This is a genomic window from Mycobacterium sp. E2497 (assembly GCF_001668695.1).
Lineage (GTDB): Bacteria > Actinomycetota > Actinomycetes > Mycobacteriales > Mycobacteriaceae > Mycobacterium.
This window is the reverse complement of record NZ_LZKD01000219.1, coordinates 1-42,615: the sequence shown is the minus strand read 5'-3', so window position 1 is coordinate 42,615 and position 42,615 is coordinate 1. Positions and strand designations below refer to the sequence as shown.

The 42,615-nt window shown below is 68.0% G+C and carries 39 protein-coding genes and 2 pseudogenes; 23 read left to right on the top strand and 18 right to left on the bottom strand.

What is annotated here, in order from left to right; all coding sequences use genetic code 11:
• A partial coding sequence (locus tag A5713_RS19920) for a class I SAM-dependent methyltransferase (protein WP_068098093.1) occupies positions 1-629 on the bottom strand: 629 nt, incomplete at its 3' end.
• Positions 630-690: 61 nt separating this feature from the next.
• Positions 691-1,590 (bottom strand): class I SAM-dependent methyltransferase, encoded by a 900-nt coding sequence (locus A5713_RS19915; RefSeq protein ID WP_068098090.1) that lies wholly within the window; start codon positions 1,588-1,590, stop codon positions 691-693.
• Between the two features lie 131 nt (positions 1,591-1,721).
• On the opposite strand from A5713_RS19915, the gene A5713_RS19910 reads away from it, so the two are divergent.
• Together A5713_RS19910 and A5713_RS19905 are read left to right on the top strand one after the other, a co-directional pair.
• Entirely contained in the window at positions 1,722-2,144 is a 423-nt protein-coding gene (locus A5713_RS19910; RefSeq protein ID WP_067926287.1) for a nitroreductase family deazaflavin-dependent oxidoreductase, read from the top strand.
• Positions 2,145-2,435: 291 nt separating this feature from the next.
• Positions 2,436-4,001: a SulP family inorganic anion transporter gene (locus tag A5713_RS19905; protein ID WP_068098089.1), complete on the top strand. Its 1,566-nt coding sequence runs from the start codon at positions 2,436-2,438 to the stop codon at positions 3,999-4,001.
• A gap of 3 nt (positions 4,002-4,004) precedes the next feature.
• On the opposite strand, the gene A5713_RS19900 is transcribed toward A5713_RS19905, so the two are convergent.
• Positions 4,005-4,862 (bottom strand): LLM class F420-dependent oxidoreductase, encoded by an 858-nt coding sequence (locus tag A5713_RS19900; protein ID WP_068098088.1) that lies wholly within the window; start codon positions 4,860-4,862, stop codon positions 4,005-4,007.
• 200 nt (positions 4,863-5,062) lie between these two features.
• Here A5713_RS19900 and A5713_RS19895 point away from each other — a divergent pair, with 200 nt between their 5' ends.
• Both A5713_RS19895 and A5713_RS19890 read left to right on the top strand, forming a co-directional pair.
• Complete coding sequence (locus A5713_RS19895) at positions 5,063-6,028, top strand: 2-hydroxyacid dehydrogenase (protein WP_068098087.1); 966 nt, start codon at positions 5,063-5,065, stop codon at positions 6,026-6,028.
• Positions 6,029-6,103: 75 nt separating this feature from the next.
• Entirely contained in the window at positions 6,104-6,922 is an 819-nt protein-coding gene (locus A5713_RS19890; RefSeq protein ID WP_068098086.1) for a formate/nitrite transporter family protein, read from the top strand.
• A gap of 18 nt (positions 6,923-6,940) precedes the next feature.
• Here A5713_RS19890 and A5713_RS19885 read toward each other — a convergent pair whose 3' ends face one another.
• The gene (locus tag A5713_RS19885; RefSeq protein WP_068098085.1) at positions 6,941-7,873 is read right to left on the bottom strand and encodes an LLM class F420-dependent oxidoreductase; all 933 of its coding nucleotides are present in this window, start codon (positions 7,871-7,873) and stop codon (positions 6,941-6,943) included.
• 116 nt (positions 7,874-7,989) lie between these two features.
• On the opposite strand from A5713_RS19885, the gene A5713_RS19880 reads away from it, so the two are divergent.
• Complete coding sequence (locus A5713_RS19880; protein WP_067926304.1) at positions 7,990-8,442, top strand: ATP-binding protein; 453 nt, start codon at positions 7,990-7,992, stop codon at positions 8,440-8,442.
• A 10-nt stretch (positions 8,443-8,452) separates the two neighbouring features.
• On the opposite strand, the gene A5713_RS19875 is transcribed toward A5713_RS19880, so the two are convergent.
• From A5713_RS19875 to A5713_RS19860, 4 genes are all read right to left on the bottom strand, one after another.
• Positions 8,453-9,811 (bottom strand): wax ester/triacylglycerol synthase family O-acyltransferase, encoded by a 1,359-nt coding sequence (locus tag A5713_RS19875; RefSeq protein WP_067926307.1) that lies wholly within the window; start codon positions 9,809-9,811, stop codon positions 8,453-8,455.
• Positions 9,812-9,949: 138 nt separating this feature from the next.
• Positions 9,950-11,896, bottom strand: coding sequence for a 4-alpha-glucanotransferase (gene malQ / locus A5713_RS19870; protein WP_068098084.1), 1,947 nt, complete (start codon positions 11,894-11,896; stop codon positions 9,950-9,952).
• A gap of 230 nt (positions 11,897-12,126) precedes the next feature.
• On the bottom strand, positions 12,127-13,455 hold the full coding sequence (locus tag A5713_RS19865; protein ID WP_068098092.1) for an MFS transporter: 1,329 nt from the start codon (positions 13,453-13,455) through the stop codon (positions 12,127-12,129).
• Positions 13,456-13,634: 179 nt separating this feature from the next.
• Positions 13,635-14,228, bottom strand: coding sequence for a hemerythrin domain-containing protein (locus A5713_RS19860; protein WP_067926312.1), 594 nt, complete (start codon positions 14,226-14,228; stop codon positions 13,635-13,637).
• Between the two features lie 180 nt (positions 14,229-14,408).
• Here A5713_RS19860 and A5713_RS19855 point away from each other — a divergent pair, with 180 nt between their 5' ends.
• From A5713_RS19855 to A5713_RS19845, 3 genes are all read left to right on the top strand, one after another.
• Positions 14,409-15,293 (top strand): cyclopropane mycolic acid synthase family methyltransferase, encoded by an 885-nt coding sequence (locus tag A5713_RS19855; protein WP_068098083.1) that lies wholly within the window; start codon positions 14,409-14,411, stop codon positions 15,291-15,293.
• A gap of 130 nt (positions 15,294-15,423) precedes the next feature.
• On the top strand, positions 15,424-15,927 hold the full coding sequence (locus tag A5713_RS19850; RefSeq protein WP_068098082.1) for a hypothetical protein: 504 nt from the start codon (positions 15,424-15,426) through the stop codon (positions 15,925-15,927).
• Between the two features lie 142 nt (positions 15,928-16,069).
• Complete coding sequence (locus A5713_RS19845) at positions 16,070-16,423, top strand: VOC family protein (RefSeq protein ID WP_067926318.1); 354 nt, start codon at positions 16,070-16,072, stop codon at positions 16,421-16,423.
• Between the two features lie 9 nt (positions 16,424-16,432).
• Here A5713_RS19845 and A5713_RS19840 read toward each other — a convergent pair whose 3' ends face one another.
• The 3 genes from A5713_RS19840 to A5713_RS19830 all read right to left on the bottom strand — a co-directional run bounded on the left by A5713_RS19840 (position 16,433) and on the right by A5713_RS19830 (position 18,869).
• Positions 16,433-16,699 carry a YdeI/OmpD-associated family protein gene (locus A5713_RS19840; RefSeq protein ID WP_068098081.1) on the bottom strand — a complete coding sequence of 89 codons (267 nt, stop codon included), beginning with the start codon at positions 16,697-16,699 and terminating at the stop codon, positions 16,433-16,435.
• Positions 16,700-16,873: 174 nt separating this feature from the next.
• Entirely contained in the window at positions 16,874-17,764 is an 891-nt protein-coding gene (locus A5713_RS19835) for a hypothetical protein (protein WP_068098080.1), read from the bottom strand.
• Between the two features lie 73 nt (positions 17,765-17,837).
• Complete coding sequence (locus A5713_RS19830; protein ID WP_068098079.1) at positions 17,838-18,869, bottom strand: amidohydrolase family protein; 1,032 nt, start codon at positions 18,867-18,869, stop codon at positions 17,838-17,840.
• Between the two features lie 132 nt (positions 18,870-19,001).
• Between A5713_RS19830 and A5713_RS19825 the strand changes: the two genes are divergently transcribed.
• Both A5713_RS19825 and A5713_RS19820 read left to right on the top strand, forming a co-directional pair.
• Entirely contained in the window at positions 19,002-19,721 is a 720-nt protein-coding gene (locus A5713_RS19825; protein WP_067926328.1) for a CoA pyrophosphatase, read from the top strand.
• Between the two features lie 155 nt (positions 19,722-19,876).
• A complete protein-coding gene (locus tag A5713_RS19820; RefSeq protein WP_068098078.1) occupies positions 19,877-22,792 on the top strand; it encodes an aminotransferase class I/II-fold pyridoxal phosphate-dependent enzyme in 2,916 nt (971 codons plus the stop codon).
• Here the strand turns inward: A5713_RS19820 and A5713_RS19815 are convergent.
• Complete coding sequence (locus A5713_RS19815; protein WP_068098077.1) at positions 22,701-23,351, bottom strand: PadR family transcriptional regulator; 651 nt, start codon at positions 23,349-23,351, stop codon at positions 22,701-22,703. The genes A5713_RS19820 and A5713_RS19815 overlap by 92 nt on opposite strands.
• A 116-nt stretch (positions 23,352-23,467) precedes the next feature.
• On the opposite strand from A5713_RS19815, the gene A5713_RS19810 reads away from it, so the two are divergent.
• Entirely contained in the window at positions 23,468-23,890 is a 423-nt protein-coding gene (locus tag A5713_RS19810; protein WP_068098076.1) for a nuclear transport factor 2 family protein, read from the top strand.
• 6 nt (positions 23,891-23,896) lie between these two features.
• On the top strand, positions 23,897-24,934 hold the full coding sequence (locus tag A5713_RS19805) for an LLM class F420-dependent oxidoreductase (RefSeq protein WP_067926339.1): 1,038 nt from the start codon (positions 23,897-23,899) through the stop codon (positions 24,932-24,934).
• 11 nt (positions 24,935-24,945) lie between these two features.
• Here A5713_RS19805 and A5713_RS19800 read toward each other — a convergent pair whose 3' ends face one another.
• On the bottom strand, positions 24,946-26,130 hold the full coding sequence (locus A5713_RS19800) for an MFS transporter (RefSeq protein ID WP_067926342.1): 1,185 nt from the start codon (positions 26,128-26,130) through the stop codon (positions 24,946-24,948).
• 243 nt (positions 26,131-26,373) lie between these two features.
• Between A5713_RS19800 and A5713_RS19795 the strand changes: the two genes are divergently transcribed.
• Positions 26,374-26,652 carry a hypothetical protein gene (locus A5713_RS19795; RefSeq protein WP_067926345.1) on the top strand — a complete coding sequence of 93 codons (279 nt, stop codon included), beginning with the start codon at positions 26,374-26,376 and terminating at the stop codon, positions 26,650-26,652.
• 80 nt (positions 26,653-26,732) lie between these two features.
• On the opposite strand, the gene ctaD is transcribed toward A5713_RS19795, so the two are convergent.
• Positions 26,733-28,454: a cytochrome c oxidase subunit I gene (gene ctaD / locus A5713_RS19790; protein WP_068098075.1), complete on the bottom strand. Its 1,722-nt coding sequence runs from the start codon at positions 28,452-28,454 to the stop codon at positions 26,733-26,735.
• Positions 28,455-28,743: 289 nt separating this feature from the next.
• Here ctaD and A5713_RS19785 point away from each other — a divergent pair, with 289 nt between their 5' ends.
• Positions 28,744-29,994 carry a cytochrome P450 gene (locus tag A5713_RS19785; RefSeq protein ID WP_068098074.1) on the top strand — a complete coding sequence of 417 codons (1,251 nt, stop codon included), beginning with the start codon at positions 28,744-28,746 and terminating at the stop codon, positions 29,992-29,994.
• Between the two features lie 12 nt (positions 29,995-30,006).
• Here A5713_RS19785 and A5713_RS29755 read toward each other — a convergent pair.
• From A5713_RS29755 to A5713_RS19770, 4 genes and pseudogenes are all read right to left on the bottom strand, one after another.
• Positions 30,007-30,120: pseudogene (locus A5713_RS29755) on the bottom strand (FAD-binding oxidoreductase); the annotation flags it as partial.
• Positions 30,121-30,138: 18 nt separating this feature from the next.
• Positions 30,139-31,356, bottom strand: coding sequence for a GNAT family N-acetyltransferase (locus A5713_RS19780; RefSeq protein WP_068098073.1), 1,218 nt, complete (start codon positions 31,354-31,356; stop codon positions 30,139-30,141).
• Between the two features lie 51 nt (positions 31,357-31,407).
• Positions 31,408-32,619: an acyl-CoA dehydrogenase family protein gene (locus A5713_RS19775; RefSeq protein ID WP_068054548.1), complete on the bottom strand. Its 1,212-nt coding sequence runs from the start codon at positions 32,617-32,619 to the stop codon at positions 31,408-31,410.
• 4 nt (positions 32,620-32,623) lie between these two features.
• Positions 32,624-33,259, bottom strand: coding sequence for a TetR/AcrR family transcriptional regulator (locus A5713_RS19770; protein WP_068098091.1), 636 nt, complete (start codon positions 33,257-33,259; stop codon positions 32,624-32,626).
• Between the two features lie 227 nt (positions 33,260-33,486).
• On the opposite strand from A5713_RS19770, the gene A5713_RS19765 reads away from it, so the two are divergent.
• From A5713_RS19765 to A5713_RS28440, 9 genes and pseudogenes are all read left to right on the top strand, one after another.
• Complete coding sequence (locus tag A5713_RS19765; protein WP_068098072.1) at positions 33,487-34,815, top strand: HAMP domain-containing sensor histidine kinase; 1,329 nt, start codon at positions 33,487-33,489, stop codon at positions 34,813-34,815.
• Positions 34,816-35,152: 337 nt separating this feature from the next.
• A complete protein-coding gene (locus tag A5713_RS19760; RefSeq protein WP_067920549.1) occupies positions 35,153-35,470 on the top strand; it encodes a PE domain-containing protein in 318 nt (105 codons plus the stop codon).
• A gap of 15 nt (positions 35,471-35,485) precedes the next feature.
• Complete coding sequence (locus A5713_RS19755; protein ID WP_068098071.1) at positions 35,486-36,673, top strand: PPE family protein; 1,188 nt, start codon at positions 35,486-35,488, stop codon at positions 36,671-36,673.
• Between the two features lie 106 nt (positions 36,674-36,779).
• Positions 36,780-37,094 (top strand): WXG100 family type VII secretion target, encoded by a 315-nt coding sequence (locus A5713_RS19750; RefSeq protein WP_007166893.1) that lies wholly within the window; start codon positions 36,780-36,782, stop codon positions 37,092-37,094.
• A 55-nt stretch (positions 37,095-37,149) separates the two neighbouring features.
• Positions 37,150-37,437, top strand: a complete 288-nt coding sequence (locus A5713_RS19745) for a WXG100 family type VII secretion target (protein ID WP_067920541.1) — start codon at positions 37,150-37,152, stop codon at positions 37,435-37,437.
• 86 nt (positions 37,438-37,523) lie between these two features.
• Positions 37,524-38,354 carry an ESX secretion-associated protein EspG gene (locus A5713_RS19740; RefSeq protein ID WP_068098070.1) on the top strand — a complete coding sequence of 277 codons (831 nt, stop codon included), beginning with the start codon at positions 37,524-37,526 and terminating at the stop codon, positions 38,352-38,354.
• Between the two features lie 130 nt (positions 38,355-38,484).
• Entirely contained in the window at positions 38,485-39,510 is a 1,026-nt protein-coding gene (locus A5713_RS19735; RefSeq protein ID WP_090419175.1) for a MinD/ParA family protein, read from the top strand.
• Positions 39,507-41,036, top strand: a complete 1,530-nt coding sequence (eccD, locus tag A5713_RS19730) for a type VII secretion integral membrane protein EccD (protein WP_082973047.1) — start codon at positions 39,507-39,509, stop codon at positions 41,034-41,036. The genes A5713_RS19735 and eccD overlap by 4 nt, the downstream gene beginning before the upstream one ends.
• 14 nt (positions 41,037-41,050) lie before the next feature.
• Positions 41,051-42,615: pseudogene (locus A5713_RS28440) on the top strand (S8 family serine peptidase); the annotation flags it as partial.

Sequence of the window (42,615 nt, the reverse complement as noted above, 5' to 3'; positions counted from 1 at the left end):
CGAATGTCGGTGCCGGCGAAGGCCTCGGATCCCTCCAGGGAGCTGTCGGGCACGTTGGCGTGGATGCGTGCCGGCCGGATCTCGTCGATGACCCAGTACTTGGAGACCACGTCGCGCAGCTCCTCCTCGGTCACCGCGTTGATCGGGCTCTCGGCCGGCACGCCCTCACGGTCGAAGACCAGCACGAAATAGGAGGCGCCCGACGCGGCCGCCCGCACGATGGATCGCTGATAGCCCTCGCGTAGCTCGACGGGCATCGAGTGGAAAAGGGTGCTGTCGACGATCGTGCCGAATCGACCGTCGTAACCGTCGAAGGCGCTGATATCCGCGACATCGAAGGTGGCATTGGTAAGGCCACGCCTGGCCGCCTTCTCGCGTGCCAAATTGATGGCGGTGGGCGACTGGTCCAAGCCCACCGTGATGAAGCCGCGCTCGGCGAGGAACAACGACACCGCCGCCTCCCCGCATCCGGCATCGAGCACGTCGCCGTGGAACTTCCCGGCCTCGATCAGCGCGGCGATCTCCGGCTGCGGCTCGCCGATGCTCCACGGCGGGCGGTTGCCCTCGCCCATCTCCGGGGCTTCGCCCCGGTAGGCGGCTTCGAACATTTCGTGAGTCGGTTGAGACATGAAACCTTTGTATCAACCGCACTGATATATGTCAATGGGGTTGATATTGCGAACGGCCGGCTTAGGGCAGCGTGGCGGTCAGGTAACCGGAGTCCTCGCCGAAGGAAGCCAGCTCGTCGTCGGGCACCTCGAACCCGTGGGCGGCGAAGGCCTCCTCGGTGGTCCGGATGTCGACCCGCCAGCCGTGCGCCGCCAGGTATTCGGCGGCGGTGTTGCGATCGCCGGTGTAGAAGAGCTCGGCCAGATTGATGTCGGAGCCCAGGCGTTGCGACCGCTCGGTCAGCTTCTGCGCCCAGTCCGCCGGGATGTTGCGCAGATCCATGTGCTCGGTCGCGATCCGGCTGCCCGGCGCGGACAACGCGACGACGTTGTCGAACAAGCGGTCCTGCGCCTCGGGTGGCAGGTAGACGAGCAGGCCTTCGGCGCTCCACGCCGTCGGCGCGCCGGCGTCGAAGCCGGTCTTGACCAGGGCGGCCGGCCAGTCCTCGCGCAGGTCGATCGCCACCGTGCGGCACTCGGCGGCCGGCGCGGCGCCCAGGTCGGCCAGCACCCGCGTCTTGAACTCGATGACCTCGGGCTGGTCGATCTCGTAGACCACCGTGCCGGCCGGCCAGGACAGGCGGTAGGCACGGGTGTCCAGGCCCGACGCCAGGATGACCGCCTGGCGGACCCCGGATTGCGTTGCCTGCATGAAGAAGTCGTCGAAGTATCGGGTGCGGACCGTGATCTGCTCGTTCACGGCCTCGCGATTCAGCAGGGGATCGTCGGAGCGGTCGATTTCGTTGTCGAGGAGCTTGACGAAGACCTCGCTGCCCACGGCGCGCACGAGTGGATCGGCGAAGGGGTCGTTCAGCAGCGGCTCAGGCCCTTTCGAAGCGATCGCCCGCTGGGCGGCCACCGCCGTTGCGGTCGCTCCGACGCTCGAGGCCAGGTCCCATGTGTCGTTCTCGGTGCGGGCCACTACCCGACTCCTCTCCCTGGTTAGTTAGCTCATTTAAGCGATACGGCCCACTCTACGCGCCCGTCGACGGACCGACGGATCGACGATTTCCGGGGGGATGACTGCGGCGCGGGGACGTGTTGAGATCGGGTATGGCCGACGAGATCGAACTGAGCCCGAGAGACTGGGTGCGCGAGCAGACCGAGCAGATCCTCGAGCAAGGCACGACCGACGGGGTCGAGATCCTGGACCGGCCCGTCGTGCTGGTGACGGTGACCGGAGCGAAGTCCGGCAAGAAGCGGTACGTGCCGATGATGCGCGTCGAAAACGACGGCCGATACGCCATGGTCGCGTCGAAGGGCGGAGCCCCCGCACACCCGTCGTGGTACTTCAACCTCAAAGCCAATCCGGACGTGACGCTGCAGGATGGCGACAAGGTCTTCGCGCTCAGCGCGCGCGAACTCGAGGCGGACGAGCGCGAGCAGTGGTGGCAACGGGCGGTCGAGGCCTATCCGCCCTACGCCGAATATCAGGCGAAGACAGCGAGGCGGATACCGGTCTTCGTCCTGGAGTAATTCGTTGAACCGCAGGTGATTTCGACGTGCGGGCGCGACCCCGCGCCTCATTGCGCCCCCGAGCGCACTGCGCGGCAAAAGATTTGCGTTCGATATGCGCCTGGAAGGTCGGGTTGCGACCCGGTGGGCCGCCCCATACCGTCGACACGCATAGGCACGGCACGCTGAAGCGGGACAACGACGTTCGCGGCGGTGTGGGATCGATTGTGCCCGAGAGCGTTACGCTCCGCTCCTGGTGCGTTACGGGTGGCTACCCGAACGCGCCCCTCATGCAACTCCCAGGGAGGGCCGATGCCACACGCCGGGCGGCCAGCTGAAAACGACACCGAGCGGGCGCAACCGGTTCGAGGCGACCGGTGGCGCGCGGCCATTCAGTACGACCTGCCGGCGTCGTTGGTGGTCTTTCTGGTGGCGCTTCCCTTGTCGCTGGGCATCGCGATCGCGTCCGACGCCCCGGTGCTGTCCGGTTTAATCGCGGCGATCGTCGGCGGCATCGTCGCAGGGCGCCTCGGCGGGTCACCGTTGCAGGTCAGTGGTCCGGCCGCCGGACTCACCGTCGTCGTCGCCGATCTGGTCTCCCAGTTCGGCTGGGCGGTGACATGTTTCATCACCGTCATCGCCGGGGCCCTGCAAGTGATGTTGGGAATCAGCCGAATCGCACGGGCCGCCTTGGCGATCTCACCGGTCGTGGTGCACGCCATGCTGGCCGGCATCGGAATCACAATCGCGCTGCAGCAGGTGCACGTATTGCTCGGCGGCCAATCGCAGAGCTCGGCCTGGACGAACGTCGTCGGCCTGCCCGCCCAAATCGTCGGCGCGCACCGGCCGGGGGTCGTGCTGGGCCTGCTCGTCATCGCCATTCTGATCGCCTGGCGCTGGGCCCCGGCCCGGGTGGCCAAGATCCCCGGCCCACTGGTCGCCATCGTCGCCGTCACCGTCCTCTCGGCCGCGTTGCCGTTCAACGTGTCCCGCATCAGGCTGGAGGGCTCGGTGCTGGAGGCGCTGCAGCTGCCCCAGCTGCCCGAGGGCGACTGGCGGGCGGTCGTGATCGCGGTGATCACCGTCACGCTGATCACCAGCGTTCAAAGCCTGTTGACGGCCGTCTCGATCGACCGCATGCACACCGGGGCGCGCACCGACTTCAACCGCGAGCTGATCGGGCAGGGCGCGGCGAATATGGCGTCGGGCGCGATCGGCGGGCTCCCGATCGCAGGCGTAATCGTGCGCAGCGCGGCGAACGTCAACGCGGGCGCCAAAACTCGCGCCTCGACGATCATGCACGGGGTGTGGGTCCTGCTGTTTGCCGTACCCTTCGCGGGACTGGTCGAACAGATCCCCACCGCGGCGCTCGCGGGGTTGCTCATCGTCATCGGAATCGAGCTGTTGAAGCCGGCTCACATCGAGACCGCCTCGCGCAATGGCGATCTCGCCGTCTATCTGGTGACGATCGTCGGCGTCGTCTTCCTCAATCTGCTGCACGGCGTGCTGATCGGACTCGCCGTGGCGGTCGTCGTCACCGGTTGGCGCGTGGTGCGGGCCAGGGTGGACGCCTCGCCCGTGGATGGCGAATGGCACGTCTTGATCGAAGGCGCATGCACTTTCCTGGCCCTGCCCCGGCTGACGGGCGTGCTCGCGACGATCCCCGATCGCGCCGCGGTCACCATTCACCTGAGGGCAACCTACCTCGATCACGCGGCGCACCAAGCGATCAGCGACTGGCGGTGCCGGCATGGCGCCACCGGCGGAGAGGTCAAGGTCCACGACGGGCCGATGGAACCTTATGGGCGCGTGCGCAAGTCGTCGAAAGCCAACCGCCGCGCGGCCCATCTCAGCCTGGTCGAAGCGGACGCCGGCTAGGCGCTACCGCAGGTCGTCGGCGACCCGTTCCAGCGCGGCGAGGTGGTCGTCGACGGTCGCAAGCCCTGCGTTCATGGTGTTGACCGACAGGTGGGTGGCGCCGGCGGTTCGCCAAGCGGCGATGTCCGCGGACGCCTTGTCCGGGTTGCCGGTCCAGCTGACCCGGCCTTCCATGCCTAGGCTCTCCGCGTCCCGGCCTGCGGCCGCTGCGGCGCGCTGCACCTGTGCGCGCGCGTGGTCCAGACCGGGTCCCGGAGCGGTCATCGGGAACCAGCCGTCGGCGAGCCGCCCCGCGCGTTCCAACCCGCGGTCGGAGGCCGCGCCGATCCACACCGGAATCGGGCGTTGGGTGGGCAGCGGCGCGAGCCCCGCGGCGGTCACCGCGTGGTATTTCCCGTCGAAGGTGACCGATCGTTCGGTCCACAGCCTGCGCAGGAGCTCGATCTGCTCCTCGGAGCGCCTGCCGCGATTGGTGAACGTCTCACCCAGCGCCTCGTATTCGACGGCGTTCCAGCCCAATCCGACACCGAGCCGGAACCTGCCACCGGTCAGCAGGTCAACCTCGGCGGCTTGCTTTGCCACCAGTGCCGTCTGCCGCTGCGGCAGGATGATGACGCCGGTCACGAGCTCCAGCGACGTGAGCGCGGCCAGATAGCCGAACATGACGAACGGCTCGTGAAACGTCGAGTCGATGTCGTAGGGGCCGTCCCAGCCCCGGTGCACGCCCGGGTCGGCGCCCACGACATGGTCATAGGCGAGGATGTGGGTGAATCCGAGCCCTTCGACCGCCTGCCCGTACGCGCGGACCACCGCGGGATCTCCGCCGAGCTCGGTCTGCGGGAACACGACTCCGATGCGCATTCGCGGTGCAACCAAGCCGCCGCGGATTTGCTTCCCGCGCGCGACGAAAAAGTTTGGGACGGTGCCGTCTTCGCGCCTCTCGGCAAGTGGTCGCTCGAAGCGACGGTTCTACAGGTGGTACCCGGGGGAATGTCCGACACCGTCGCGGTGGACAACGACCGCGGGTGCCCGGATATTTCCCCGCGCCCGATGATGGAGGGGTGACGACTGAAAAGATCCCGGGCGCGGTGCGGGTCGGCGCCTTCGAGCGGACGTTCGAAGCCGAGCTGACCGCGCGCTACGACATCACGAAGCTTCCCGACGGCCCCGGGCGGGCCGCCTTCCTGGCCGAGCACGGGCCCGACATCCGGGTGGCGATCACATCGGGGCCGCCCGGCCTCGACGCCGACACGATCGCGGCGCTGCCCAATTTGGAGGTCATCGTCAACAACGGGGCCGGGGTGGACATGATCGATCTGCCCGCGGCGCAGCGCCGCGGAATCGGTGTCAGCAACACTCCCGACGTCCTGTCGGACACCGTGGCCGACACCGCACTGGGCCTGATCCTGATGACCCTGCGCCGTTTCGGCGCCGCGGACCGCTACGTGCGGGCGGGCCGATGGGTGCGCGACGGCCCATTCCCGTACGGCCGTGACGTCAACGGTCTGCAGGTCGGGATCCTCGGCCTGGGCCGGATCGGCTCGGCCATAGCGACCCGTCTGTTCGCATTCGACTGTGCCATCGCGTACCACAATCGCCACCGCATCGACGGGTCGCCGTACCGCTACGCCGACTCGCCGGTAGAGCTGGCCGAGTCGGTCGACGTCCTCGTCGTGGCCACCACGGGCGATCCCCACACTCGCCACCTGGTCGACCGCACCGTCCTCGAGGCGTTGGGGCCGGAGGGTTACCTGATCAACATCGCCCGCGGCAGCGTCGTCGATCAGGACGCGCTCGTGGAGTTGCTGGCCGGCGGAGCCCTGGGCGGGGCGGGGCTGGACGTGTTCGCCGACGAACCCCACGTGCCGGCCGAACTGTTGACGCTGGACAACGTGGTGCTGTTCCCGCACATCGGCAGCGCCACCGGCCGCACCCGCAGGGCGATGGCGCTGCTGGCGATCCGCAACCTGGAGAGTTACCTCGACACGGGCGAACTGGTGACACCTGTCCTTCGACGGCGCAGGTGACGGCGCAACGGCTGGTGTCAGATGTCTCACACCGGATGGCCCGCCCGCCGAATAACGGGTATCTGCCCACCCACCATGAGTGAGACGACCCAGCGCGAGCTCGGACAGACCGACAGCCCGATCGAGGACGAGCTCGAGGATGCCTTCAGCAGGATGCTGAGCGAGGGCACCCAGCGCCTGCACCGGACCTGGCGCGGTGTGCTGGTCACCGGCTTCTTCGGCGGCACCGAGGTGGGGATCGGGGTGCTCGCCTATCTGGCGGTGCTCGACGCCACGCACCGTCCGCTGCTGGCCGGGGTCGCGTTCTCGATCGGCTTCCTGGCCCTGCTGCTGGGGCGCAGTGAGCTGTTCACCGAGGGCTTCATCATCCCCGTGGTCACCGTGGCCGCCAAGCGCGCCAGCCTCCTGCAGCTGCTCAAACTGTGGGGCGGCACCATGTTCGCCAACCTCGTGGGGGGCTGGGTGATCATGTGGCTGATCATGACCGGGTTTCCCGAACTGCACGCACAGACCATCGAATCCGGCACCCACTTCGCCACCGCGCCGCTGTCGGGTCAGAGCATGGCGCTGGCCGTTCTCGGCGGCATGGTCATCACGCTGATGACCCGGATGCAACACGGCACGGACTCCGTGCCCGCTAAGATCGCCGCCGCCGTCGCCGCCGCCTTCCTGCTCGCCGGCCTGCGGCTGTTCCATTCGATCCTTGATTCGCTGTTGATCTTCGGCGCGCTGGCCACCGGCCACGCACCGTTCGGCTACCTGACCTGGCTGGGCTGGTTCGCCTATACCGTGGTGGGCAACATGATCGGCGGCCTGCTGTTCGTGACGTTGCTGCGGTTGCTGCGCAGCAAGGACCGGCTCGAGGAGGAACGCGCCGAGGCCGAGTCCTCGTGACGAGCTCACCCGTGCGCGTCAAAGCAGTTGCGGCATAACCTCGCTCGCCACCAACTCCAGATGCGCCAGATCGGACAGATCAAGCAACTGGGTGTACACGCGCTGCACGCCGATCTGTTTCCAGGCGCCCAGGTTGTCGACGATCTCGGCGGGCGTGCCGACGAGCGGGCTGTTGCCGCGTAACTCGTCGAGGTCACGCCCGATCGCGGCGGCCCGGCGGGTCACCTGCTTGTCGTTACGCCCAGCGCACAGCACGAAGGCGCTCGAGTAGACCATCGAGTCGGCCGGCCTGACGGCCGCGGCGACCGCCTCCGCCACGCGTTGATACTGCTTCTCCGCCACGCCTATCGGCGCGAACGGAACGTTGAACTCGGCCGCGTACTTCGCCGCCAGCCGCGGCGTCCGCTGGGCGCCGAGGCCGCCGATGACGATCGGTGGGTGCGGGCGTTGCGTCGGCTTGGGCAGCGCCGGTGACCCGGCGATGGTGTAGTACTCGCCGGCGTAGTCGAAGGTCTCACCGGGCTCGGTCGCCCACAGGCCGGTCACGATGGCCAGCTGTTCGCTGAGCCGGTCGAACCGCTCGCGCAGCGGGGGAAACGGAATCCCGTACGCCTGATGCTCCTTCTCGAACCAGCCGCTGCCCAGGCCGAATTCGACGCGCCCTGAGCTCATCTCGTCCACCTGGGCCACCGCGATGGCCAGCGGACCCGGATAACGGAACGTTGCGGACGTCACCAGGGTGCCCAGCCGGATGCTCGATGTCTCCCGCGCGATCGCACCCAGGGTCACCCAGGAATCGGTGGGGCCCGGCAGGCCGTCGCCGCTCATCGCCAGATAGTGGTCGGACCGGAAGAACGCCGCGAAACCCAGCTGTTCGGCGGTCTGGGCAACCGCGACCTGATCGGCGTAGCGGGCGCCCTGCTGCGGCTCGATGAATGCTCGGAATTCCATAGGATCCCTCTGTATATCGTTGTACGGCAAGCCGATTCCCAATGTGTATCCGCCTGTGGCCAAAGCGAGACGGCCAACAAGTTAACACCACGCCCGCAACTGGGTATGCCCTTAGCATGACCTCACTACTTCCACCCACGGTCGTGACGCCCGCGCGGCTGACCTGCGCCGGTGCCGCTGACGCCGTTACGGCGGCCGAACTTCGCCGCGCCCTGCGCCGGTGGCTTCAGGACGTGACTGAGGCCCCCGCGGAGGTACGCGACGACATCATTCTGGGCGTCAACGAGGCCTTGGCCAACTGTGTCGAGCACGCCTACCGGACCCACCGCGCGGCGGGCACCATGAAACTGCAGGCAAGCCACGATCCCGCCGCCCAGTCGATCAGCGTGTGTGTCAGCGACCGCGGATCCTGGCACCACCCCTCGCCGCAGCGCCTCAGCGATCCCCACCGATCCCGCGGCATCATGCTGATGCACGCGCTCGCCGACCACTGCACCATCAATGCCCGTCCCAACGGCACCACGGTGTGCCTGGACTACACCACCAGGCCCCAGGCGGAGGCGTCCTAGGCCCCATCCGCTACACGCCGACGGCGCGTTCCAGGTCCTTCAGCGACGTCTCCAAGTGGCCCAGCAGCCGCTGCAGGTGCGGGACGCTGCGGCGGCAGCCCACCAGGCCGAAGTCGAGGTTGTCGGCATTGTTGGTCACGGTGATGTTGACCGCCTGGCCGTCGAGCGGGATGGACAGGGGGTAGTTTCCGTCCAGACGCGCGCCACGCCAGTACAGCGGCTCGGAGGGGCCGGTCGACACGTTGGAGATGACGATGTTGAACGGCGGTGACGCCGCCGACAGGTAGCCGGGGATCAGCCCGAAGAACAGGCCACCGATGTTGAATGCCGACAGGGCCAGTTGCTGAACCGGGGGCAACTGCTGGAACACCTCTTTGGTGTCGCGAATCGAGGTGCTGATGATCTCGAGACGCCGCGCCGGGTCGTCGAGATCCGTTGCCAAGTTGCACAAGAACGTGCCGACCTGGTTGCCCCCGCGGTCGTCGTCGGCCTTGCGGAGATTGACCGGCACCATCGCGGTCAGGGGGGCGTCCGGGAGTGCGCTCTGCTCGAGGAGGTAGGCGCGCAGGGCCCCGGCGCACATGGCGAGCACCACGTCGTTGATCGTCACTTCGGCCGCGGACTTGACCGCTTTGATCCGGTCCAGCGACCACGACTGTGCGGCCACCCGCCGGGCGCCGCCGATCCGGACGTTGAACATGCTTCGCGGCGCGCGGAACGGCAGCGTGAGTTGTTGCTCGAGGAGTGCGGCCCGCGCCAGCTTCAGCGTGGACGGCGCCAGGGCGAGCGCCGAACCGGCGGCGCCCCCGGCACGCCCGAGCAGCGACCGGCGCTTGTGCCCCCCGCTTCGCTTGCGCGGCCGGAGGGTCCACGGGACGCGCACTTCGTCGTCGTGCGGGTCGGGAGTGAAGGCGCGCTGCACCAGCCGCATCGCGGACACGCCGTCCATGAGGGAGTGGTGGTACTTGGTGTAAACCGCGTACCGGCCGTCCTGCAGTCCCTCGACCAGGTGGGCCTCCCACAGCGGGCGGTGCCGGTCGAGCAGGCTGCCGTGCAGCCGGGACGCCAGTTCCAGCAGGTCGCGGACCCGGCCCGGCTCGGGGAGGGCCGAGCGGCGCAGGTGGTAGTCGAGCTCGACGTCGTTGTCGAACGACCACGCGAGGTTGGTCAGACCGCCGAAGAAGGCAGGGTGCTTGCGGAACGTCGGTTGCACGTCCGTGCACTCGACCATGGCCTGGTAAGACTCGCGGACGAAATGGGGCCCGGCGTCCTCGGGCGGCTCGAAGAGTTGCAGCGATCCCACGTGCATCGGGTGTTCGCGCGACTCGCCGATGAGAAACAGCGCATCGGTCGGCGATATCGGTTCCATGGTCAACCCCGTTCTTTCGTTGCACCGTCCGCGCGGTACACGCCCATGTCGTAGTAGCCGCAGCGCGCGTTTGCTAATCGCGAATCACGACCCGATTCCGGCGGTGGGCCGAAGCGCTTGCGGCCGCGGCCGTTTGGCCTACTGCGACTCGCGGAAGGCGGCGGTGATCTCGGCGACCCGGGGGTCGGCCCGCAGTTCCTCGAGAGTTGCCGGCAGCGGAAGCCGCCAGTTCGGATACTCGTCGATGGTTCCCGGCAAGTTGGGCTGGCGGGGTTCGGCCAGCACGTCGTACGGCGAAATCAACTTCAGGCGGCTGGGGGTCGCCGCCAGCAATCGGTGCATCGCGGTGATGATCGCGGCCTCGTCCGGATCGGTGCCCGTCAGGAGCCCCTCGGCGCGCAGCAGCTGCAGCCACTCGGCCCGTTCCTTGTCGGCCACCGACTGTTCGCCCGCCACGTCGTCGAGCAGGCCGAGGTCGGCGCGGGCGCGCACGTGTTCGCCGCGCAGAAATCCGGCCGCCGTGGGCAGGTCGTGGGTGGACAGGCTGGCCGCCGCCCGCGACGGCCACCTCGCCGGCGGAAGCAGGGGCTCGTCGGGCGCGGACTGGTCGCGGGTGAACCAGGACACCGCGCACCCGAGCATCTCGTTGTCGGCCAGCGCCTGGGTCACCTCCGGTTCGACGGTGCCGAGGTCCTCGCCGACGACGGTGGTCCCAGCCCGGTGCGCCTCCAGCGCCAGGACCGCCAGCATGACGTCGGCGTCGTAGTGCACGTAGGTGCCGCGATCCGGGCCGTCGCCCGGGGGAATCCACCACAGCCGCCACAGCCCGGCCACATGGTCGATCCGGAGACCGTCGGCGTGGCCGAGCACCGCGCGCAGCATGTCCCGCAGCGCGGCATAGCCGGTGGCGGCGAGGCGGTCCGGCCGCCACGGCGGCAGTCCCCAATCCTGTCCCCGCGGGGTGAAGTTGTCCGGCGGAGCCCCGACGCTGACCCCCGCGGCGAGCACGTCGGCCAACGCCCACGCGTCGGCGCCGTTCGCGTCCACACCGACCGGCAGGTCGTGCAGGACGCCGAGCGCCATGCCCGCGTTCCGTGCGGCGTTGCGCACCGCGGTGAGCTGCTCGTCGCAGCGTTGCTGCACCCAGGTATGGAACGCCACCCGCGGCGCCAGCTCATGGCGGGCCGCCACCACCGCCGGCCCGGCGACGTCACGCAACGGCGCGGGCCAGCAGGTCCACCGGCCGCCGTGGCGCTCGGCCAGCGCGCAGTACGTGGCCCAATCCCGCAGCCCCGTCCCGGCGACCGATTCGTCCAGTGGGCTGGGGCGGCCTTCGGCGCGCCACAGCAACTCCAGGGCCGACCGTTTGGCCGCCCACACCAGGTCATAGTCGATGCGCTCGGTGGTCGCCGAGACCCGGAGCGCGTCCACCTCCGCACGGGTGTCCGAATCGGCCCGGCGGTAGGCGTCGAGGTCCTCGACCCGTAAGGCCAGCGGGTTGGCGAACCGCCGGCTCGACGGGGTGTAGGGGGACGGCTGCACCGGATGCGTCGGTCCGGGGGCGCTGAGCGGGTTGAGCAGTACCGCGCCTGCCCCGTGCTCGGAGGCCGTCCACTCGACGAACTCCCGCAGGTCGCCCAGGTCACCCACGCCCCAGGACCGCGCCGACCGCAACCCGTAGAGCTGCAGCATCCAGCCCCAGGTGGCCGGCGTCGGCGGCACCCGCGGCGGCGCGGCCACCAGGGTGGCTTCCTGGCCGTCGCTCAGGTGCAGCCGATACCAGCCCGCGGCCAGGTCACAGGGCAGCTCGTCGTGCACCTCGATTTGGTCGCCGTCCTCGGCCACCAGCAGGGCGGCCCGGGGCAGCGGCCGGCGACGCCCGTCCACCCGTACCGCCACCGTCGGCGCCAGGGCGCCGGCGCGGTCCCGCTCGGCCAGTCGGGCCAACTCGCGGCGCCGGTCGGCTTCGGTCGCGGCGTCGACGTCGAGCAGGCCGAGCACCCGGATGACGACGTCGGCGTCGACCTCCACCGGCTCTCGCCGCTCATTTCGGTAGGAGGTCGCCACCCCGTGTGCCGCGGCCAACCGGCGAAGGTCATCGGGGACCGGTTTGGGCTGGGCCGTCAACGCGACGGCCCGGGTGGGGCGCCTGCGGGGGCGGTGGGGCGGCGGCGTTGCTGGAGCACACCGCCTATATACCCAGGCCGGCGATTCTCACACGCGGCCGTCGAAAACCGTTTCGTGGCAGTGGCTTTCACCTATCGGCTACGAAACAGGCGCGTGGTCAACGGGTTTGAGGTGTCTGAGCGGGCCGGCTACCTGACGTCGTCGGCCAGCTCGCGGGCCTCCCGCTCGCTTTCCACCGCGGGCCCGGACCCGGGCAGCGGTTTCCCGGCCACCTCCGGGGTGAACAGCAGCGTGACGGCGCCCACCAGGCCGCCGACGATCAGCATGTAGGCGGGCGCCATGACGTTGCCGGTACCCGACACCAGCGCCTGGGCGATCAGCGGCGTGGTGCCGCCCACGGCCGATATCGAGATGTTGTACGAGATGGCCAGCGCCCCGTAGCGCACGTTGGTGGGAAAAAGCGCAGGCAGCATCGCGGGTGCTGTGCTGTCGAAGCACAGCTCCATCAATCCGATCAGCAGCACGCCGAGGAAGATCACCGGGTAGATGCTGCCGAATCGGATGAGCAGGAACGCGGGAATGGAACCCACGACCAGCAGCGCGCAGCCGGTCCACATGATCGGTTTGACGCCGATGCGGTCGGACAACGCGGCGACCAGCACCACGGTGACCATCAGGATCGCCAGCGTCACCACGATCATCACCAGCCCGGCGGTGTGACCGACGCGCACGAACAGTTTCAGGTAGGTCGGCAGGTAGCCGGTCAGCATGAAGTCGGCCACCTGTGAGGTCAGCACCAGCGCGGCGCAGATCAGCAGGCCGCGCCACTGGTCGACGACCGTGCGCCGAAACTGCTGCCGGCCGCTCTCGGGCGGGTGCCCGGCGTCCGTCGCCGTTTCGTACGCGGAGGACTCCTCGAGCCGCAGCCGCAGGAACAGCGCGAACAGGCCGAACGGCAGGCCCAGCAGCAGCGGAATGCGCCAGCCGTACGTCAGCATGTCGTTCTCGGGCAGCCAGGTCTGCAGCCCGGTCACCAGCATCCCGGCGAGCACGAACCCGACCAGATTGCCCATCGGCAAAAACCCGACCATCATGCCGCGTTTGTGGTCGGGGGCCTGCTCGACCAGGTAGGTCATCGCGCCGACGTACTCGCCGCCGGTCGACAGGCCCTGAAAGATGCGGGCGATGACGAGCAGGATCGGTGCCCAGATGCCGATGGCGCTGTAACCGGGCAGCAGGCCCGTCACGGTGGTGCTCACGGTCATCATCAGGATGGTGACGACGAGCACCCGGTGCCGTCCGATGCGGTCGCCGAGCGGGCCGAAGATGAACCCGCCGAGCGGGCGCACCACGAAGGCTGCCGCCAGGGTGCCGAAGGTCGCGATGAGGTGGACGCCGCTGACGCTCTTACCGGGAAAGAACACCTGGGCGATGGTGGTGGCGATGTAGCCGTAGACGCCGAAGTCGTACCACTCCATGAAGTTGCCGATGGCGGTCCCCATGATGGTCTGGCGCATGGCCGGGTCGGCGACCCGGATCTCTTTGCGTGCCCATTTCCTCCGGCGGCCCTGTGCACTCATCGACGAATTGCGTACCCAGAAGTTGCGCGGGCCGAACAAATCTCACTCCCAACCGGCTCTATCGTCTTCATCGACCGGTGGCCGATGGTAGCGACCCGGGCCGGGTGCGCGAGAACTCACTGACCTTTCAGGCTGCCGATGCGAAGCGAGAAATCCTGCGGCGCAGACCGTTCCTGCGGCGCGGACTGCGCGGTGGCCTCGACGTCTTCGACATAGCGTTGGGGGTCACGGTCGACGATCGGCAACCCTTCGGTGGTGGGATGTTCGGCCATGAAATCGCTGTATTGCCGCCCCAGCGCTTCGCGGAGGCCGATGGGGGCGGTCCGACGGAAGTCCGACAGCCCTTCTCGCTCCTCTTCCCCCATGTGGTCGTCGTTGGCCTCGCGGGTGCGTCCGACCGCGGCCCACCACTGTTCGGTGCCGACCTGGGCGGCGTCGGCGTCGCGCACTCCGTCGCGGATGTCGTTGTGGTCCCCGATGGCGTCGAGCGTCTCGCCTTCGGCCTCGTCGGAGCCGCGCCTGAGCAACTGCGGATAGAAGATCTTCTCTTCGACGTAGGCGTGGACGTCCAGCTTGTCGGCGAGGGGACGCCACACCCGCGCCAGCGCGGCCTGGTCCGACGGTGTCTGCGCCTGCAGGTAATCCAGCTTGGCGAACTGTTCGCGGAACCACTCGTGGTCGGCGAGGATCAACATGGTGATGTCGGCCATTGCGACGGCCCACCTCCTCACCGTTACGGTTCGCGGCCATGGTGTCCCATGGCGGCGGAACCAGTCAACCGGGGAACGCGCCGGCGGGGCGGCGCACACCGTGCGGATACACTGGGTCACCAGCGTGGCGATCGACAGCGATCGCACGCCGCTGAGCCCCACCGATGTCAGAGGTTGTTTGTGCCGGAAAACCGCAGTGAGCCCACAAGCCTGAAGCCGCATTTCGAGGACGTTCAGGCGCACTACGACCTGTCCGACGACTTCTTCGCGCTCTTCTTGGACCCCACGCGGACCTACAGCTGCGCCTACTTCGAACGCGACGACATGACCCTCGAAGCGGCGCAGTTGGCGAAGGTCGACCTGTCGCTGGGCAAGCTCGGGCTACAAGCGGGTCAGACGCTGCTCGACATCGGCTGCGGCTGGGGCACCACCATCGTCCGGGCGCTCGAGCGCTATGACGTCAACGTCGTCGGCCTGACCCTGAGCCGCAACCAGCAGGCACACGTGCAGCAGCGTTTGGACCAGCACCCCAGCCCGCGCAGCAAGCGGGTGCTGCTGCAGGGCTGGGAGCAGTTCGACGAAAAGGTGGACCGGATCGTGTCCATCGGCGCCTTCGAGCACTTCGGTCGGGACCGCTACCCCGACTTCTTCAAGATGGCCTACGAGGCGCTGCCCGCCGACGGGGTGATGATGCTGCACACCATCATCAAGCCCAGCGACGAGGAATTCGCCGAGCGCGGGCTGCCCATCACCATGACGAAACTGCGGTTCATGAAATTCATCATGGATGAGATCTTCCCGGGCGGTGACCTGCCGCAAGCTAAGAACGTCGTCGAGCACGCCGAGCGGGCCGGCTTCGGCCTGGGTCTGTACCAGCCGCTGCGCCTGCACTACGCACGCACCCTCGACACCTGGGCGGCCGCGCTCGAGTCCCGCCGCGACGAGGCCATCGCGATCCAGTCCCAAGAGGTCTACGACCGGTACATGAAGTACCTGACCGGTTGCGCCGACCTCTTCCGCGAGGGCTACACCGACGTCGCGCAGTTCACCCTCGTCAAGGGCTGACCATCCGGACGCGCCGGCGCGGGACCCGGATCGGTTTATCGGCGCCGGACCCGGGGTAAAACCACGAGCAACAACCTGACTCGGTACGCACCGACTTTCCTCGGCGCGAAACCGCAGGGAAGGATTGATCGTGAGTGCCAAGCATCGAATGACCGCGACGCCGCAGCAAAGACCGTCAGCTGATCTGGCCGCGCGCCGGCGGTCGGCCGTGGTAGGCCTCTGTGACGTCGTATCGGCCTCGATGGTGTGTGCGGCGGCGTGTGCGGTCCTGGTGCTCAACGCGTCCCACGACGAGAAGCGCACTGTAGAGGCGAGCCAGGAGCCGCCGGCCGCATCCCAGCCCGTGCGGCAGGAGGGCACGGTGATCGCCGTGTCGGAGGGCTCGGTCACCGCGCGCAGCGCGAACGGCTACACCCAGACCTATCGCGTCACCCCCAACACCACACTCATCGCTCACGGCCAACCCGGCAGCGCCGCACCGCATTTCACCGTCAACGACCACGTCGAAATCGTCGGAACCATTCAGGACGGCACCGCCCTGGCCACCGCGGTGGCCGACCGCGACGCCGGGCACGGGGACGGACCGCCGATGGATTACCTTGACGGGCAGGTCGTTCCGGCCGGCCACACCTGACACTCGGCCGCCGCGGGGGCCGAATTCGTCAACGACGCTGCCGCGCAACGTGTCCAGCGCGCGGCGCATTCCACTGCCGCCCCCTTCTCCTGGCGGGTTGCGCGGCCTAGTCTGTATGCCATCCAGCGCCGGAGGAGGCCCCGTGAGCGACCACGAAGTGAAGATGATCGTCCTGTCGACCGATGACCTCGACGAGTCGATCCGGTTCTACAGCGAGACCCTGGGCATGCCGCTGAAGTTCCGCGACGGAGCGCACTTCGCCGCCCTCGACGGCGGCCCGGTCACGCTCGCGCTGGCGACGTCCGTGGACCATCCCATACCGGGTCAGGTCGTCGTCGGTATCAAGACCGCCGACGTCGACGCCGCGGCCAAGGCGGTGGAGGCCAGCGGCGGCGGCATCGTCAAAGCCCCCTACGACGACGCGCACGAACGCCGCGCCGTGGTCTACGACAACAAGGGCAACGGCCTGGTGTTCTACAAGTCGCTGGGCCGCTGACCAGCGAACTCATTTGCCGGTGCGCTCGCGGTGCTTGCACCCCGGCCAGCAGCACGGCCGGCGCTTGCCCTCTTCCAGCTCCTCCTGGGTCCGGCGAATGCGGCGCCGCCTGGTCGCCTCCTGCTTGGCGTCCTCTACCCAGCAGATGAACTCGTTGCGGGCCAACGGTGTGATGTCGTTCCACGCGGCGAGCGCCGCGGCGTTGGCGATCAGCGACTCGCGCAGGTCCGCGGGAAGCTCGTGTACGACTCCGCCGGGTACCCGCTGACTGGTCATCGAGCTAGGCTAACCCGCCGCTGAGGTTCGACGGTGATGCCGGCGGTCACGCCGGCGAGGCTCGGTCGAGCCGTTGTCGACGGCGATGATGCGCGGCTCCTCCGGCAAGCCGGGCAGCCGGCGCAGCGTCCGACCGGGTTCAGCGTGGCAATCAGGCGGGCTCGCCGGCGGCGGCTAGGAAGTCAAATGCGCGCTGTCGTCGTGCAACTCGTCGCGGCGCAGGGTCATCGGAGTGAGGTCCGGGACATCGCCCCCGGCGACCACGGCACGGGTGATCGGGGTGAGCGTGCGGAACAGCGTTTCCACCTCGTCGTCGGTGAGCGCGTCGAGCGCCGACAGGGAAAGCGCATCGGTGGACCGTTCGATGTGCTCTTTCAGTTCGCGGCCGGCCGCGGTGAGCGAGCCGCCGTCACCGAGCAGTCCTCGCTCGGCCAGGCGCCGCTCGTGGTGCGCCCACGCGGCCTCGTCGTAATCGCGGGTGCGCGCGATGTACTCGCGGGGCACCCCGCCCGCGGCGGCATGCAGGACGTTGGATTCCCGGCCCGAGATGCCGGCGGCGGCCAGCACCGCCACGTGCCCGTCGCCGCGGTGCTCGCGCAACAGCGTCGTCGCGTGCCATAGCGCGGCCAGCGGATCCTCCGGCCAGGGCAGCGCCAGGTTCGCGGCGAACAGCGGACGGCCGTCGAGCGGCGCCTGCCGTGCCGCCTTCCCCGCCAAATCCGCTGCCGTTCGGACGTTTTGGTCCGCGTCCAGTCCGTAGCGGCGCAGCGCGGCGACGGCGGACTCCTGCCGGGCGCGCAACGCCGCGTCGGGGCCGGCGACCTGCCAGGCCGCCGGCAGCGCCTTGGCGACCCGTTCGGGGGCGAAGTTGTAGAAGACGGCGGTGACCACCTCGCGCGGCACCATGCCCAGCGGTGCCGACCGGGCCGCGAAGTAGCCCATCCAGAAGCCGCGGTAGCCCAACCCGTCCAGCGCCGCACGCGCCTCCGGCGCGAAATATGTCACCGCATGCACCGGCTCGAACCTGTCGAAGAAGCGCCGCGCCAGCACCGGTTCTCTTTGCACCGTCGCAGTTAATCACACGGGCCGGATCGGGCGGCCCCGCTGTGACGGACGGCCCGCCGAATCACCCGGTGGCTCAGAGCCTCAGCAGGCGCTCGGCGTTGCGGTGGGCAATCTTTTCCCGATCGACTTCGCTGATGGGCATCCGATCGAGAAACTGCCGGCAGGCGTTGATGTTTCCGTAAGGGTAGTCGGCCGTGAACACGACCCGGTCGATCCCGATGACGTTCACCATCGCGAGGTAGGCGTTGAACGACAGACTCCAACTGGGATCCATCGCACCGGGTTCCTGGGTGAAGAAGTCGCCGGCGAGTATGCCGCCGTAGAAGTTCTCCCGAAGGTATTCCTTCACGGTGCGCTTGAGGCCGGTCACCTCTGGCGTGAACGAGTAGTCGGTGCGCCATCCCATCCAGCTCAGCGCCTCGAAGTGGTGGCCGACGATGATCTGCAGCCGGGGGAACCGGTCGAACACCCCGCCCAGGATCAGCCGCAGGCAGTGCACACCCGTATCGAGATGCCAGCCCACCCCTGCGCCGGCCAACCGGGCCGACACTTTCGGGTCAAAGCCCGCGTAGTAAGCGTCGATGACCGGCTGCGGAGGCATCGTGGGATGCAAAAAGATTGGCACGCCCAGTGTTTCGGCGGATTCGAAAACCGGCCAGAAGAAGGTGTCGTCGAGATAGCGGCCGTTGATGTGACCGTTGATCAGGGCACCCACGAAGCCATGATCACGGACGGTGCGTTCGAGCTCGGCGGCGGCCGCCGCCGGGTCGCGCATCGGCAGGGCGGCGAAGCCGCGGAACCGGTCCGGGTGCCGGCCGATGGCGGCCACCACCGCGTCGTTGGCCCGGCGGGCCAGCTCGGCGGCCCTCGCGGGTTCCAGCGTCTCGGGGCCGGGGACGGAGTGCGAGAGGATCTGCATGTCGACGCCCGCGGCGTCCATCGCGGCGACCCGGCCCTCGCCCAGGTCGTTGATGCCCGGCGGCCATTCCCCTTCGGCCCCCGGTGAGCCGTAACCCGCCTCCTTCAGCAGTCCGGTCGCCGCGTTCTGGTGTTCTTCGCCTATCGCCGGGAGCTTGTAGTGCTCTTCGAAACCGATGACCTTCATTCGTCTCCTCTCATCCATGCACACCTACGACACCGGGCCGCGGAGCGTTCACCGGGGTACCCGGCCGGGACGGGGTTTGTCATTCCGGCGGCAGTCCGTGGGGTGCCGGAGACACCCGCATAGTCTCGAACCGTGACGATCCCGTACGACGAGGCGCTGCGCGAGCGGATCAGGGACCACCTGGCGGCCCACGGCCGTCGCGAGGTGACCGACCCGACGAGGCGGCACGCGGCGGTCGCCGTGGTGCTGGTCGACTCGACCCCCGGCGAGGACCGGGTGGATCCGGCGCCGGTGGACGAGTGGATCGGTGGCCGCCCGATGCCGGAACCCGGCCTTGACGGCAGGATGGTCGGCGTATCCGGCGGTGCGGCGTTTCTATTGTGCCGCAGGGCGTCTCGCCTGAATTCTCACGCCGCGCAATGGGCGCTGCCCGGTGGCCGGCTCGATCCGGGGGAGACCGCGGTGGACGCGGCGCTGCGGGAAATGCGCGAGGAGGTCGACATCGACCTGCCGGGCTCGACCGTGCTCGGCCTGATGGACGACTACCCGACCCGGTCCGGGTACGTCATCACGCCGGTCGTGATCTGGGGCGGCGGTCGCCTGGATCCCCGGCCGGCGCCCGACGAGGTGGTGGCGGTATACCGGGTGGGGTTACACCAGCTGCAGCGCGACGATTCCCCGCGATTCATCTCGATCCCGGAGAGCCCCCGCCCGGTGGTGCAGATCCCGTTGGGCAACGACCTGATTCACGCCCCCACGGGTGCCGTGCTGCTGCAGCTGCGGTGGTGGTGTCTGGAGGGTCGTCACGACCCGGTCGACGAGCTGGAGCAACCGGTCTTCGCGTGGAGGTAGCCCTCGGCGGGCTGCGGCACCACCCGGTGCTCTCGCGGCCGTCATGTGACGGACGCTGAGTGTTTGTCTTGCGGTCACCGGCGGGCGGATTGGGTCTGCAAGCCTGAACCGACGCTGCGGGACCAAGGAGCCGCCGCGGCGAGGAAAGGGCGGCCATGACAGAGCACTTACGCGCCTACAACAGCCTGTGGCAGGTTCGTAGCGACTCGTGGTGCCGGTTGGAGGAGGCCGCGGATCGGCTGATGCGACCGACCACCACCGGGACGCTGAAGGACAAGTGGGCGAACGCCTGCCAGGAGCTGCTGGCGCGCCTGAGCACCCTGGAGCCCTACTGGGCCTACCCCGGTGCGCCCCAATTCGCCCGTATCCAGCGGCTTTTCACGGCCGGCCACCACGACAAGTTCGCGCAGGCCGTCGCGCAGGTCAACCGGGCGCTGACCACCGAGTCCTACCGCACGGGAGACGTGGACAACGCCGGCGCCGACGAACTCGACATGTTCCCGACCGATCCGCGCCAGCTCATCGAGCACAAACCGGCATCACCGCGCGACCGCCCCTACTTCGAAGTGCTGGTCGTCGAAAAGATGACGGAAGACCAGGAACGCGCGCTGCGCAACGAGGTTCGCAAATGGCGGCGCCCCGACGACGAATTCGTCTACGAGCTCGTGGTGGTGTCCAGCGGGGACGAGGCGCTCATCGCCGCGCGGCTCAACGTCAACCTGCAGGCGGTGGTGATCCGGCGGCGCTTCTCACACCAGTCGACCCGCGACCTGTCGGCGCTGTCCGAATTCGTCGACACCGCGGTGTCCGACGAGCTGAACGACCACCAGACACCCGAAGAACGCGCGCAGATCCTGGCGATCTCATTGACCGGATTACGGCCCGAGCTGGACCTCTACCTGATGACCGAAATCGAGGTCGAGGACATCGCCGGGCGGCTGGGCCAATACTTCCGCCGGGTGTTCCACGCCCGCGAAGGCATGCTCGAGCTGCATCTCTCGATCCTGCAGGGCGTGGCGGCGCGCTACCGCACGCCGTTCTTCAGCGCGCTCAAGGAGTACAGCCACCGGCCCACGGGCGTCTTTCACGCTCTGCCGATCTCGCAGGGCAAGTCGATCGTCAACTCGCACTGGATCAGGGACATGGTGGGCTTCTACGGCCTGGACGTGTTCATGGCGGAGACGTCGGCGACCTGCGGAGGCCTCGACTCGCTGCTCGAGCCGACCGGGCCGCTACGTGAGGCGCAACAGCTGGCCGCGCAGGCCTACGGATCGCGGCACACGTACTTCGTCACCAACGGAACCTCCACGGCGAACAAAATCGTCACCCAGGCGTTGGTGGCGCCCGGCGACATCGTGCTGCTGGACCGGAATTGCCATCAGTCGCATCACTACGGAATGATGCTGGCCGGTGCGAATGTGGTGTACCTCGAGGCGTATCCGCTCAACGAGTACTCGATGTACGGCGCGGTGCCGCTCCGCGAAATCAAGTCGAAGCTGTTGGAGCTCAAGCGCGCCGGCAAGCTCGACCGGGTCAAGATGATGTCGCTGACCAACTGCACCTTCGACGGCATCGTCTATGACGTCGAGCGCGTGATGGAAGAGTGCCTGGCCATCAAGGGAGACCTGGTGTTCCTGTGGGACGAGGCATGGTTCGCGTTCGCCCGCTTCCACCCGGTCTACCGGAAGCGGACCGCGATGGCCTCGGCACGGGCGTTGCGCGAGCGGCTGCAGGACCCCGGTTACCGGCAGCGCTACGAGGAGTATCTGGCCGCCGGCGGCGACGAAACCCCTGGCGACGACGGCGTTCTGGACCGCCGGCTGATGCCGGACCCGGCGCGGGCCCGGGTGCGGGTGTATGCCACCCAGTCGACACACAAGACGCTGACCGCGCTGCGGCAGGGATCGATGATTCACGTCTACGACCAGGACTTCGACCAGAAAGTCGCCGAGCCGTTCCACGAGGCCTACATGGCCCACACCTCGACCTCGCCCAACTACCAGATCCTGGCGTCGCTTGACCTGGGCCGCAGGCAGGTGGCGCTGGAAGGGGTCGAGCTGGTGCAGCGGCAGATCGAGAACGCGATGCAGTTGCGCGACGCGATCGACAACCATCCGCTGCTCAGCAAGTACATGCGCTGCCTGCGCACCTCGGATCTGATCCCGGAGCCGTTCCGGCCGTCGGCCATCGCGCAGCCGCTGCGATCGGGGCTGCGCAACATGATGGCGGCCTGGGAACAGGACGAATTCGTGCTCGACCCGTCGCGGATCACGTTGTTCATCGGGCGCACCGGGTACGACGGCGACACCTTCAAACGCCAGCAGCTGATGGACCGCTACGGAATCCAGATCAACAAGACGTCGCGCAACAGCGTGCTGTTCATGACCAACATCGGCACCACGCGCAGCTCGGTCGCGTTCCTGGTCGAGGTTCTGGTGAACATCGCCACCGAACTCGACCAGAACATCTCCGAGATGAGCCTTGGCGAGCGCGAACACTTCGAGCGGGCGGTCTACCGACTCACCGAAATGTCTTTGCCGCTGCCTGATTTCAGCGGCTTCCATCCCGCATTCCTGGACCACGCCGGGAGCGGACCGACGCCCGAAGGAGACGTCCGGCGCGGGTTCTACCTCTCCTACGACGACACCAACTGCGAATACCTGACCGGCGATCAGATCGACGAGCGGCTGGAAGGGGGATCCGACGTCGTGTCGGCGACGTACGTGACGCCTTACCCGCCGGGCTTTCCGGTGCTGGTGCCCGGCCAGCTGTTCAGCCGCGAAATCCTGCAGTTCATGCGCGATTTGGACACCCCCGAGATCCACGGCTACCTACCGAACTTCGGCTACCGGGTGTACACCGAGAAGGCCATCGACATGGCCGGCCAGGCCGTCGGCCTGCCCTCCAACGGTCACCGCCCCACCGACGGTGCGGCCGCGCCGCAGAAGGCGCCGAAGAAGCCGGGCAAACGCGCACGGTTCACCGACGAGGGGAACGTGCCTGAGGTCGGCCAGGAGGAGTTGCTCGGTCAGCGGCAGCCCGGTGACGCGGTGAGCTCGGGGCCTTCTTGACCCCCGCGGAGAGCCGGTGTTCGATGACGGCCAACGCGCGCTCGGCCCATCGAATGTTCTCTTCCTCGAACGCGATTCCGCGCAGCAGGGTCAGGTAGGGGCCGACCCGTTCGGCGTGCGCCAGGTGTTGCTCTTCGTCGCGACCGTCGAGGATGCGCGCCCGCAACCGTTCGTAGCGTTGCAGTTTGGCCGTCGCCCACTGCAGGCGTTCGCTGATGAATTCACGCACGGCGGGGGTGTCGCCGATGTCCGCGGCCTGCACCTTGACCAGTAGATCGTCGCGCATCGCCAACGGCTTGGGTGGTTTCCCGGTGAACTCCCGGATCGCGTCACGGCCGGCGTCGGTCAGTGAGAACAGCCGCTTGTTGGGCCGGCGTTCCTGCTGCACGAGGCGCGCCTGGATGAGACCCTGCTCGGCAAGCCGGTCCAGTTCGCGGTACAACTGCTGCGGGGTGGCCATCCAGAAGTTCGCGACCGACGCGCCGAAGTCCTTGGCCAGGTCGTAGCCGGATGACTCGCCCTCGAGGAGGGCGGCCAATACCGCATCACGCAGCGACACCGAAAAAGGCTACAACGATATGAGTAGTCAACAAAGTGATTAATCGCACTATGGACACGTCGCGGTGGACGGCATAGCGTCAACGACACTTGGCGAAACGAAATGCGAGGTGTCGGATGCATCCCTTCCGCAAGGCGGTCGAAGAACGCGACGAGAAGGGCATCCAGGCGCTGCTGGCCGACGATGTGGTGTTCACCAGCCCGGTGGCGTTCAAGCCCTACGTCGGCAAGCCGATGACGGCGGCCATCCTGCGCGGCGTGCTACGCATCTTCGAGGACTTCCGGTACGTCCGCGAGATCCACGACGGCAGCGGCCGGGACCACGCGTTCGTGTTCGAGACCGGCATCGCCGGGGCGCCCGGAGTCACGATCACCGGTTGCGACTTCCTGCATTTCAACGACGACGGCCTCATCGACGACTTCATGGTGATGGTCCGGCCGCTATCGGGCGCGAAGGCGCTGTCCGAGGCGATGGGTGCGCAGTTCGAACGGATCCAGCGGGAGGCGCTCGAACTGGCCGACGAGTTCACCACCGCGTAGGCCCACATGCGAATCGGACTGGGCATCAACTATGCGGGCGGCTTCAAGGACGTGGCCGCCGAAGTGGCCGACCTCGAACGTGCCGGCCTCGACATCGTCTTCGTCCCCGAGGCGTATTCGTTCGACGCGGTGAGCGCGCTCGGCTACCTGGCCGCCAGCACCGACCGGGTCGGACTGGCCTCCGGGATCATGCAGCTCTACACCAGGACGCCCACGCTGACCGCGATGACGGCCGCCGGTCTGGACTACGTCTCCGACGGTCGGTTCACCCTGGGGCTGGGCGCATCCGGTCCGCAGGTCATCGAGGGCTTCCACGGTGTCCCCTACGACGCACCGATCGCCCGCACCCGCGAAGTGATCGACATCTGCCGCCAGGTGTGGCGCCGCGAGACCGTCCAGCACCAGGGCAAGTACTACACGATCCCGCTACCCGCCGGGCAGGGCACCGGGCTTGGCAAGCCCCTCAAGCTGATCAACAAGCCTGTCCGAGAACGCATCCCGATACTGATCGCGGCGCTCGGGCCGAAGAACGTCGAACTCGCGGCCGAGATCGCCGAGGGGTGGCAGCCGATCTTCTACCTGCCCGAGAAGGCCCAGGACGTCTGGGGGGAGGCGCTGGCCACCGGCCGGGCCAAGCGGGACCCCAGTCTGGGAGAGCTCGACGTTTTCGCGGGCCCGGCGCTGGCCATCGGCGAAAACGTGGACTCACTAAGGGAATTCGTCAAACCCCACCTCGCCCTCTACATCGGCGGCATGGGCGCCAAGGGCAAGAACTTCTACCACGCCCTGGCCACCAAGTATGGCTACGGGCCGCAGGCCGACCGCATCCAGGAGCTCTACCTGGCCGGCGACAAGGACGGCGCCGCCAAGGCGGTGCCCGACGATCTCGTCCGCGACGTGAACCTGATCGGCAGCCGCGAATTCGTGAGGGATCGCGTGGCCGCGTTCGCGGAATCCGGGGTGACCACTCTCAACGTCGCACCCATCGCGTCCACACCGGCCGAGCGGATCAAGCTGATCGAGACGCTGCGCGAACTCGTCTGAGCGCCGACGCGCTAGCCCTGGCGATGAGCGTCGCCTCGGAGTCGAACCGCCCGGCTCACCGCCGTCAGCAACGCCAGTGCCGCCATCACCGCGAGGATGGTCGCCGACACCGTCGAGGCGACCGTCGTCAAGATCAGCGGCAGCCCGAAACCGATGTACGTCACCACGTAGAACGCACCAACGAGCCCGCCGCGCAGGCGTTTCGGCGCGGCGGCCTCCAGATCGATCAGCCCTTCGCGCAGACACAGGCCGGACGCGCACCCCAACACCAGGAACAGCGGCACACCCAGAGCCAGCGGCATGGCCGCCGGGGCGAGCGCGGTGACCGCGTAGCCAAGCGCGGCGAGCACCGCGCCCGCGGTGCCGGCCTGCGGCCCCCACCGGCGCGCCCGGGCGAGCACCTGGATCAGCCCGCTGACGCCATTGACGAGCAGCGTGGCCATGCCGGCGGCCATCGGAGCCGCCAGCCCGGTGTGCACGCGACCGGGAATCGCGATGAATCCCAGTGTCGCCGAGGCGAATACCCATGGCGCCAGGGGCATGGCCCAACTCAACGCCCGCGCCGCGCCCTGCTCGGCGGGCGTCGACGGCTCCCATACCTCGGCGCTCGACCTCGCGGCGCCCTCCGGGCGCCGTCCAGTGACGACCACGACGAGCATCGCCGCCACACCGATGGCGGCCGCGACGCCGAACGACAACCGGATGCCGGCGGGCCCGACTCCCGCGATCACCGCTCCCGCGAACGGGCCGATCGCGAAACCGGCCATCAACACCGCCCCGGCGGCGGCCGCCCCGGCGGGACCTTTGATATCCGACGCCCAGGCCGTGCAGGAACTCATGGCCAGCCCGACCCCGAGCCCGACGATCAGGCGTCCGATCAGCAGCGCGTCGTACTGCTGTGAGCACAGCATCGCAATCGTCCCCGCCACCGCGGTCGCCGAGCCCGCCAGCGCCACCGATCGCCGCCCGAACGCGTCCGACGCGCGCCCGCCGACGAGCAGACCGGGCAGCAATCCCAGCGCATAGACACCGAAGATCGCGTCGAGCGTGGCCGCGCTCAGATGCCGGCGAACGCTCAGCAACGGCATCAATGCGACGAAGTGGTTGGCGACCCAGCCGACGGACAACAACAGCACCAGCACACCGGCGAACACGCCCCGCGCCGCGAGCGGGCCGCCGGCCCTCGTCGTGACCAATGTCGACTGCGCTGGACCGTCGGACGGGGACACTGTCGTTTCCTTTCCTCGAATCTGGGCGCGCGCGGCGGGTGGACCCCGGTCGACGCCTCAACGACGATGCGGGCGAGGCAGTTATTCCCACTCACGCGCGAAATGCACTCGGCGCAAACCGGGAAAGCCGCAGGGCAAATCGGATGTGGGGGTTTCAAATCGGCCGATTTGGTGTACAGATACCACTACTCGGCTCGAGGAAGGCAAACGATGAAGCAAATCGCGGCCGCCATGTTCGCGATGGCCGTACTGCTGTCCAGCGCGTGTTCGGCGTCGCAGGTCATCAACACCGGCGGCGACACCAAGTGCAAGGACTTCACCACGCAGGACGAGAAGAAGCAGAACGACGAGGTCAGCAAGATGCTGAAGGACAAGAACGGCACCGACCCGTCCAATGCCGAGATCTCGGCCACTCGACTCTCGGCGTTGACGTACTGCCAGACGCTGGGCAAGCCCGACACCAAGATCTCCGACGCGCCGCACGGCTGACCGCGGTCCGCGACACCATTGGCGGGGACCGCGGCCAGCCCGGCGATTAGCCCGTCATCAGTTGCTCGTCCGCTGTGGCGCTAGCCCGCGTCGGCCGGCACGCTCGCGACATGCTCGCGGCCGACGTGCGCCTCGGCGCGCATCCGCTCGACCATGTGCGGGTAGTGCAGCTCGAAAGCCGGGCGCTCCGAACGGATCCGGGGCAGCTCGGTGAAGTTGTGCCGCGGCGGTGGGCAACTCGTCGCCCACTCCAGCGAGTTGCCGTGTCCCCACGGGTCGTCCACCAAGACCGGCTCGCCGTAGCGCCAGCTCTTGAACACGTTCCACACGAACGGCAACACCGAGGCGGCAAGGATGAACGCGCCCACCGTGGAGACGAAGTTGAGCGTCGCGAACCCGTCGGTGGGCAGGTAATCGGCGTAGCGGCGCGGCATCCCGGAGTTGCCCAGCCAGTGCTGCACCAGGAACGTGGTGTGGAAGCCGATGAGGGTCAGCCAGAAGTGCAGCTTGCCCAGCCGCTCGTCGAGCAACCGGCCGGTCATCTTCGGGAACCAGAAGTAGATGCCGGCGTAGGTGGCGAACACGATGGTGCCGAACAGCGTGTAGTGAAAGTGCGCCACCACGAAGTAGGTGTCGCTGATGTGAAAGTCCAGCGGCGGGCTGGCCAGCATCACCCCGGTCAGGCCGCCCAGCAGGAAGGTGACCAGGAAGCCCAGCGAGAACAGCATCGGGGTCTCGAAGGTGAGTTGCCCCTTCCACATGGTGCCGATCCAGTTGAAGAACTTGATCCCCGTCGGCACCGCGATCAGGAATGTCATGAACGAGAAGAACGGCAGCAGTACCGCTCCGGTGGCATACATGTGATGGGCCCACACCGCGACCGACAGCGCGGCGATTGCCAGCGTCGCGTACACCAAAGTGGTGTAGCCGAACAGCGGCTTGCGGGAGAACACCGGGATGATCTCGGAGATGATCCCGAAGAAGGGCAGCGCGATGACGTACACCTCGGGATGGCCGAAGAACCAGAACAAATGCTGGAACAGGATCACCCCGCCGTTGGCCGGGTCGTAGATGTGGGCGCCGATGCGGCGGTCGGCCTCCAGCCCGAACAACGCGGCCGTCAGCAGTGGGAAGACCACCAGGACAAGCACACTGGTTACCAGGATGTTCCAGGTGAAGATGGGCATCCGGAACATCGTCATGCCGGGCGCTCGCATGCACACGACGGTGGTGATCATGTTGACCGCCCCCAGAATGGTGCCCAGACCGCCGACGCCCACCCCCAGGATCCACAGGTCCCCGCCCACGCCGGGGCTGTGCACCGCATCCGACAGCGGCGTGTAGGCGGTCCACCCGAAATCGGCCGCACCCCCGGGAACGATGAAGCCGCCCAGCGCGATCAGCGCCCCGCAGACGAACAGCCAGAACGACAACGCGTTCAGCCGTGGAAACGCCACATCGGGCGCACCGATCTGTAGCGGCAGCACCAGATTGGCGAATCCGAAGACGATCGGAGTCGCATAGAACAGCAACATCGCCGTGCCGTGCATGGTGAACAGCTGGTTGTACTGCTCGTTGGACAAGAATTGCAGCCCGGGCCGCGCCAGTTCGAGGCGCAGCAGTAACGCCATCAGGCCGCCGATGAAGAAGAAGATGAAGCACGCGACCATGTACATGATGCCGATCATCTTGTGATCGGTCGTGCTGATGACCTTGTAGATCAGGTTGCCCTTGGGCCCCATCCGGGCGGGAAAAGGCCGACGGGCCTCGAGGGCAGGGGTGGGCGGCGCCTCAGCGGTCATGCATTACCTCCACACGTCCAGAAGCCGGACGGTAATCATCAAGCCGCCCAAGTATTCCGAGACCCCACTGCGCGGACCTAGGGCCAAACGTCCCTAAATTCGGGCGAATCCTGGGTGATGCGGCGCAGGAAGGAAAGCCTTTCCAACGCTGGCGGCCGGCCTCGGGCCGACCGTGAAATGTGGTGTTGACCGGTGCCCCCCGAGCGACGAACATCAACGCAACGCGGCGATCGCCGCCGGCCCGGAGGGGCGAAGCCCCGACTCGGCAACAGCACCTGAGGAGAACCGTATGAGCACCCGGATCATGGACGAGGCCGCGCGGGTTCTGGCCGACCCGTCGGCCTACGCCGACGAGAAGCGGTTGCACCAGGCGCTGACCTACCTGCGGGCCCACGCCCCGGTCGCCTGGGTCGATGTCGAAGGCTACAAACCGTTTTGGGCTATCACCAAGCATGCCGACGTGATGGACATCGAACGGCAGAATGACCTGTTCACCAACGATCCGCGCCCACTGTTGATGGTTTCCGAGGGCGAAGACGTGCTGCGCGCCCAGATGGAGGCGGGCATCGGCCTGCGCACGCTGATCCACATGGACGACCCCCACCACCGCGACATGCGGAAGATCGGCGGCGACTGGTTCAGGCCGAAGGTGATGCGGGACTTGAAGTGTCGCGTCGACGAGCTGGCCAGGATCTACGTCGACAAAATGGTCGAGAAGGGGCCCGAGTGCGACTTCGTCCAGGAGGTCGCCGTCAATTACCCGCTGTATGTGATCCTGTCGCTGCTGGGGCTGCCGGAATCCGACTTCCCGCGGATGCTCAAGCTCACCCAGGAGATGTTCGGCGGTGACGACACCGAGTTCCAGCGGGGTGGCACGACCGAGGACATGCTCGCCGTGCTGCTGGACTTCTTCAACTACTTCGCCGCGCTCACCGCGTCACGCCGCGAGCGCCCGACCGAGGACCTGGCCTCGGCGATCGCCAACGCCACGATCAACGGCGCACCGTTGTCGGACATGGACACGGCGTCGTACTACGTGATCGTGGCCAGCGCCGGCCACGACACCACCAGCGCGGGCATCGCCGGTGGCATGCTGGCGCTGCTGGAGAACCCCGGTGAGCTGGCGCGGCTGCAAAAGGACATGGGACTGATGGGCACCGCGGTCGAGGAGATGATCCGCTGGGTGGTGCCGGTCAAGGAGTTCATGCGCACCGCGCAGGCCGACACCGCGGTGCGCGGGGTGCCGATCGCGAAGGGTGAATCGGTACTGCTGTCCTATGTTTCGGCCAACCGCGACGAGGACGTGTTCAGGGACCCGTTCCGATTCGACGTCGCGCGCGACCCCAACAAACATCTGTCGTTCGGCTACGGCGTGCACTTCTGCCTGGGCGCCGCGTTGGCCCGGATGGAGATCAACAGCTTCTTCTCCGAGCTGGTCCCGCGGATCAGGTCGATTGAGCTGGCCGGCGCGCCGGAGCTGATGGCCACGACCTTCGTCGGCGGCCTCAAGCACCTGCCGATCCGCTACTCGCTGAAGTGAATTCGGGCCGACTCACGTAACGGTCAACTCGTCGGGCAGCTCGTCTTCCAGCGCCGCCCGCGCGAGCAGCTCGCCCAGCACCGGGCCGAACTTCATCAGGTTGGCGCCGACGATCACAATCACGCGGTCGGCATACCCACGCGATTAGAAGAAGAACCCGGCGTGGGGTGCGTCCGGCACCGCGAACAGCCGATCCGCTGTGTCGATCGCCGAGGGGTCTTCGGCCCGGGCCAAGCCGGCGATCGCAAGGTCACGCCACGTCGTTCCGCCAAGCAGGACGGCGGCCAGCCCCTCGACGTCGACCTCGAGGTCCGCTGGTCGCCCGGTCGGCTCGGCACCGTCCCCGGTGACCGTGAAGCGGCCCGAATTGGCGGGCAGCAGGGCGTCATTAACCGCGATCGTGACGGCGCCGTCGCCGCCGTAGCGGCGTGCCTCCAGAGCCCGCCCCGCGTCGATGACACGCAGCCAGGTTTCGTCGTGCACCGCGGTGACCCGCGCCGCCCGCCGATCGACCAGCAGCCACGGCAGCGGGTCATCCATCGGCAACATCCAAAACACCACGCGGTCAATGAGATCCAACTCCAGCAGGAACCGCAGCAATCCGAGATAGGTTTCCGCGGTGGGCGCGAAGAAATCCTCCACCGCGATGGTGCGCTGGTCGCTGACGAACCATCGATCGGTGTCGACGGGACGGTAGCGGGCGAAGCCGGATTCGGATCCCGGTTTGCCGTGCACCACGAAATACGAGGGATCGGGCGCGTTTTCGGTTCGCAGCCGCAGGCTCTCCCACCACGGTCGCGGCCGGTCGATCGTTCCCGGACGCGACGGGCGATTCCGGGCATAGATACCCGGCAGCAGCTCCCAGGCCTGCGCGGCGTCGACCAACCGCACCGGACCGCCCGGCCCGACGTCGCGGCGCAGCGCGGCACGGGCCGTGTGCACCTCCACCGTCTGCGAAGAGCTCGCCACGCCGTATCCGTACCGGCCGTAGATCGTCGCCTCCGACGCCCGCAGGGATGCCACCACTTCACCGCGGGCGGCGATGTCGCGCAACTGATGACCGATCAGCTCGGTGGCGACGCCCCGCCGGGTGAACGAGGGCAGCACCCCGATGTGCGTGACGGCGGCGTGGCCCACCATCGCCCCGCCGGGAAGCGTCATTCGACTCGTCACGGCGTCCGCGGTGCCCACGAGCTGGCCGCCCACGAACGCCCCGACGGTACGGCCGGGCTCGAGCAGTTTGGCGATCTGCCCGGGTGGCAGGTCCGGCAGCGGCGGGAAGCCGATCATCGCGACGCGGAACACGTTGGCCGCGGCGAGCAGATCCTCCTCGCTGCCGAGCACCCGGATCTCGATGGTCATCCGGCCATCATGTCTGGTGCCCGCCGGCCCGTGGACCGCGGGATGCGGCCGCTAACGAATCTGCAAGCCGGTCAACGCCCGGGAGATCACGAGGCGCTGGATCTCGCTGGTCCCCTCGAAGATGGTGAAGATCTTGGCGTCGCGGTGCATTCGCTCCACGGGATAGTCGCGGGTGTAGCCGTTGCCGCCCAGGATCTGGATCGCCTCGTCGGTGACGTAGACGGCCGTCTCGCTGGCCACCAGCTTGGCCATCGACCCCTCCGCCGCGTCGAAGGACTGGTTGTTGCGGGCCATCCATCCGGCCCGCCACACCAACAGGCGCGCGGCGTCGATGCGGCTTCTCATGTCCGCCAGCTTGAACGCCACCGCCTGGAATTCGCCGATCTTGCGCCCGAATTGCTCACGCTGGCAGGCATAGTCGAGTGCGTACTCGTAGGCGGCCCGCGCGACACCGACGGCCATCGCGCCGACCGTGGGGCGGGTGCGCTCGAAGGTCTTCATCGCCGCCTGACTGCGCGCCGATGCGCCCGATTTGACGCGGGCTATCCGCGCTTCGAACTTCTCGCGGCCGCCGAGGATGTGGTCCTCCGGCAGGCGGACGTTGTCCAGCACCACCTCGGCGGTGTGGGACGCCCGAATCCCGTGCTTTTTGAACTTCTGGCCCTGCGCCAGCCCGCTGACACCCGCCGGGACGACGAATGTGGCCTGCCCCCGGGTCCCCAGCTCGGGATAGACCGACGCCACCACGATGTGCACGTTGGCGATGCCGCCGTTGGTCGCCCAGGTCTTGGTGCCGTTGAGCACCCATTCCCCGGTGGCCTCGTCGTAGCGCGCCCGGGTACGGATCGCGCCGACGTCGGACCCGGCGTCGGGCTCGGATGAGCAGAACGCGCCCAGCTTCGGCTCGTCCGCCGTGCCGAACATCTCGGGCAGCCAGCGACCCAGCTGTTCGGGAGTTCCGTTGCCCGCCAGGGCCGCAGCGGCCAGCCCGGTGCCCATGATGGACAGCGCGATGCCCGCATCGCCCCAGAACATCTCCTCGAACGCGGTCAGCATGCCCAGGCCCGTGGGCTCGGCAGCCTGCTGCGCGAAGAAGTCGGGGGAGTACAGGCCCACCTTGGCGGCCTCCTGGATCACCGGCCACGGGGTCTCCTCCCGTTCGTCCCATTCGGACGCGGCGGGCCGGATGACGTCGGCGGCGAACTTGTGCACCCAGTCGCGCACCTCGATCACGTCGTCCGTCAGTTGCAGCGAGAAAGTCACGGCTTCACTCCTGAGATGGTTTGTCGTTCAACGGTTTTTTGGGGGTTCCGTATTGGGCGAGGACGCTGACGGTCTGGCTGACCCACGCCTCGAAGTAGCGCTCCTCGTCGATGTTGCCGGGCAGCCGGCCGGTCAGCGCCTGCAGCGTCGCGGCGTAGGACAACGACCCGATCGCGCCCGCGGCGGCCGCCTCCGGGTCGGGGATGCGGGTACGGCCGGCGCGATTCGACGCGGCGAGCTCGTCGGCGAACCGCTGGTAGGCGTTGTCGGTGATGACCTGCCAGGTCTTCTCGTCCAGGTCACCGAGCTCGTCGGGTTCCCGCAGCATGACCTTGAGCAGGTCCTCGCTCTGCTTGAGGTTGCTCCAGATCAGCTGGCCGGCGGTGCGCACGGCCTGTTCGACACTGCCCGGCTGCCCGGCGTCGTATTGCTCGCGCGCCGCCACGATCCTGTCGATCCGGTACGCGACGGCGGCCTCGAGCAGTTCGCGTTTGGAGCCGAAGTGCTTATACAACGCGCCCGATCCGGGTGCCAGGCCCGATGCCCGCTGGATGTCGGCCACCGACGTCGCCGCGTAGCCCTTGTCAGCGAAGAGCCTGAGCGCCGCGGCCAGCAGGCGATCGCGTCCGGAGGCGAGCATGGTGAGAGAGTACTCACTCACCGCCATTCGGCCAAATTGTCGCGGTCGGCGGGACGCGAGTTCAACGAGGGGCGCTAGATTCTCTGCGAAACGCCACGGCGCCAGGACGCGGCGACTCGGTATCGGTGTGAGGGTGGTGGTCGAGGAGTCGGCGCGTCGCCGGCCCGGTGCCACGAACCGCACAAGAGGAGCGTGACAGTCGCGTGTTACCGCACGTACAGCTGCCGATGCGGGTGTTGTCGCTGCGCACGATCGTTGTCGTGGCCGCGCTCTCGGTCATCACCCTCGTCGTCCTGTTGGGCACCTGGGTGTGGGTGGGTGTGACCAACGACCAGTACAGCCAGCTCGACCGCCGGCTCGATTCGGTCAGCAGCCTCGGCGACATCAACTCACTGCTCAACAACGTGGAGCACGCCAGCCCCGACCAGCCCATGCCGGACGGCAACCTGGTGCGCACCGCTCGCATCGGCGATCAGACGGTTTCGGTGCCCAGCAACATCGTGCTGCCGAAGCTGCCCAACGGGTACGCGAACACCACCATCGACGGGGTGCAGTACCGCGTCCGCACCTTCTCCGCCGGCCCCGCCTCGATCGCGCTGGCCGCGCCGCTGGCCGAGGCCCAGCACCGGATCAACGAGCTGCACCTGCGGGTGCTGCTGATCTGCGCCAGCGTCATCGGGGGCACCGTGGTCGTCGGCTGGGTGATCTCGCTGATCATGGTGAACCCGTTCCTGCTGCTGGCGCAGCAGGCCCGCGCCATCAACGCCCAGTCCAGCCCCGACGAGGTCCAGGTGCGCGGGGTGCGCGAGGCCGTGGAGATCGCCGAGGCCGTCGAGGGCATGCTCGCGCGCATCGGCAACGAACAGCAGCGCACCAAGGCCGCGCTCGAGTCCGCCCGCGACTTCGCCGCGGTCGCCTCCCACGAACTGCGCACCCCGTTGACGGCCATGCGCACCAACCTCGAGGTGTTGTCCACCCTGGACCTGCCGCCGGAACAGCGCGAGGAGGTCATCGGCGACGTCATCCGCACCCAGAGTCGCATCGAAGCGACGCTGACGGCGCTGGAGCGGCTGGCGCAGGGTGAGCTGACCACCGTCGACGACTTCGTCCCGTTCGACATCACCGAGCTGTTGGACCGCGCCGCGCACGATGCGCTGCGGATCTATCCCGACGTGGAGGTGTCGCTGGTGCCGTCGCCGACCGTGCTGATGGTGGGGCTGCCCACCGGGCTGCGGCTGGTGATCGACAACGCCATCGCCAACGCCGTCAAGCACGGCAACGCCGGCAAGATCCAGCTCACCGTGAGCAGCTCCAGCGAGGGTGTCCAGATCGCGATCGACGACGACGGAACCGGCGTCCCGGAATCCGAGCGGGCAACGGTGTTCGAGCGCTTCACCCGCGGGTCGACGGCGTCGCGCTCGGGCTCGGGGCTGGGGCTGGCGTTGGTCGCCCAGCAGGCCGAATTGCACGGCGGCACAGCGGCATTGCAGACCAGCCCGCTGGGTGGCACCCGGCTGCTGCTCAACCTGGCCGGCGACGGCCGCGGCCCCGGGTAGATTTCGCCCGCTATTGACGCACCGGAAAATCGGGCCCCTGGGCGCCCAATTCGCCGTGAGTCGGCAAAAATAAGCGCGGCGTCGATCCGTTGTTCGACGGCGGTTTACGTCCGCCATAACTGCGACGTATTCGCATGAGCCGGTGACCACAGTGTCTGCAGTGGCATAAGAGGTTGTTTGACGGATGACTCATAGCGGGAATACCGCCGACCAGAACAAACGCGTAATTTGCCGGTCGGCAGCCCGGGAGGATCGAGTGAATAACACGAACGGTCGGATCGCACTAGACTGATGCGCCAAGCCCGTCTTTATGACGCTGAGCAATCGGAGGGAAATCATGACGATGTCGATGCAGCCAGAGGCGGTTCTGGCGTCGGCAAGCGCGGAGTCGGCCATCAGCGCCGAAACGGAATCGGCGGCGTCGGCGGCGGCGCCGGCCCTGCTGGGGGCGATGCCGATGGGCGGCGATCCGGACTCGGCGATGTTCGCGGCGGCGCTGAACGCTTGCGGCGCCAGCTATTTGGGGGTGGTGTCCGAGCACGCGGCGCAGCGCGGGCTGTTCGCCGGGGCGCAGGGGCTGGCCTCGGGCACGACCGTCGCGACGGAAACCGCTCGCCAGGCGGCCCTGCTGACAACCGCGGCCACCAGCCTCTAAAAGGGGAAGGTACGCATGGCCGATCCGGGGTGGGCTGCGCGTACACCTGAGGAAAACGATCTACTGCTCAAGGGCGGCGCCGGGGTGGTCACTCACCTGGCCAACGAGGCCGCCTGGATGGCTCTGGCAGCCACCCACCACGCCTCAGGTATCGCGTCTGCGGTCAACACGGCTACGACATCAGCCAGCTGGCTGGGTGCCGGCTCGGCGGCGCCGGCGGCCAACGTCACGATGCTCAACGCGTCGCTGCACGGGCTGGCCGGCTGGGTCGACATGAAGGCACCGGTCGTTGCCACCGCGGTCTCCGCGTACCAAATGGCATACGGCACGATGCGTCCCGCTCCCGAATGCATCGCCAATCGCGATGAGTGGGGAGTCGACAACGGGATCAACCCCCTGGTGCTGGGGGCCCTGACCCCCCGAATCGTGTCGCTTGATGTCCAGTATTTCGGGGTGATGTGGCCCAACAACTCTGCCGTCGGGGCGAGCTACGGGGCCATCCTGACGTCGCTGAGCGAAAGCCTCGCGATTGCGCCACCCGTGGCGACCATGGGCGCGTCGCCGGCGGCACCGGCACAGGCGGCCGCCGCGGTGGGCGAGGCGGCCGCCCAGGTCGGGGCCGGTGACGGCATGCGCTCGGCCCTGCAGGGGGCGCAGCAGGGCACCTCGAGCGCCGGTCAGGCGGCATCGGGCGGCCAGGACTTCATGAGTCAGGCTGGCTCGTTCATGGAGCCGGTGCAGTCGATGATGGGGGCCGTCCCCCAGGCGATGCAGGCGCCCATGCAGATGATGCAGGCGCCCATGCAGATGATGCAGCCGCTGCAATCGATGATGGGCATGTTCGCCAATCCGGGCGCCATGGGTGGGGCTGCGCCGGGCGTCTCGGCGGTCTCGGCGACGGAGGTGTCGGCCGTCGGCGCATCGGGCGGCGGCGGGGCCGCCTCCCTGGGCAGCGCGGGCATGCCCGCGACCAGTTTCACCCGTCCCGTCAGTGCTTTCGAACCGGCCGGCAGCGGACGGCCGGTTGGGTTGCGGCCGAGCGGGGCGCTGGGCGCCGAGGCCATGCGTCCGCAGACCACGACGGTCGGCGGTGGCACACCGATGGGCGGCATGCCGGTGGGGCATGGGGCGGGAGGAGAACGCGGATCTCGAGACAAATCCGAACAGCCCGCGACCGTGCGGGTAGTGGACACCAGAGTGTGAAGCCGGCCCGGCCAAGGGTGAATCGACAGGTATAAATAGCCGCCATACACTTCGCTCCATGCCCCAGGCATTTACGGGGGGCGGCCAACCGGAGAAGGAGAATTCAGTGACAATCAAGGTGACACCGCAAATGCTGCGCGATACGTCCAACGCCATTCAGGCGAACATGGAACACGCAATTGGGATCGGCCAGGGATACGTGGCCAACCAAGAGAACGTGATGAACCCGTCGACCTGGTCCGGTGACGCGGTGGTCGCGTCGCACGCGACGGCCATCGAGGTCCAAAACGACCTGAACAAGGTGCTCAACGGCGGCACCCGGCTGGCCGAGGGCCTCAAGCAGGCGGCGGCCCTGATGGAAGGTCACGAGGCGGATTCGTCGCACGCTTTCAGCGCTCTGTTCGGCCACGGCGGATCCTGACTTCCGCCTGCCTCATTCCTAATTCCACAAACGGTCTTCTGAAAGGAAATTAACAATGTCTGATCCAATTACTTACAACCCCGGAGCCGTGGCAGACTTCGCCAGCGATGTCGCTTCTCGCGCCGGTCAGTTGCAGGGCATTTTCGATGACACCTCGAACCGGACCAACGCGTTGCAGGAATTCTTCGCCGGCCACGGTGCGTCGGGCTTCTTCGAGGCGCAGGCGCAGATGCTCTCGGGGTTGCAGGGCCTCATCGACACGATCCGCCAGCACGGCCAGACCACGTCGCACGTGCTCGACGGCGCGCTGAGCACCGACCAGCACATCGCCGGCTTGTTCTGACTCCGCCCGAGGGCCGGTGAAGGTGGGGCAGGCGCGCCCGAGCGTGTGTGCCCCACCTTTGGTGTCTTGCCACCGAGGAGAGAGACATGCTGACAACGACGGTCGACGGACTGTGGGTGCTGCAGGCGGTCAGCGGGGTGGAGCAGACCTGCCCTGAGCTCGGCCTGCGCCCGCTACTCCCGCGGCTCGACACGCCTGAGCGGGCACTGCGACACCCGGTGGCGGCCGAGCTGAAGGCCGCCGGCGCCCTCGACGACGCCGGCCACGTCGACCCGATGATCCGCGAGTGGCTCACTGTGTTGTTGCGGCGCGACTTGGCGCTGCTCGTGACCATCTCGGTCCCCGGGCGCGACGCCACGCGCGCGTCCATTTGCCGGTTCGCTTCCTGGTGGGTGGTTTTGGAACGCCACGAGGAGCTGGTGCGCCTCTATCCCGCCGGCACCGCCAGCAACGAAACCGGGGCCAGTGATCTGGTGGTCGGGCAGGTCGAGCGGCTGTGCGGGGTGGCCGAGGTGGCGCCCCTCAAGCCGGTCACCTTGGACACCGAGCACTTGCTCGCCTCGGTGCGCGACGCCGCCAGCCTGCGGACGTTTCTGCTCAGTCAGAACCTGGACGTCGACCAGCTGCAGATCGTCACGATGGCGGCCGATCCGGCGCGTTCCGCGCACGCGGCCATCGTGGGGCTGCAGGCCGGGGTGGGACCGGACGAGATGGCGCGCATCGCCGTCGGCGACTCGACCGTCTCCATCATCGACACCCCGGCGGGCCGCGTCTGCGTGGAGAACGTGATCTCGGGGCAACGGCGCTATCAGATCGTCTCGCCCGGTTCGCGCAGCGACATCAGCGGCGCGGTGCAGCGGCTCATCCGCCGCCTGCCCGCCGGTGAGGAGTGGTACTCGTATCGTCGGGTGGTCTGACCGGAGCCGGATTCTCAACTGACCCAAGATAAGTCGGTTAACCAATGCCGTGGAATAGCAACCTCTTACGCACTTGAAGGGGTTTGTTGATCGGTAAACGCGGTATCGCCAAGCGTGTTAGCATCGCGACGTGACGAGCCCTTGGAATGACCCGAATATGTCGGACGAAGGGGCGCTCAGACGGGGGGAACCGTCAGGGGGCCGCAACTTCCCGGATTCGGTATCCGACACCATGCGCATTACCGATCTGGCCGCGCCTCGAAAGATTCCCCCAGGCTCGGGTTGGCGGAAATTCATCTACGTCATCTCTTTTAAAAAAATTAACCCCGGAGAATCGCCCAGCGAGCGGCACTACCGGGACTTGCAGAACCGCATCCGGCGGCACATCCGTCGGCAGTACGTCATCACGGTGGTCTCCGGCAAGGGCGGCGTCGGCGTTTCGACGATGGTCGCCTGCATCGGTGGGGTGTTCCGAGAATGCCGGCCGCAGAACGTGATTGCGATCGACGCGGTCCCGGGTTTCGGCACGCTGGCCGACCGGATCGACGAGTCACCGCCGGGTGACTACACCGCCATCATCAACGACACCGACGTGCAAGGCTACGCGGACATCCGTGAACACTTGGGACAGAACCCGATAGGCCTCGATGTGCTGGCCGGAAACCGCACCTCGGACCAGCCCCGGCCGCTGGTGCCGGCGATGTTCTCCGGCGTTTTGTCGAGGCTGCGGCGAACCCACACCGTGATGATCGTCGACACCTCTCCGGATCTGGAACACGAGGTGATGAAGCCGGTCTTGGAGAACACCGACACCCTGGTGTTCGTCTCCGGCATCACCGCGGACCGGTCTCGGCCGGTGCTGCGGGCCGTGGACTACCTCAGGTCGCAGGGCTACCACGAGCTGGTCTCGCGCAGCACCGTGATCATCAACCACACCGATCAGATCACCGACAAGGATGCGCTGGCGTACCTGACCGAGCGGTTCAGCAAAGTCGGCGCGACCGTCGAAGAGATGCCTTTCGATCCGCACCTGGCCAAAGGTGGGCTCATCGACACGGTTCATGAATTGAAGAAAAAGACGCGGTTGCGGCTTTTTGAAATTACCGCCGGCCTGGCCGACAAATACATTCCGGATGCGGAGCGGACGGCGCCGTGACATCAGCGCATAAGGTCGCCTTCCCGGCGCGCTGTGCGGTCAATATTTCCTACGAGAGGCATCTGTGCTCGCAAGTGTTCCCCGCCGGAATTCCGGTGGAGGGATTCTTCGAAGGAATGGTCGAGCTCTTCGACGCGGACTTGAAGCGGAAAGGGTTTGAAGGCATAACGTTGCCGGCCGGCAGCTACGAACTCCACAAGATCAACGGGGTCCGGCTCGACATCAACAAGAGCCTCGACGAGCTGGGCGTGCAGGACGGCGACACCCTGGTGTTGGTGCCCCGGGTCGCCGGCGAGTCCTTCGAACCGCAGTACGAGTCGCTGTCGACCGGTCTGGCCGCCATGGGCAAGTGGCTGGGCCGCGACGGCGGTGACCGGATGTTCGCCCCGGTGACGCCCCTGACCGCCGCCCACACCGCCATCGCGATCATCGCGATGGCGGCCGCGGTGGTCGTCGCCCTCGCGCTGCGCGCGCGGACGTTCACCGACAGCCCAGTCCCGGCCGCGGTGGCCGGCGCCGTCGGCGTCTTGCTGATGATCGCAACGTTCGTCGTCTGGTGGGGCTGGCGGGAGCGGCGCGACATGTTCAGCGGGTTCGGCTGGCTGGCGGTCGTGTTGCTGGCCGTCGCGGGCGCCTGCGCGCCGCCGGGCTCCCTCGGCGCAGCCCACGCGGTGATCGGACTCGTGATCGTGATCCTGGGGGCGATCGCCATCGGTGTGCTGACCCGCAAGCGGTGGCAGACGGCGGTCGTCACGGCGGTGGTGACGGTGTGCGGGATCCTCGCCGCGGTGGGCGTCGTGCGGATGTTCCGCCCGGCCTCGCCGCAGGTGCTGGCCATCTGCGTGCTGGTGGGATTGCTGATCCTGGTCAGGATGACGCCGCTGATCGCGTTGTGGGTGGCCCGCGTGCGGCCGCCGCACTTCGGATCGATCACCGGGCGTGACCTGTTCGCGCGCCGCGAGGGCATGCCCGTCGACACGGTCGCCCCGGTCAGCGAGGACGAGTCCGAGGACGAAGACAACGAGCTGACCGACATCACCGCGCGGGGCGCGGCGATCGCCGCCTCGGCCCGGCTGGTCAACGCCGTCCAGGTCGGGGTGTGCGTGGGGGTGTCGATCGTCCTGCCCGCCGCCGTGTGGGGAGTGTTGGCGCCGGGACGCCAATGGGCCTGGTTGGCGCTGGTGGTGGCGGGCCTGGTGGTGGGCATCTTCATCACCCAGGGCCGCGGATTCGCCGCCAAGTATCAGGCCGTGGCGCTCGCCTGCGGCGCCTCGGCCGCGGTGTGCGCGGGAGTGGTGAAATATGCGCTCGCCGAGCCGAAAGACGTTGTGAACGGCCTGCTTTGGCCCGCGACGGCCGTCGCAGCCTTCGCCGCGCTCGGCCTGGCCGCGGCCCTTTTGGTGCCCACGGTGCGGTTCAGGCCCTTCATCCGGTTGACCGTGGAATGGGTGGAAGTGCTCGCGTTCATCGTCTTGCTGCCGGCGGCGGCGGCCCTGGGAGGGCTCTTCACGTGGATTCGCCACTGAAGCGGGTGGCGGCGATGACCGCCGCCGTCACCCTTGTTGCGCTTGCGGCGAATGTCCCTGCCGCACAGGCGATCACGCCTCCACAAGTGGATCCGGGATTGGTGCCGCCGGACGGACCGCCCCGATCGGACCAGCCGATGCGGCGCGCCAACAGCTGCTCGACGCCCATCACCGTGCGCAACCCCGACGTCGCGCAGCTGGCGCCCGGCTTCAACCTGCTCAACATCAGCAAGGCATGGCAATACAGCACCGGCAACGGTGTACCGGTGGCGGTCATCGACACCGGTATTTCGCCCAACCCGCGGCTGCCCGCCGTGCCCGGCGGCGACTACATCATGGGCGAGGACGGCCTGTCCGACTGCGACGCGCACGGCACGATCGTGGGCTCGATCATCGCCGCCGCGCCGCAAGGGGTTCTGCCCATGCCACGGCCGATGCCCTCGACGCCCGCCTTCCCCCCACCGGCCGGACCGCCACCGGCCATCGGCGCACCTCCGCCGCCCGTGGAGGTGCCGCCGCCGGTGGCGCCGCCGCCACCGCCCCCGCCGGTGACTATCACCCAGGTGATTCCGCCACCGCCGGAACGGTTGTTGGCCACGGTCAGTGGGGCGTCCCAGCTGATCGGCCGCCGGCCGTGGCACCACAACACCAGCCACGACCACGCGGGCTGACCCCACCACCGGACGAAGACCAGGGCGATGCCAACCACCGCGGCGACCGCGGCGCCGATGTAGCCGGCCGCCGCCCAACTCGCCACCGCGAGCAGGAACACGACCCACACCCCGACGACCCGTCGGTTGCTGCCCGGGCTGAACCCGGTCAGCGTGGACCTCACCGCGCCCTCCTCAGCCGCGCCGCAATGGCGGCCACGAGCACGCCCGCGGCCACCGCCCCGACGAACCCGAACGCCACCATCATCTCAATCCGCCAGTCGTCCAGGGCTTTTGAGCCGGTCAACCCCCCGCCCGGAGATCCCAATTCCGACGAGAAGGTCAAAGCCGGCACGCTCAACACGGTCGCCCGCGCAGTGGTCCACGCGGCCAACATGGGTGCCAAGGTGATCAACATCTCGGTGACCGCCTGCCTGCCGGCCTCGGCCCCCGCCGACCAACGCGCGCTCGGCGCGGCGCTGTGGTATGCCGCCACGGTCAAGGACGCGGTCGTGGTGGCCGCGGCCGGAAACGACGGGGAAGCCGGCTGCAACAACAACCCGATGTACGACCCGCTGGATCCGTCGGATCCCCGGGATTGGCATCAGGTCAAGGTCGTCTCGTCGCCGTCCTGGTTTTCCGACTACGTCCTGTCGGTCGGTGCGGTCGATGCCACGGGCGCCGCGCTCGACAAGAGCATGTCGGGACCTTGGGTGGGTGTCGCGGCGCCGGGCACCCACATCATGGGCCTCTCACCCCAGGGGGGCGGACCGGTCAACGCCTACCCGCCGTCGAGGCCGGGCGAAAAGAACATGCCGTTCTGGGGCACCAGCTTCTCGGCCGCCTACGTCAGCGGCGTCGCGGCCCTGGTGCGGGCGATGTTTGCTCGCTCACCTTCCCGGCGGTCAAGCCCACCGTGTCGGGCCTGG

What these genes read in the sequence shown, in the direction of transcription:
- ctaD (WP_068098075.1), bottom strand. Translation starts at nt 28,454, where the DNA reads ATGACCGCTGAGGCGCCGCCCACCCCTGCCCTCGAGGCCCGTCGGCCT.
- A5713_RS19905 (WP_068098089.1), top strand. Translation starts at nt 2,436, where the DNA reads ATGCCACACGCCGGGCGGCCAGCTGAAAACGACACCGAGCGGGCGCAA.
- A5713_RS19740 (WP_068098070.1), top strand. Translation starts at nt 37,524, where the DNA reads ATGCTGACAACGACGGTCGACGGACTGTGGGTGCTGCAGGCGGTCAGC.
- A5713_RS19795 (WP_067926345.1), top strand. Translation starts at nt 26,374, where the DNA reads ATGAAGCAAATCGCGGCCGCCATGTTCGCGATGGCCGTACTGCTGTCC.
- A5713_RS19890 (WP_068098086.1), top strand. Translation starts at nt 6,104, where the DNA reads ATGAGTGAGACGACCCAGCGCGAGCTCGGACAGACCGACAGCCCGATC.
- A5713_RS19805 (WP_067926339.1), top strand. Translation starts at nt 23,897, where the DNA reads ATGCGAATCGGACTGGGCATCAACTATGCGGGCGGCTTCAAGGACGTG.
- A5713_RS19885 (WP_068098085.1), bottom strand. Translation starts at nt 7,873, where the DNA reads ATGGAATTCCGAGCATTCATCGAGCCGCAGCAGGGCGCCCGCTACGCC.
- A5713_RS19780 (WP_068098073.1), bottom strand. Translation starts at nt 31,356, where the DNA reads ATGACCATCGAGATCCGGGTGCTCGGCAGCGAGGAGGATCTGCTCGCC.
- A5713_RS19880 (WP_067926304.1), top strand. Translation starts at nt 7,990, where the DNA reads ATGACCTCACTACTTCCACCCACGGTCGTGACGCCCGCGCGGCTGACC.
- A5713_RS19830 (WP_068098079.1), bottom strand. Translation starts at nt 18,869, where the DNA reads ATGAAGGTCATCGGTTTCGAAGAGCACTACAAGCTCCCGGCGATAGGC.
- A5713_RS19755 (WP_068098071.1), top strand. Translation starts at nt 35,486, where the DNA reads ATGGCCGATCCGGGGTGGGCTGCGCGTACACCTGAGGAAAACGATCTA.
- A5713_RS19745 (WP_067920541.1), top strand. Translation starts at nt 37,150, where the DNA reads ATGTCTGATCCAATTACTTACAACCCCGGAGCCGTGGCAGACTTCGCC.
- A5713_RS19875 (WP_067926307.1), bottom strand. Translation starts at nt 9,811, where the DNA reads ATGGAACCGATATCGCCGACCGATGCGCTGTTTCTCATCGGCGAGTCG.
- A5713_RS19910 (WP_067926287.1), top strand. Translation starts at nt 1,722, where the DNA reads ATGGCCGACGAGATCGAACTGAGCCCGAGAGACTGGGTGCGCGAGCAG.
- A5713_RS19765 (WP_068098072.1), top strand. Translation starts at nt 33,487, where the DNA reads ATGCGGGTGTTGTCGCTGCGCACGATCGTTGTCGTGGCCGCGCTCTCG.
- A5713_RS19840 (WP_068098081.1), bottom strand. Translation starts at nt 16,699, where the DNA reads ATGACCAGTCAGCGGGTACCCGGCGGAGTCGTACACGAGCTTCCCGCG.
- A5713_RS19860 (WP_067926312.1), bottom strand. Translation starts at nt 14,228, where the DNA reads ATGGCCGACATCACCATGTTGATCCTCGCCGACCACGAGTGGTTCCGC.
- A5713_RS19770 (WP_068098091.1), bottom strand. Translation starts at nt 33,259, where the DNA reads ATGCTCGCCTCCGGACGCGATCGCCTGCTGGCCGCGGCGCTCAGGCTC.
- A5713_RS19785 (WP_068098074.1), top strand. Translation starts at nt 28,744, where the DNA reads ATGAGCACCCGGATCATGGACGAGGCCGCGCGGGTTCTGGCCGACCCG.
- A5713_RS19900 (WP_068098088.1), bottom strand. Translation starts at nt 4,862, where the DNA reads ATGCGCATCGGAGTCGTGTTCCCGCAGACCGAGCTCGGCGGAGATCCC.
- A5713_RS19760 (WP_067920549.1), top strand. Translation starts at nt 35,153, where the DNA reads ATGACGATGTCGATGCAGCCAGAGGCGGTTCTGGCGTCGGCAAGCGCG.
- A5713_RS19810 (WP_068098076.1), top strand. Translation starts at nt 23,468, where the DNA reads ATGCATCCCTTCCGCAAGGCGGTCGAAGAACGCGACGAGAAGGGCATC.
- A5713_RS19865 (WP_068098092.1), bottom strand. Translation starts at nt 13,455, where the DNA reads ATGCGCCAGACCATCATGGGGACCGCCATCGGCAACTTCATGGAGTGG.
- A5713_RS19820 (WP_068098078.1), top strand. Translation starts at nt 19,877, where the DNA reads ATGACAGAGCACTTACGCGCCTACAACAGCCTGTGGCAGGTTCGTAGC.